Annotated in this window: 43 protein-coding genes and 1 pseudogene; 23 read left to right on the top strand and 21 right to left on the bottom strand. The window is 37.7% G+C overall.

Going from position 1 to position 41,323, the window contains the following annotated elements; translation table 11 throughout:
- The 3 genes and pseudogenes from ACR2MV_RS00970 to ACR2MV_RS00960 all read right to left on the bottom strand — a co-directional run.
- Window positions 1-92, bottom strand: a pseudogene (locus ACR2MV_RS00970) (uroporphyrinogen-III synthase); the annotation flags it as partial.
- A gap of 11 nt (window positions 93-103) precedes the next feature.
- Entirely contained in the window at window positions 104-766 is a 663-nt protein-coding gene (locus ACR2MV_RS00965; protein WP_434019999.1) for a DUF4271 domain-containing protein, read from the bottom strand.
- A 13-nt stretch (window positions 767-779) separates the two neighbouring features.
- Entirely contained in the window at window positions 780-2,459 is a 1,680-nt protein-coding gene (locus tag ACR2MV_RS00960) for an ArnT family glycosyltransferase (protein WP_434019998.1), read from the bottom strand.
- A gap of 66 nt (window positions 2,460-2,525) precedes the next feature.
- On the opposite strand from ACR2MV_RS00960, the gene ACR2MV_RS00955 reads away from it, so the two are divergent.
- Genes ACR2MV_RS00955 through ACR2MV_RS00945 form a run of 3 tightly spaced genes read left to right on the top strand, consistent with a single transcriptional unit; the run spans window position 2,526 to window position 5,034 of the window.
- The gene (locus ACR2MV_RS00955) at window positions 2,526-3,266 is read left to right on the top strand and encodes a polyprenol monophosphomannose synthase (protein ID WP_434019997.1); all 741 of its coding nucleotides are present in this window, start codon (window positions 2,526-2,528) and stop codon (window positions 3,264-3,266) included.
- A complete protein-coding gene (locus tag ACR2MV_RS00950; protein ID WP_434020000.1) occupies window positions 3,266-4,606 on the top strand; it encodes a dihydroorotase in 1,341 nt (446 codons plus the stop codon). Before ACR2MV_RS00955 ends, ACR2MV_RS00950 begins: the two co-directional genes overlap by 1 nt.
- Window positions 4,606-5,034 (top strand): DUF4296 domain-containing protein, encoded by a 429-nt coding sequence (locus ACR2MV_RS00945; protein ID WP_434019996.1) that lies wholly within the window; start codon window positions 4,606-4,608, stop codon window positions 5,032-5,034. Before ACR2MV_RS00950 ends, ACR2MV_RS00945 begins: the two co-directional genes overlap by 1 nt.
- Here the strand turns inward: ACR2MV_RS00945 and ACR2MV_RS00940 are convergent.
- The gene (locus tag ACR2MV_RS00940) at window positions 5,031-6,038 is read right to left on the bottom strand and encodes an NAD-dependent epimerase/dehydratase family protein (RefSeq protein ID WP_434019995.1); all 1,008 of its coding nucleotides are present in this window, start codon (window positions 6,036-6,038) and stop codon (window positions 5,031-5,033) included. The two genes, ACR2MV_RS00945 and ACR2MV_RS00940, sit on opposite strands and share 4 nt — an antisense overlap.
- A 121-nt stretch (window positions 6,039-6,159) precedes the next feature.
- On the opposite strand from ACR2MV_RS00940, the gene tyrS reads away from it, so the two are divergent.
- Both tyrS and ACR2MV_RS00930 read left to right on the top strand, forming a co-directional pair.
- Window positions 6,160-7,455, top strand: a complete 1,296-nt coding sequence (tyrS, locus tag ACR2MV_RS00935; protein WP_434019994.1) for a tyrosine--tRNA ligase — start codon at window positions 6,160-6,162, stop codon at window positions 7,453-7,455.
- A gap of 13 nt (window positions 7,456-7,468) precedes the next feature.
- Window positions 7,469-7,840, top strand: coding sequence for a YrdB family protein (locus tag ACR2MV_RS00930; RefSeq protein WP_434019993.1), 372 nt, complete (start codon window positions 7,469-7,471; stop codon window positions 7,838-7,840).
- 43 nt (window positions 7,841-7,883) lie between these two features.
- Here the strand turns inward: ACR2MV_RS00930 and ACR2MV_RS00925 are convergent, their stop codons facing one another.
- The 7 genes from ACR2MV_RS00925 to ACR2MV_RS00895 all read right to left on the bottom strand — a co-directional run bounded on the left by ACR2MV_RS00925 (window position 7,884) and on the right by ACR2MV_RS00895 (window position 13,057).
- On the bottom strand, window positions 7,884-8,057 hold the full coding sequence (locus ACR2MV_RS00925) for a hypothetical protein (RefSeq protein ID WP_434019992.1): 174 nt from the start codon (window positions 8,055-8,057) through the stop codon (window positions 7,884-7,886).
- 225 nt (window positions 8,058-8,282) lie between these two features.
- Complete coding sequence (locus tag ACR2MV_RS00920) at window positions 8,283-8,450, bottom strand: hypothetical protein (protein ID WP_434019991.1); 168 nt, start codon at window positions 8,448-8,450, stop codon at window positions 8,283-8,285.
- A gap of 4 nt (window positions 8,451-8,454) precedes the next feature.
- Window positions 8,455-8,631, bottom strand: coding sequence for a hypothetical protein (locus tag ACR2MV_RS00915; protein ID WP_434019990.1), 177 nt, complete (start codon window positions 8,629-8,631; stop codon window positions 8,455-8,457).
- A 59-nt stretch (window positions 8,632-8,690) separates the two neighbouring features.
- Entirely contained in the window at window positions 8,691-9,056 is a 366-nt protein-coding gene (locus ACR2MV_RS00910; RefSeq protein WP_434019989.1) for an HTH domain-containing protein, read from the bottom strand.
- Window positions 9,057-9,072: 16 nt separating this feature from the next.
- Complete coding sequence (locus tag ACR2MV_RS00905; protein ID WP_434019988.1) at window positions 9,073-11,241, bottom strand: peptidase domain-containing ABC transporter; 2,169 nt, start codon at window positions 11,239-11,241, stop codon at window positions 9,073-9,075.
- A gap of 11 nt (window positions 11,242-11,252) precedes the next feature.
- Window positions 11,253-12,386 carry an HlyD family secretion protein gene (locus ACR2MV_RS00900; protein WP_434019987.1) on the bottom strand — a complete coding sequence of 378 codons (1,134 nt, stop codon included), beginning with the start codon at window positions 12,384-12,386 and terminating at the stop codon, window positions 11,253-11,255.
- 146 nt (window positions 12,387-12,532) lie between these two features.
- A complete protein-coding gene (locus tag ACR2MV_RS00895) occupies window positions 12,533-13,057 on the bottom strand; it encodes a cytochrome P460 family protein (RefSeq protein WP_434019986.1) in 525 nt (174 codons plus the stop codon).
- Between the two features lie 180 nt (window positions 13,058-13,237).
- On the opposite strand from ACR2MV_RS00895, the gene ACR2MV_RS00890 reads away from it, so the two are divergent.
- The 13 genes from ACR2MV_RS00890 to ACR2MV_RS00830 all read left to right on the top strand — a co-directional run bounded on the left by ACR2MV_RS00890 (window position 13,238) and on the right by ACR2MV_RS00830 (window position 26,593).
- On the top strand, window positions 13,238-15,199 hold the full coding sequence (locus ACR2MV_RS00890; RefSeq protein WP_434019985.1) for a S9 family peptidase: 1,962 nt from the start codon (window positions 13,238-13,240) through the stop codon (window positions 15,197-15,199).
- A 10-nt stretch (window positions 15,200-15,209) separates the two neighbouring features.
- A complete protein-coding gene (gene rsgA / locus ACR2MV_RS00885; RefSeq protein WP_434019984.1) occupies window positions 15,210-16,274 on the top strand; it encodes a ribosome small subunit-dependent GTPase A in 1,065 nt (354 codons plus the stop codon).
- Window positions 16,275-16,313: 39 nt separating this feature from the next.
- Window positions 16,314-16,865: a VanZ family protein gene (locus ACR2MV_RS00880; protein WP_434019983.1), complete on the top strand. Its 552-nt coding sequence runs from the start codon at window positions 16,314-16,316 to the stop codon at window positions 16,863-16,865.
- Between the two features lie 78 nt (window positions 16,866-16,943).
- A complete protein-coding gene (locus tag ACR2MV_RS00875; protein ID WP_434019982.1) occupies window positions 16,944-17,381 on the top strand; it encodes a VOC family protein in 438 nt (145 codons plus the stop codon).
- A 26-nt stretch (window positions 17,382-17,407) separates the two neighbouring features.
- Window positions 17,408-17,923 carry a lactoylglutathione lyase family protein gene (locus ACR2MV_RS00870; protein ID WP_434019981.1) on the top strand — a complete coding sequence of 172 codons (516 nt, stop codon included), beginning with the start codon at window positions 17,408-17,410 and terminating at the stop codon, window positions 17,921-17,923.
- 96 nt (window positions 17,924-18,019) lie between these two features.
- On the top strand, window positions 18,020-18,493 hold the full coding sequence (locus tag ACR2MV_RS00865) for a DUF6265 family protein (RefSeq protein ID WP_434019980.1): 474 nt from the start codon (window positions 18,020-18,022) through the stop codon (window positions 18,491-18,493).
- A gap of 16 nt (window positions 18,494-18,509) precedes the next feature.
- Window positions 18,510-20,525, top strand: coding sequence for a serine hydrolase domain-containing protein (locus ACR2MV_RS00860; protein WP_434019979.1), 2,016 nt, complete (start codon window positions 18,510-18,512; stop codon window positions 20,523-20,525).
- Window positions 20,526-20,528: 3 nt separating this feature from the next.
- A complete protein-coding gene (locus ACR2MV_RS00855) occupies window positions 20,529-21,320 on the top strand; it encodes a 3-keto-disaccharide hydrolase (protein WP_434019978.1) in 792 nt (263 codons plus the stop codon).
- 4 nt (window positions 21,321-21,324) lie between these two features.
- On the top strand, window positions 21,325-22,185 hold the full coding sequence (locus ACR2MV_RS00850; RefSeq protein ID WP_434019977.1) for a 3-keto-disaccharide hydrolase: 861 nt from the start codon (window positions 21,325-21,327) through the stop codon (window positions 22,183-22,185).
- Between the two features lie 49 nt (window positions 22,186-22,234).
- Window positions 22,235-23,377, top strand: a complete 1,143-nt coding sequence (locus tag ACR2MV_RS00845) for an NAD-dependent epimerase/dehydratase family protein (RefSeq protein WP_434019976.1) — start codon at window positions 22,235-22,237, stop codon at window positions 23,375-23,377.
- Window positions 23,378-23,404: 27 nt separating this feature from the next.
- Entirely contained in the window at window positions 23,405-24,361 is a 957-nt protein-coding gene (locus ACR2MV_RS00840) for a TolB family protein (protein ID WP_434019975.1), read from the top strand.
- A 95-nt stretch (window positions 24,362-24,456) separates the two neighbouring features.
- Entirely contained in the window at window positions 24,457-24,915 is a 459-nt protein-coding gene (locus ACR2MV_RS00835; protein WP_434019974.1) for a hypothetical protein, read from the top strand.
- 31 nt (window positions 24,916-24,946) lie between these two features.
- The gene (locus ACR2MV_RS00830) at window positions 24,947-26,593 is read left to right on the top strand and encodes a beta-N-acetylhexosaminidase (RefSeq protein ID WP_434019973.1); all 1,647 of its coding nucleotides are present in this window, start codon (window positions 24,947-24,949) and stop codon (window positions 26,591-26,593) included.
- A 4-nt stretch (window positions 26,594-26,597) separates the two neighbouring features.
- Here ACR2MV_RS00830 and ACR2MV_RS00825 read toward each other — a convergent pair whose 3' ends face one another.
- The 7 genes from ACR2MV_RS00825 to ACR2MV_RS00795 form a co-directional block, all read right to left on the bottom strand.
- A complete protein-coding gene (locus tag ACR2MV_RS00825; RefSeq protein ID WP_434019972.1) occupies window positions 26,598-27,239 on the bottom strand; it encodes an O-methyltransferase in 642 nt (213 codons plus the stop codon).
- A gap of 10 nt (window positions 27,240-27,249) precedes the next feature.
- Window positions 27,250-28,686 (bottom strand): cardiolipin synthase, encoded by a 1,437-nt coding sequence (gene cls / locus ACR2MV_RS00820; RefSeq protein ID WP_434019971.1) that lies wholly within the window; start codon window positions 28,684-28,686, stop codon window positions 27,250-27,252.
- Between the two features lie 142 nt (window positions 28,687-28,828).
- Window positions 28,829-29,581, bottom strand: coding sequence for a succinate dehydrogenase/fumarate reductase iron-sulfur subunit (locus ACR2MV_RS00815; protein ID WP_434019970.1), 753 nt, complete (start codon window positions 29,579-29,581; stop codon window positions 28,829-28,831).
- Between the two features lie 40 nt (window positions 29,582-29,621).
- Entirely contained in the window at window positions 29,622-31,535 is a 1,914-nt protein-coding gene (locus ACR2MV_RS00810) for a fumarate reductase/succinate dehydrogenase flavoprotein subunit (RefSeq protein ID WP_434019969.1), read from the bottom strand.
- A gap of 4 nt (window positions 31,536-31,539) precedes the next feature.
- Window positions 31,540-32,232 carry a succinate dehydrogenase cytochrome b subunit gene (locus ACR2MV_RS00805; RefSeq protein WP_434019968.1) on the bottom strand — a complete coding sequence of 231 codons (693 nt, stop codon included), beginning with the start codon at window positions 32,230-32,232 and terminating at the stop codon, window positions 31,540-31,542.
- A gap of 85 nt (window positions 32,233-32,317) precedes the next feature.
- Entirely contained in the window at window positions 32,318-32,575 is a 258-nt protein-coding gene (locus ACR2MV_RS00800; RefSeq protein WP_434019967.1) for a hypothetical protein, read from the bottom strand.
- A gap of 10 nt (window positions 32,576-32,585) precedes the next feature.
- Window positions 32,586-33,155 carry a sigma-70 family RNA polymerase sigma factor gene (locus ACR2MV_RS00795; RefSeq protein ID WP_434019966.1) on the bottom strand — a complete coding sequence of 190 codons (570 nt, stop codon included), beginning with the start codon at window positions 33,153-33,155 and terminating at the stop codon, window positions 32,586-32,588.
- A gap of 125 nt (window positions 33,156-33,280) precedes the next feature.
- Between ACR2MV_RS00795 and ACR2MV_RS00790 the strand changes: the two genes are divergently transcribed.
- The 5 genes from ACR2MV_RS00790 to ACR2MV_RS00770 all read left to right on the top strand — a co-directional run bounded on the left by ACR2MV_RS00790 (window position 33,281) and on the right by ACR2MV_RS00770 (window position 38,866).
- A complete protein-coding gene (locus ACR2MV_RS00790) occupies window positions 33,281-33,940 on the top strand; it encodes a succinate dehydrogenase cytochrome b subunit (RefSeq protein ID WP_434019965.1) in 660 nt (219 codons plus the stop codon).
- A gap of 11 nt (window positions 33,941-33,951) precedes the next feature.
- The gene (locus ACR2MV_RS00785) at window positions 33,952-35,955 is read left to right on the top strand and encodes a fumarate reductase/succinate dehydrogenase flavoprotein subunit (RefSeq protein ID WP_434019964.1); all 2,004 of its coding nucleotides are present in this window, start codon (window positions 33,952-33,954) and stop codon (window positions 35,953-35,955) included.
- A 9-nt stretch (window positions 35,956-35,964) separates the two neighbouring features.
- Window positions 35,965-36,705, top strand: coding sequence for a succinate dehydrogenase/fumarate reductase iron-sulfur subunit (locus ACR2MV_RS00780; RefSeq protein ID WP_434019963.1), 741 nt, complete (start codon window positions 35,965-35,967; stop codon window positions 36,703-36,705).
- Between the two features lie 197 nt (window positions 36,706-36,902).
- Window positions 36,903-38,060 carry a methionine aminotransferase gene (locus ACR2MV_RS00775; RefSeq protein ID WP_434019962.1) on the top strand — a complete coding sequence of 386 codons (1,158 nt, stop codon included), beginning with the start codon at window positions 36,903-36,905 and terminating at the stop codon, window positions 38,058-38,060.
- A gap of 26 nt (window positions 38,061-38,086) precedes the next feature.
- Entirely contained in the window at window positions 38,087-38,866 is a 780-nt protein-coding gene (locus tag ACR2MV_RS00770) for an amidohydrolase (RefSeq protein WP_434019961.1), read from the top strand.
- Here ACR2MV_RS00770 and ACR2MV_RS00765 read toward each other — a convergent pair.
- From ACR2MV_RS00765 to ACR2MV_RS00755, 3 genes are all read right to left on the bottom strand, one after another.
- Entirely contained in the window at window positions 38,863-39,615 is a 753-nt protein-coding gene (locus ACR2MV_RS00765) for a lysophospholipid acyltransferase family protein (protein ID WP_434019960.1), read from the bottom strand. The two genes, ACR2MV_RS00770 and ACR2MV_RS00765, sit on opposite strands and share 4 nt — an antisense overlap.
- Before the next feature lie 47 nt (window positions 39,616-39,662).
- Complete coding sequence (locus ACR2MV_RS00760) at window positions 39,663-40,097, bottom strand: hypothetical protein (RefSeq protein WP_434019959.1); 435 nt, start codon at window positions 40,095-40,097, stop codon at window positions 39,663-39,665.
- A gap of 96 nt (window positions 40,098-40,193) precedes the next feature.
- Window positions 40,194-41,323: TonB-dependent receptor domain-containing protein (locus ACR2MV_RS00755; RefSeq protein ID WP_434019958.1), on the bottom strand; the 1,130-nt coding region annotated here is incomplete at its 5' end.

The raw sequence follows: 41,323 nt of genomic DNA, 5'->3' as shown, positions 1-41,323 counted from the left end.
ATTTTCACTTTCTGTTTATTCATTAAATCGAAATAAGGTGATTGTGCTGCCTTGGGTGCAGGTTGTGATACGAGTATAGTTTTTACTTTCATATAATTTTGTTTTAATCAACAAACAGTTTATAAATAACTATAAAGGGGGCTAATTCAAGGGCGCAAAGGTACAAAAATAAATAGAACAAATTGTTAAAACTTAACTTTTCATTTTTGATTAACACAAAGTAACGAAATAAAGCAATAGCAAAAGAAGCGGCTATCCCAAAAGTTATCAAGAACTTATGAATAACACCCACACTGTAATTGGCCAGCACCAGGAAAGGCAATACAAGAATAGATATAAGTGCTAAATTGCTTATTTTCAGAAAGGTAAAATATTTTTGTTCCTCTTCAACCTCAAATAAATGAGCCAGAAAAACCCCTAATAAATAGCGTATACCTACATAGGAAAAAGTCATCAGTAGTATTTGAGAAAAGAGGTAAAAATGTCCTTGTTCAGGAGTTGAAGAAAAGCTTTTAAAACTAAAAAATATCAGTAGTGAAATGTTAAAAACAATGATAAAAAAGAATACAACATGGAAAGTATTAAAAATTAACGGACGATTTTTAATATAATCTGTGTAGTATTTTTCTGAATATACCAACGAAAATAATTTAGAAAACCGTTCTGAATAATTGAATTGTAATACGGCTATTAAAATTAAGATAGCCAGAAAAATCAAGGTTACCCAATCACTGGTTGTTGTTATTTTTTCTATTCCCTCAAACATATTATTAGAATTGTTAGTTGTTGCTTTTTAAAACAACAGGCACTTTATTTCCTTGAAAACCTTCCAATAAATTATAAAATTCTATGGCCACTCTAAATGTTACTTTACCATCTTTTGGTAGATCCGGGAGCTCGAAAGAGGCCTTAATGACCACTTCCTCATAAGGTCCTATATCTTCATAAACATCCATTTCTAAAGGGGTTTTGGCCAGAACCCTATTTTTATCTGCCTGAAAAACACCATAGAATCGAACGTTTTCAAAAATAATATTTTTATCATACGTATTGATAAAAGAAAATTCAAAGTTATTGCGCCCTTCCGTAAGATGTATTTCATCCAATTGTATGATACATTGAACTTTTTCGAAAGTTTGATAATCATCAATGGCGGTACCCACAAAGTCCGTACTGTACTTCGTAGCCAGTCTTGGCTGATTATTGAATATTCTCGAGGCTGTAAATACATTTTCTCCTTGCATTTTAGCTTCAAAATCAACTAAATTATATTGACTTTTTCTACCTTCAAGGACACTATAAGAATGGGTTTTGATTCCTGTGTAGAAATTATATAGAGAGGCGTTTCGATAGGAATTGATAAAGATTACAGGCTTGCCTTCCGTATTCTTTTTCAACTCATCAATCCATTGATCTGAAACATGGGGCTCCAACTCTATTGGCGATATCGCAGGGATCGCGAAAAAAAGACGTATCACAATGATGATCAGAAGCTGAATACCGGCAATTAATTTGAGCCAACCCCTCGCTTTTTCGTTTCTAATAAAATATGGAAATGTTATTAAGGTGAGGGGAATAATTATGAGAATCAACCACTGGGCCTGAGGTTCGCTTTTTAACGTAGTTAATAAAAAGAAAAAGAAAAACCCGTAGACGACAAATTTAAGGCCTCGTTGGAATTCATTTTGGGTGTTTTGTTTATAGAAGGCCTTGTATATTAAGGGAAAGGTAATTCCCACGACAGCAATCATATTCACAAGGTGAATGGCGGTTTTGTATATGGCGTAGGGCTTTCTGTTTCTTTCTTTTAAATGATAGAGAAAAGATGGAAATCCGTTTTCATACTGCCAGTATAAATGAGGAAGAAACAGTAAAAAACCAGTAATCGATGCCATCCAAAACCGAGGATTCTTTAAAAGTTTTAAATTTGACAGAACTATAAATCCAATCAAAAGAATACCGTGGTACTTACTATAGAGCATGGCTGCCATACTAAAGGCCAGTAAGAAGATATGTAAGGGAGTCTCCTTCTTCAAAAACCTTTTATAGGATAGTAAAAAGAGTGCCGAGAAGAATAATAAAGGAGTATCAGGGGTCATAATAAAACCAAAAACCTGCCAAAAAACCATGGAAACAATTACTGTAAAAAAGAGCATAACATGCTTCCATTTTTCTTTCCCATCAATCATTAACCATACAAGCCATAAGGTTGCACTAAAACTAAGCGTGCTGAGCAGTCTCAATCCGAGCTCACCAGGTAATAAGCTATTTCCAATGGCAGCCCAGAGTGCCACCATAGGAGGGTGATCAAAATATCCGAAAGCCAGGTCTTTAGACCAAACATAGTAGTAGGCTTCGTCCTCAAATAGATTCGTAAAATGACTTTGTAATACATTCACTACAAAGAATAAGAGCAGTATCGAAATAAATTGATACTTAGGATCTTTTAAAATTTTCATTAAGCATATTCTTAACACAAAATTAGCAATTATTTATTTTACCTTTGCCCTTACAAATTAAGTATTATGCAAGATACGCTGGTCATTATTCCAACTTTTAATGAGAAAGAGAATATTGAAAGAATTATACGGGCTACTTTTTCTCAACGGAAATCATTTGACATCCTCATAGTTGATGACAGTTCTCCTGATGGAACGGCAGGTATTGTAAAAGAACTTCAGAAAGAATACCCAAAAAGTTTATTTCTCGAGGTAAGAAATAAAAAAGATGGCCTTGGTCGTGCTTATATCCATGGTTTTAAATGGGCTATTGAAAGGAAATATGATTATATCATAGAAATGGATGCGGATTTTTCACATAATCCAAAAGATTTGGTGCGGTTATATGAAAAATGTGTAAAAGAAGGCGCGGATGTTTCCATAGGTTCTCGCTATTCAAATGGTGTAAATGTGGTCAACTGGCCAATGAAAAGAGTACTACTTTCTTATTTTGCATCTAAGTATGTGAGGTTTGTAACGGGAATGCCTTTTAATGATACCACTGCGGGCTTTGTTTGTTATCACAGAAAAGTGTTGGAAACCATACAGTTAGATAAAATTAAATTTGTCGGTTATGCATTTCAAATAGAAATGAAATTTAAAGCTTGGAAACATGGTTTTAATATTCAGGAAGTGTCCGTAATATTTACTGATAGGACCTTAGGAGAATCAAAAATGAGTAAAACGATTATAACAGAAGCTATTTTTGGAATCATAAAAATGAGGTTCGCCGGGTTGCCGAAAGGCTCAAAAAAGTCTAAAAAATGATTAGAAACACCTTAATAAAGAATGCAAGGCTTGTTAATGAAGGATTGACCAGAGTTTGTGATGTTTTGATTGAAGGAGAGAAAATCAAGCAAATCAGCGAAAAAATAGAAGATTTTTCACAGAATACGGTCATTATTGATGCCAGAAATAAATTGCTGATTCCAGGAATAATCGATGATCAGGTGCATTTTCGTGAGCCAGGGCTTACACAGAAAGCAACTATAGCCACCGAGTCAAGAGCAGCGGTTGCTGGAGGAATTACTTCTTTTATAGAAATGCCCAATACTTCACCGCAGGCAACTACCCAGGAATTATTAGAAGATAAGTTTAAAATAGCGGCAAAAGATTCTTATGCCAACTATTCTTTTATGATGGGAGGTACAAATGATAATCTGGAAGAGCTATTAAAAACAGATCCCAAAAATGTAGCAGCAATTAAGTTGTTTTTAGGCTCTTCAACAGGTAATATGCTAGTTGATGATGAAGAAGTATTAGAAAAAATATTTTCTTCCACAAAACTTCTAATCGCCGTTCACTGCGAGGACGAGACGACCATAAAAAATAATTTAGACAAGCAAAAAAGTGTTTATGGTGACGATATACCAATAAAAATGCACCCAGTGATCAGAAGTGCTGAAGCTTGCTATAAATCATCATCAAAAGCCATTGCTCTGGCGCAAAAAACGGGGGCAAGGTTACATGTTTTTCATTTGTCAACCGCTATTGAAACCGATCAGTTCACGAATAAAATACCGCTGGAAGAAAAGAAGATTACGGCAGAAGTTTGTGTGCATCATTTGTGGTTTGACGATTCAGATTATGAAGAAAAGGGCACTTTCATCAAATGGAACCCGGCTGTAAAGTCGAAACAAGACAAAGAAGGACTTTGGAAAGCACTTTTAGATGACAGAATAGATGTAATTGCAACTGATCACGCACCTCATACCATCGACGAGAAAAAACAGGTATATACCAAGGCGCCAAGTGGAGGCCCATTGGTGCAACATGCTGTTTTAGCTTTATTGGAAGCAGTCAGGAATAATAAAATTACCATTGAAAAACTGGTGGAAAAAATGTGTCATAACCCGGCGAAGCTATTTAATATCGAAAAAAGAGGCTTTGTTAAAGAAGGCTATTATGCTGATTTGGTGCTGATTGATACAGATTTACCACAAACAGTAGCCAAGGAAAACATATTATATAAATGTGGATGGTCTCCATTTGAAGGCACTACTTTTCATTCAACGGTAACACAGACGTTTGTAAATGGAAGTTTGATCTACAATAAAGGTGTATTTGATGATCATAAAAAAGGAATGCGATTAATTTTTGATAGATAATGAAGATATTCTCTGCATTTTTGATGATTTTGCTCTTTTGGAGTTGTAACGATAAAGTTACCTATGAAAAACCTGAAGACCTGATAGGTAAAGAAAAGATGACCGATCTTCTCTATGAAATGCATATTGCCATTGGGACATCAAATTTAAGAAATATTCATCTGGAAAAGAACAGGAACTATTTGTCCTTGGTATATGAAAAATACGGCGTCGATAGTACGCAGTTTGCTACTTCTAACCTTTATTATACGTCAAATATCATTGAATATGAAGAAATTTACGAAGAGGTGGAAAGACGTTTGGATACGTTAAAAAACTATCATCAGGCGATTATGGACTCTATTAATGGGTATCAGACCAATCAAAGGAAAGAAGCCATTGAAAAAAATAAAGATAGTTTGAATCAAGTGTTTAAAAACAGAAATTAAAGATTGTCATTGAGACACCTTGCCGTTTTGTTGACACAAGACTTTATTGATTCAAATTCAAACCCAATTTCATTTTTAATTTTCTCAGAGGTATAAGGATGGTTTGCCAAAGCTGATCGGGCTGTTCTTTTCGTAAGAAGTGGAGGAGAAAGCGTTAATTTACTTCTGATATATTCCAATCTCCAAATACATTCACTCATAAATCTATTGATACGAATACCAGGTTTTGGCTTATTCAGCGCTGCTGCAATCATGGAGAAGATTTCCTGGTAGCTGAGGTTTTCAGAAACCAGTACAAAACGCTCATTAGTGATATCAGAATCCATCAAACGCTGCATAACTTTGACCACATCTTCTACACCCACAAAGCCCGTAATACCTTTCGTGTAGAACTTTAATCCTTTTTGGATCTTCCTAAACATACTGCCAGAACCCTTGTGCCAAAAGCCAGCGCCTATAATAACACCAGGATTTACAATAACAACAGGTACACCTTCCTGAGAGGCACGCCACACTTCCATTTCAGAACCATATTTTGTAATGGAATAACCACTTTTATCACTCGTACTGCTCCAATTATCGGATTCATCCATTATAACACCAGGTGCAGCATTTTCAATGGCGGCAACCGAGCTCACAAAACAGAGCTTTTGAATTTTATGACTAATACAAAGGTTAGCGATATTGGTGGTGCCGTCGATATTTATGCGTCGCATTTTTTTGTACTCACTTCGAATAAAAGATACCAAAGCGGCACAATGATATACCTGAGTTATATCCTCAAAAGCTGTATCCAGCGCAGGAATATCTTCCAGACTGGCTTCTACCCATCGTATTTTATTGAACATTTCCTCTGCTTCAGCAGTATAACAGGCAAAAACTTTTTTTACGGCATTCAGGTCACTGCTTCTCTGATGAATAGCACGAACACTATCATTTGAGAGTAAAAGATGATATAAAAGGTGGGAGCCCACCAAGCCAGTTCCTCCGGTTACCAAAATCATGTTACGAAAATAAACATTTGACTGAAAAGAAAGATTGCCGAAAGCCTTTATTTCTATGAATATTTGTGAGATTTGAATTCTAAGAAGACTATCTTTTTTATATTTGCTGAAATTTTTTACCATGAAGAAGAATTTCGTTGAAGAGCTTCGCTGGAGAGGCTTGCTACACAACATCATGCCTGGTACCGAAGAGCAATTGTTAAAAGAATCAACAGCAGCTTATATTGGTTTTGACCCTACAGCTGACTCCTTGCATATCGGAAGTCTGGTACAGATCATTTTATTAATGCATCTGCAACGTTCTGGCCACAGACCCATAGCTCTTGTTGGAGGTGCTACAGGAATGATTGGAGATCCATCTGGTAAGTCGAATGAAAGAAATTTGCTCGATGAAGAAACGCTTTCTAAGAATATAAAAGGTGTGAAGCATACCCTTGAAAGATTTATTGATTTTTCAGGAGAAGTTGAGAATGCCGCTGAAATGGTGAATAATTATGATTGGATGAAGGACCTCTCATTTTTAGAATTTGCCAGAGATATTGGAAAACACATTACCGTAAATTATATGATGGCCAAAGATTCTGTAAAGAACAGAATCAATGCAGAATCTAAGGAAGGCATGAGTTTTACAGAATTTACCTACCAACTGGTTCAGGGCTATGACTTTTTGCATTTATTTAGCAACCACAACTGTTTGCTGCAGATTGGAGGATCCGATCAATGGGGTAATATTACGACAGGTACGGAACTTATCAGAAGGAAGGCCCAGGGAAAGGCCTATGCCTTAACCAGCCCGCTTGTAACAAAAGCAGATGGTACGAAATTCGGAAAAACAGAAGGAGGAAATATCTGGCTTGATACCAAAAGAACTTCACCCTATAAATTTTACCAGTATTGGTTAAACGCATCGGATATTGATGCTGAAAACTATATCAAAATTTTCACTTTTCTGGATAAGGAAACGGTTGAAAAATTGATTGAAGAGCATAAAGAAGCACCACATCTCAGACTTTTACAAAAGAAAGTAGGAGAGGAGGTTACTACCATGTGCCACGGCGAAGAAGCCTATGAAAATGCAGTAAAAGCTTCACAGATTTTATTCGGTAGGTCTACCGCAGATGATTTAAAAACCCTTGATGAACAGACATTTTTAGATGTTTTTGAAGGTGTACCTCAGGCGGAGATTGAAAAATCGGTTTTAGACAGCGGCATTGATATTGTTGATGCTTTAAATGAAAAATCAGGTTTTTTAAAATCCAATGGTGAGGCCAGAAGGGCTTTAAAAGAAAATTCTATTTCTGTGAACAAAGAAAAAGTAAAGGATGATTTTGCGTTAGGAAGCAAAGATCTGATTGCTGACAAATTTGTATTACTGCAAAGAGGAAAGAGAAACTATTTTTTACTGAAAGTAGTTTAAAAAAGTAATAAATATGGGAAGCCATCCTGTAAACCTGATCATACGGTTTGTACTTGAGTTGCTTGCGCTGGTATCAGTGGGCGTCTGGGGTTGGATAAAATTTGATGGAACCCAGCAATATCTATTTGGTTTAGGACTACCTATATTAATGACCATAGTTTGGGGAACCTTTGCCGTGCCTGACGATCCGAGCCGCTCTGGAAAAGCTCCCATTCCTGTTTCCGGAACCCTTCGTTTGCTGATTGAATTTATATTTTTTGGGGCAGCTATTTGGGTATTATATGACTTACAGCAAGACAAGCTGAGTTATATATTTGGCGGAATTGTCATTATTCATTACATGGTTTCTTATGACCGCATTTCCTGGTTGTTATCTCAAAAGTAAAAGTATAAATAAAAGCCTCGTCAATAAACGAGGCTTTTCAAGGCTAGCGGTCACCAAGGTGTGTTAAACCATAAGACCAGATACTATACATTTCTCTGAACCAAGATCCTATCGCATAACCGGCGGCATAAGATCCTTTGGCGGGTTCCGTTCCTCCAACGGTAGTGAATAATAGGTCAGAGGTCAGTTCTTCATACTGAATTTGTAATTCTTTCATTTCTTATTTTTTTTTTGATTAAGTAAAATCATTCCAATTAGGAAAAGCAACAAAAAACTGATTGCATAATACATGAGGTTTATACTTTTACTCGTTTTTATTGAAAAAATATAATAGTCAACATCTGCTTGTGTTAACAATGTATCGGCTAGAAAAACAAGATTGAGAATTGCCACTATTAAGAATATATATGCAATATTTTTTTGAGTTTTCATATTGAATGAATTAAGTTATAGGTTCATTTCCAAGAAGGCCATCATATATACCACGATAGAAACTTCCTACCGTTAAATAGTACCATTTAACCGCCTCTTTAATAGGTCCTCCTCCATTAATTCCGGCAAGATCTATTTGATTTAGTTCCACATAATAGTAATCGGATAAATTTTTCATACTACTATCTTGGGTTGTTCCATCCATCTAAAAACCATTGACCTGCCTGATCCAGAGCTTTTCCTAATGCTATTCCGGTTGTTATAACTCCAAGAACAACCAATACAGGATGTCCCCCCTTAATTGTCATTAAGTCTTCTTTTTTTAAAACAGCATTGCCATTTTTAATAATTTTTTTCATAATTGTTTAGAATTTAATTTCAATAAAATGATTTGTATTGTTTCAAAACATGGTTACGTCTAACCTACTACGTCTAGCTTTGTCCTGATATAGTAAAGGTAATTTCGCCTACTGCAATTTCCTTGCAGAGAACAGATATAATTTGAAAAACCTTTTCCTACATAAATATCAAGGAGCTGATCTTGTAAGAGTACCTGAATAGAAATATGTATTGTAAGGTCATAATCCAGAGAATAATAGTAGGTTTTTGTCCGTCGATTAAAGAGAATTGGCGCATCCATTTCTTTTAACTGTTCAATAAGAAGAAATACTTGCCTTACGCTGACCCTGAGTGTTGCAGCCAATTCATTTGGTGTTCCTGTATTCTCAATCTTGATAAGTTTGTGAATTTTCTTAAGATGCTCCAGTTGTTTTAAATTATTCATGTCTCTTTGTATTATTCTATGTATCCTGTTGGGTTGTAGCCTCCTGTTTTATCCATAAATCTCTGAATATTCCTTTATTGGAATTCAGCAGATAGTCGGGGCTTCCCTCTTCAATCAATTCGCCTTTTTTTAAGACAAGAATTCGATCTGCATTGGATAACTTTTGGACGCGATGTGTGATTATAATAATCGTTTTTCCATCCTTTATTAGTTCCTGAATAATACACTCGAGAATCTGTTCTGAAAAACTATCTAAGGACGTTGAGGCCTCGTCAAATGCAATGATATCGGGATCTCGGTACAGAGCTCTTGCGATGGCAATTCGTTGTCTTTCACCCCCTGAAAGATAGGTTCCATTTTCTCCTATTTTGCTGTGAAACCCTTGAGGTAAATTTTCAATAAAAGAGGTGATTTTTAGCCTACGGCACACTTCCATGATTCGCTTCATATCCGGGTTTATTTCGCCAAGGGCTATATTACTTGCAACGGTTCCGTTAAATAGTTGAACTTTCTGGGGTACAATTCCTATTAAATTTCTAAGACTAGCTTTAGAATAGTACTTAATGTTATTTCCATTAATGAATATTTCCCCTCGTTTAATCGAATAAAGTCCTTGCAAAAGATGAAGAATAGTTGATTTTCCCGAACCACTTTCTCCAATAATGGCTGTTATTTTGCCCTGATGAATGCTCAGGTTTAAGTTGGAAAAAATAGTTGGTCGATTTCCATAGGAAAACGCCACATTCTTGAATAGAATGTTTCCGTTATCAATTTTTGACATCACAGTAACATTCCCACTTTCTTCTGTATCTAAATCCAGAATTTCAAAGAGCCGATCAGCGGCAATCAATGCATTTTGAATTATTTTGTTGGACAGGATTAAACCTGAAACCGGACTGGTAAAAAAGCCTAAAATAGCATAGAATGAAAAAAGCTCTCCGGGTGTTAGTTCTTTTCCTATCACAAAATAAGACCCAATCCACAGCAGGAGAATGGTAAATAGATTTGATAAAGATTGTGAAGAGGTTTGACTAAAAACATGATTCATCGACGAATAATAACTGACTTGAAGGAGTTTTATGAATTTACGTTCAGTTTTAATCTGCATCATGGAATGAAGGTTAAATTGTTTGATGGTACTGATGGCTGAAATTGATTCAATCAATTGATTCTCAAGCTCTGCAGAGGACTCCATTATTTTTCGTTCCGTTTTTTTATTCACCGAGTCGGTAACAACATAAATAATCATGTAAAGAGGTATGATGGTGAACATAATGAGCCCTAATTTCCAATAATAGGAGAACATTAAAAGGAATGAAAAGATGACGATGAAGAAATTAACTAATAGGGTTAAGGAAGTATTATTAATGAACAATCGAATTTTCATAGCATCATTAATGCGAGATATGATTTCACCGGTACGCATGGTATCAAAAAATTGTTGAGGCAATTTTAACAAGTGCTTGTAATAACCAAGAATCAACCTGGCATCAATTTCTTGCCCGGATTTGATTAGAAATAGATCCTTAAAAACAAAAAGTAGTAATTGAATGATCATAAGAACGACCATAATAATACTCATTGTATGAAGTAGTTTAAGGTTTCCACTGACCAAAACATGATCAGTAATTTTTTGTATATAAATAGAAATGGAAAACCCGAGAAGCGTATAAAAAATGGACCCGATTACTGACTGCACCAGCATGTATTTATGCGGTTTTACCAGGTGCCAAAACCTGAGTAGAACAGAGACTCTCTCATTTTTAGGAATAAAATGTTCATTTGGAAGTAAAATAACCAAGACCCCTGTCCATTGTTCTTTGAATTTCTTCATTGATATTGAATGAAAAGCTCCGGTTCCAGGGTCCATAATTTCAATGACTTTTTTTGTCACTTTTCGGATTACGACAAAATGTTGAAGCTCTTGGTTAACTATGACATGAGCTATAGCCGGAATGGGAATATTTTTCAAATCTTTTAGATCACATCTGATGCCTTTAGCGTCAAACCCAAGCTTTTTTGCACCTTCAATAATGCCGTAGAGGTTCGTTCCTTCCTGATCTGTGGCTGTGAATTGTCTGACTTTAGAAATAGGAATAAATAATTTGTAATGCGCGGCTATAGAAACCAGGCAAGCCACACCGCAATCTGAAATATCGTGTTGTTTGATTTTTTTAACTGACATTTATAAATAGTTTAATACCAGTCATTTAAATCGTCGAATAAGAGCTGAAGCGCCGTTCGGTTTTTTATAAAGAATTGAGCGTTCAATGTCATCCCTTTTTTGAGCTCACCAGGAATACTGTTTTCAAGAAAGAGCTTATTTTCATTCAAACTACAGAGGACCTTATACATAGGAGTATTATTGAGAAGGTAATTGTCTTCGCTGATCTGAATTATTTCACCGGAGGCGGTGCCCCAGTAATTATGGTCAAAAGCGTCAATTTGAAAGGTAACAGGGAGGTCTTTTTTAATCATTCCAATATCCGAAGGATTTACAAAGCATTCCACAAGTAGATCTGTTTGAGGAGAGATATGAGCAATGGAAGCCCCCGTATAAACGAAATTGTTTTTTTCAATTCCTATGAGATCTTGCACAGTACCATCTACAGGAGCAATAATGAAATGTTGATTTCTTTCTTTTTCAAGTTTTAGGACTTTCGTATTTAGAGTCCTGATTTCAGCAAGTTTTGATTGATATTGATGTTGCCACTTTCGTTTATTTTGACTTTTATAATGAGCAAGTTTATTTTTGTATGAGATGCTTCGGGCTTGACTAATTTCGAATTCTTTTCTTGCGATCACACCTAGATGAAATAATTTTTCCTGGCGTTTAAATGCGTTTGAATTAAAATGAATTTCATCTAAAATACTCTGGTTTTTAAACAAATGTTCCTGAAATTGAGTTTTGAGTAGCTGGGATTCCAGTGAGTCACTGATTGATAGTTCGTTTTTTAAAAGATACTCAAGATCTTTAATTTCAAGAGATATAGAGTCTACCTGTATTTTTAAACTCGAAATGAGTTGACCTATGTCATGGTTATCAAGCACCACCAGGGTGTCACCCTGTTCAACGTAGGTGTTTTCATGTACGTTTATTGCTTTAACTTTTCCGTTGATAGGACTGTTAATGATATTTCGTTGTTTTATGGGGCGAATCATGCCACGTGAAGAGCTGTAAAGATCAATTTCCACAAAGGGTAGAAGAATAGCTGTAATCAAGAGCCCCAGGATCAATATCATATATATCGTTTGACTTTTTTTCAGGTGATGGTACCGATGAAACTCGATGGTTCCTGTGATAAATTCTTTTGGGAAAATATTTTTCATTTCTGGCTCGGATTGGTATGAAATAGTTTCATACAAACTTCAACAATAATGAAGGTGTTTAAAGTAGAAACAACCTTGAAAAGAGTCAGGGTTTACCCTATTATTTGTAAAATATATTTAAAGAAAGGATTCTTCAAACTAAAGCTTTACTCCATTTCCTGATACTTCGTAAACTTATAATCTGTGTCTTTGGCAAGATTATGACAGGCAATGCATTTTGACGTACTTTCTGGTAAACTTTGGTACTTGCCCTCTCTTTTAATAAAACTGGCATAGCCCCAATTGCCTGGGTTTTGAGAAAAGTTTTTACTGTCTTTGATGGTATAGTCAATTTGCTGAATCTCATTGGCTTCAAGTGCTTCTGTAAATCTTGACATTTTTTCTACACTCCAGGCGATGTTCACAAGGATACTTCCTTCTGGAAAAGAATGGTTTTCAGAAATAGCTCTAAATGCTTTTTGATTGGCCAGGATATAACGTAACTCATTGTTATCAGTAACATAATGAGTGGCAACTATTTTATAGTTTTTATAATCTTCAATGGTCTTAAATTTTAGGCCGTTTTCGGGCATGACCAGGTCTGGAACTTCAGAAATAACATGATAGTCAACTTTTGAATTACAAGAAAGTAGGCTTGTAATAATGAAAAATCCTAGTAGTGCTCTTAACATCATTTTCGGTTTTGAAGTTTATCAAAGATAAGGTAATGAATCTGTAGTTAATTGTGAAATCATACAATAGGGAATTTCGGGTTTCAATTTGATAAGGTTAAACCGCTTGCAGCTTGATCTATTCGGTAGGATTGAGTATCTTAGGTTGCACATTTTTCAATTTATTTAAACCTCAAACCAATGATGTCAACCAGTCAATTCACCAAATTAATTAGTTTTTTAATACTTCTTGCAGTTTTCGCTTCTCCTCAGGCCCAGGAAAGAAGAGAAGAGGGTAATATGATTTTAGAAGATATTCCCGAGATTCCGGCAGAGATCACAAGTAGAATATTACAATATCAAAATACCAGATCTGCATCCTTTGTAGATTGGATACCCGGAGACCAAGGTATGCTGATCTCCACCAGGTTTGGAAGTACGAGTCAATTACACACAGTGACGATGCCAGGTGGCGCAAGAAGTCAAATCTCATTTTTTAAAGAACCGGTTTCAAATGGCTCCTTTTCCCCTTCACCGGAATACAACGGCTTTCTGTTTACAAAAGATATAGGAGGAAATGAATATTCCCAGATCTTTTGGTACGATATGAAAAGTAGAACATCTGAAATGCTCAGTGATGGAGCATCTCGTAATTTTGGATTAACCTGGTCCAACAAGGGAGATCAATTTGCTTTTACCTCATCGAGAAGGAATGGAAAAGATTTTGACATTTATATTTCTGATATGAAATCGCCCAAAAAGGCTGTGATTAAAGTAGATCGAGGAGGAGGGTATTGGATTCCTGTTGACTGGTCTCCCGATGACAAACAACTCATAGTTTTACAGTATCTGTCAAGTACAAAATCGAATTCCTATATACTTGATCTTGATTCAAAAGAACTGACCCAGATCAATGATGGTGCTCAAGAGGCTGTTTTTTTGGCACAGGGATGGGATAAGACCGGAACCAAGATTTATGCCTCGACTAATATTAGCAAAGAATTTAACACCTTGGCTATCTATGATGTACAAACAAAAAAAATGGAATTTATAACTGATGATATACCCTGGAACATTGAAGGAGGAGCGATTAATAAGTCACGTACGAAAGCAGCTTTTACAGCTAATGAAAATGGTTTTAGACAACTCTACCTGATGGATCTTGAGACGAACAATTATGAGAAAGTACCCAATTTACCGATGGGTCAGATTTATTCCTTTGCTTTTCATCCTGAAAGAGAAGAATTGGCTATGGTTATGAACACAACTGCCACCCCGGGTGATATTTATTCTCTGGATCTTGTCGGCGGAGAAACGAAAAGATGGACCAATAGTGAAGTAGGAGGCCTGGACACCAGTTTGTTTCCGAAACCTGAACTTATAAGGTATGAAACATTTGATCAGTTAGATGGAAAGCCAAGAATGATTCCAGCATTTGTTTACAAACCTCAAAATGTGAAAGGCCCTTTACCAGTGATGATTTCGATTCATGGAGGCCCAGAGGGTCAGCACAGCCCTTCGTTTTCATCTTTTTATGCATTTTTAGCCAATGAAATGGGTATAGCGGTAATTGCGCCAAATGTTCGGGGTTCAGCCGGTTATGGAAAAACCTACTTAAAACTGGACAATGGTTTTAATCGGGAAGATTCTGTAAAAGATATAGGGAAGTTAATAGAATGGATAGAGTCAAACAATACTTTTAATAAAGATAAAATTGCCGTTTTTGGGGGATCCTATGGTGGATATATGGTGTTGTCTTCGATGTACAATTTTAATGATAAGATAAAATGTGGAGTTGATATTGTAGGGATCAGTAATTTCGTCACATTTTTAGAAAATACAAAGGCGTATAGGAGAGACCTGAGACGTGCAGAATATGGGGATGAAAGAGAGCCGAAAATGAGGGCTTATCTGGAGTCAATCTCACCCACCAATCATGTAGAAGAATTTAAAAGCCCCTTATTTGTGATTCAAGGAGCCAATGACCCAAGAGTTCCGGCAAGCGAGTCTGAACAAATGGTAAAATCAATTCGAGAGAATAATGGGGTGGTGTGGTATATGCTTGCGAAAGACGAAGGGCATGGATTCAGGAAGAAGGAAAACCGGGATAGAATGACCGAAGCTGTTGCGGTGTTTTTGAAAGAAAACCTTTTGGACAACTAAAAAAAATTAAATGACCTTAAAGGACTTAGGATACAACGAGAGTTTACAATCTTTCAGAGAAGAAAATAATTTGGCTTCCTTCCAAGTGGGCAGGGTAATTCTTGAGCATAAGGAGCGTTATATAGTGAAATCAGATCGGCAGGAGTTTGATGCCGAGCTGATCGGGAATTTAAGATATACAGCAGATAGCAGATACGATTATCCGTCAGTGGGAGATTGGGTGGCATTTTCTGAATATGATGAATCCAAAGCATTGATCCATGCCGTTTATCCCAGGTTTTCAATTATAGAAAGAAAAGCGGTTGCGAAAGCGGGGCAGGTGCAGATTATTGCTACAAATATTGATGTCGGTTTGATAGTGCAGGCTGTTGACAGGGATTTTAATCTAAACCGCCTTGAAAGATACCTGACAATCTGTAATGCCTCTAAAGTTTCGCCTGTCATCGTACTAAGCAAAAAAGATCTGATCAGCGACGATAGACTTCAAGAGATTAAGAGGATGATTGAACAGCGAATTCAGGAAGTTCCAATCCTTTTTATAAGTAATAAGGAACACGGAGTAGATGCGATAAAAGCATTTATCCGGCACGGAAAAACCTATTGTCTTCTTGGCTCCTCAGGGGTGGGAAAATCGACCCTTATCAACTCTCTGGAAGGCAAAGAATTGATGGAGACCAATGAAATTAGTGACAGTGTAAACAAGGGTCGTCATACCACCAGCCATCGAGAGCTGGTAGTTTTAAAAGGAGGAGGTATCGTTATAGACAATCCGGGAATGAGAGAGATAGGAATTACTGATACTCAGGAAGGTCTGGAAATTACGTTTGAAGCCATTCTTGAGTTTTCAAAAGATTGTAAATACCGCGACTGCTCGCATGTGAATGAAGATGGCTGTGGTATTCTTGCGGCGCTTGAAAGGGGTGAGATAGATGAAGATTCGTATGCGAATTTCAGAAAAATGGAAAGAGAAAAGCAACATTTTGAGTCTGATACCTTAGAGCGAAAGCGTAAGGATAAGGAGTTGGGAAAATTGATTAAGTCGGTTGTAAAAAAGCGAAAAAGAGATAAATATTAAAAACACAGGTATCCTTTTAAATAGCTATTGATCTAACAGATGGGTTTATTTCATTCGAATAAAGAGAAACATTTATGGTTCCTGGCCTTGCTGGTAGTTGCTGTTATTTTTTCCAGCCTGTTTTTAGGACTTCCCTTCCTTGAATTATTAGCCAACCAGAATATCCAGGCAGCATTGTTTGTTGCTGGAATGTTGCTCACAGCGATTTTAATAATATACGATGGCACGCGCAATAAGGCGGGCAACAAGTTATTTGGTGTATATCTGGGCTTAGTAGCTGTTTATCTGATGCTTTTTTTGAGACTGGGCCTTGCCGAAAGAAGCCATTTAATTGAATATAGTGTGTTGGCAATTTTTGTATTTCGCGCGCTTACAGAACGGTATAAAAACAATTCTAAACCCTTGAAATCAGCATTGTTGGCCTTCTTAATTACTTGTATAATTGGCGGTATAGACGAGATGTTACAGCTATTTCTTCCCAATCGGGTTTTTGATACAGAAGATATAATATTTAATTGTTTTGCGGCTTTGGCAGCCATCAGTTCAAGTTTGTTTTTGAGATGGGCCCGAAAGAAATTTAAAAAAACATGAATTAAATGGAGTATCTTAGAGAATCATTTTTCAATGAAGAATTGGAAAAGGAGTTTCATCCGATTAATTCGCCAAACCATGACTACAATCAGCACCTACTTACGATTTAACGGGAACTGCGAATCAGCATTCCTTTTTTATAAAAAAGTATTCGGTGGTGATTTTCAACATTTAGGAAGGTTTTCTGAAATGCCGCCACAAGAAGGAATGCCTCCCATACCAGATGCAGATAAAGACAAAGTGATGCATGTAACCCTGCCTATTGGCGGAGATGCCGTTCTCATGGGAAGTGATACCATGGCACCCTATAACGCTGATTTTAATGCAGGAAATAATTTTTCTATTTCTATTCATTCAGATTCTAAAGAAGAAGCTGAAAGGCTTTTTACTGCTTTATCTGATCAAGGGAAAATAATCATGCCTATGAATCAGACCTTTTGGGGCTCATACTTCGGTATGTGTACTGATCAGTATGCAATCAGTTGGATGATCAATGTAGATGTAAACACACTTTAATAATAACTAAAACTAAGAAGAACATTATGAGCACAAGCAATTACCCCAGGTCCTTTTCACATGTTGGGATTACAGTTCCGGACATTCACAAGGCAGTACAATTTTATGAGGAGGTGATGGGATGGTATATAATAATGGCACCGTCGAAAGTTACTGAAGAAAATGAAACAGCTATTGGACAAATGTGTATTGACGTTTTTGGTACAGGATGGGGAACCTTTGATATTGCCCACATGTCAACATCAGATGGTATTGGAATAGAACTGTTTTCTTTTCCGAATATGAGCGACGAAAAACCAGAATTCTCACCCTTCAAAACAGGTCTTTTTCACTTCTGTGTTCAGGATCCTGATATTGAAATGCTCACCGACAAGATTGTGGCATATGGAGGAAAGCAACGGATGCCGATTCGTGAATACTATCCAAATGACAAACCCTATAAAATGGTGTATGTGGAAGACCCGTTTGGTGTTGTCTTTGAGATCTATACCCATAGTTATGACTTAACATATTCTGCAGGTGCTTATCAGGATAAACTTTAATCTGATGTAAACTTTTTCTATATTTTGTTATCTAACAACCAAAGGGTTGATTCTTGATTAATTCTTATCTTAGAGCAGCTTAATCAAACCAGCCCTATGTTAAAAACGAGTAGTACTTTAATCTTATTTTTATTCCTTTCATCGTTTATCGGCCTTGATCTGGAGCGGCCTGTTCCAACGGCAAATAAAGATTTTACCTGGTTATTGGGATCTTGGCAGCGCGCCAATGAAAAAGAAGGTCGACAAACCTATGAACATTGGACAAAACAAAGCAATACGCGATATATAGGAATAGGATGTACCCTGAAAGAAGGAGATACGATCTGGAAAGAGAACATCGTTTTGCGTGAAGTTGAAAAACAGTGGCAATTTGAGGTAATCGGGCAGGGTGAAGTAAAAGCCACCGTTTTTAAATTAACTCAAATTAAAGAGTCCAGTTTTACCTGTGAAAATCCAGCAAATGAATTTCCAAAAATAATAAGCTATCATAAGTCAGCTTCAGGACTGAAAGCAGAAATTTCAGGAGGAGGACCTCAGATTGTATTTGAATTTAAAAAAATAAATGATTAACATAAATGCCCTTAACATGAAAATACCCCCCTTAAAAATTTGTGGATTCATCCTGTGCTTATTCATATCAGCCCTTAGTTATGCCCAAGTTGACCATGGAAGTCTTGAAGTAGGCAAACCTCAAAATCATTCAACGAATTCACTCGAGAAACACATATTTCATCTCGATTTAGAGCAAGAGCAATTTGTTTTTTTAAGAGTGATACAACAAGGTGTTGACCTTCAAATTTCGACCTATGATGTAAATGGTGATAAAATGGCGGATTATGACAGCCCTAATGGTACAGAGGGCCCCGAAATTGTTCAGTTAAACTCTGATGAGAAGGGGGTGTACAAAATCGAAGTATACCCTTATAATGAAGAAGCATTTGAAGGGGATTATGAGATTCAACTCGATTTGGTTGAACCCATAGCACAAACTAAAGAAGGTAAAGTCGATCAGGCTTTTTATGCATATAGATCCAATGATGGGCCCGGAGCTTCTGTGGCGATTCAACAGAATGGAAAAATGCTCTATTCAAAAGGGTACGGCCTGGCAAATTTAGAATACGATATCCAGGTGGAGCCAAGTTCCGTGTTTCACATAGCATCAGTTTCAAAACAGTTTACAGCCTTTTCGATTTTACTATTGCAGGCCGATGGCAAACTGAATGTCAACGACGATATCAGAAAATACATTCCAGAAGTGCCTGATTTTGGAAAGACGATTACTTTACAACACTTGGCAACCCATACCAGCGGATTAAGAGATCAATGGAACCTTTTAGTGATGGCAGGATGGAGAATGGATGATGTGATCACCAAAGAGCATGTTTTAAAACTTGTAAGCCGTCAGGAAGAATTAAATTTTGAGCCTGGTGAAGAAATGTATTATTGTAATACCGGTTTTACGTTACTTGCTGAAGTTGTCGCCAGAGTATCGGGAATGTCCTTTGCGGAGTTCACCAAAGAGCGAATCTTTGATCCTTTAGAAATGAATGAAACGCTGTTTTATGATGATCATGAGAAAATAGTTAAGAACAGGGCTTATTCTTATCATTCTTCAAATAACGGTTACAAGAAAAGTGTATTGAACTATGCTAATGTGGGCGCCACAAGTTTGTTCACTACAGTGGAAGACCTGAGCAAATGGGCTGCTAATTTTGATAATACCAAGGTGGGTAGTAAAGAAATCATACATGATTTAAATACAAGGGCTGTGTTAAACAACGGAGATACAATTGCAGCTGCTATGGGTCAATTTGTCGGAAAATATAAAGGACTTGACGAAATCCAGCACGGAGGTGCGGATGCTGGATATAGATCGTATTTGACAAGAATTCCTGATGAGCAATTTTCAGTAGCGGTATTTGGAAATTCTGCCTCTTTTAATTCAGGAAATCTTGCACATGCTGTAGTGGATATTTATTTATCTGATCTTATGGAGGAGCAAGAAGAAGCAGTATCCCCAAAAGAGCCTGAAGAAGCAGGTAAAGAAAATAACCTTTCATTAAATCCAGAATTGATCAAAGCATATGTTGGCGATTACGAATTACAACCGGGCTTTAATATAAAGATATTTGAAGAGGAGGGTGGTTTGGCTGCCCAGCCAACAGGACAATCAAAAACCACATTAGAGGTGCTTTCTGAAACTGAATTTAACGTGCCTGGGGTTGGTGCAAAACTAATTTTTGAAACAACAAACGGGTCAGCCGCCAGCTACTTTGATTTGCACCAAGGAGGTCAGATTACAAAAGCAGAACGCTTGGAGGAATTTGACAAAGAGGAAGTAGACCTAAATGATTTTACGGGAGAATATTACAGTCCGGAATTAGCAACCAATTATAGTTTAAAAATGAAAGAGGGCAAATTGATTGCCGAACATCAAAGAACCGCTGACATTGAATTAGACCCCGTCAAACCAGATGTATTTAACGGGAGTCAATATTATTTCAGACAGGTTGAATTTAAAAGAGATGATCAGGGTAAGATTGTAGGATTTGCCGTTTCAAACGGAAGAGTTAGAAATTTAAAATTTAATAAAATCAACTAAAAAATGAACCTTAAAAATTATTATACCACCCTGTTTGTATTGTTTATATGCATAGGAAATGTATCAGCACAATTTGACGCTCCTAATACGCCACCAGAAGAATCTCCCATGCCAATGAAACCCGAAATGACTGAGATTTGGGAGCCTGAAGTTACCGTTGTAACACCAGCGGATATTTTGGGGGATGCTCCTTCGGATGCGATCATTTTGTTTGATGGAAAGAATCTCGATCAATGGGTGAGTCAAAAGGACGTGAGTCAAGCGGCTCCCTGGAAGATTGTAGATGGGAAATTTTTTGAGGTAGTGCCCAATACTGGTGGAATTCAGACCAAAATGAAATTTGGAGACTGTCAATTACATATTGAGTTCAGCGCTCCGGATGAGGTAAAATTTTCTGGACAGGGAAGGGGTAATAGTGGTGTTTTTTTCCAAAATCGCTATGAATTGCAGGTACTGGATTCATACCAGAACAGAACGTATAGAAACGGACAAGCCGGAAGTATTTATAAGGATCATGCCCCCTTGGTAAATGCTATGAAACCTCCTTTGGAGTGGAATACCTATGATGTAATTTACACGGCACCCAGGTTTAAACCGAATGGAGTTCTTGAAAGCCCTGCTCGAATTACTGTCTTGCACAATGGAGTGCTGGTTCAAAATAATGCGACCATCAACGGACTCACGAAATACATTGGGTTGCATGATTATCCTGAATCACATGGAGAAGATGTGATTTCTTTGCAAGATCACGGTACAACGGCTCAGTTCAGAAATATATGGATCCGAAAATTATAGCACGATGAATTACCTATATCTGATTTCGCTGCTACTACTGGTTTCATCAAACCAGAATAAAGAATGGACAATTCTATTAGATAAGGAACTATCTCAATGGGACAACTACCTTAGCTATGCCTACCCTGAAGGTTATAATGGGGAAATCCCGAAAGATGCACAAGGAAATGCCCTAAAACCTATCGGTGTAAATAATGACAGTTTTGGTGTTTTTACGATTTTAGAGAAAGAAGGAGAACCTGTCTTGAGAATTAGTGGAGAGTATTATGGCTGCGTGGTTACTAAAAAAGAATATCAGAATTACCATCTGAAGCTTAAAGTAAAATGGGGTGATTTGGTATGGCACCCAAGAAAGAAATTATTAAAAGATTCAGGGGTTTTATATCATTCGATTGGTCCCCACGGGGCTGAATATTGGCGGTCGTGGATGTTGTCTCAGGAGTTTCAGGTAATGCAGGGTCATATGGGTGACTTTTGGAATCAGGCGACCTCAGCTATTGATATCAGAGCCTATATTCCGGAGTCTATCATGAATCCTGTTGCCGATAAGTCCCAGGCTTTTTTACCCATTGGAGAAGGCGAAGAGGTAAGTTCTTATTGTATGCGGAGCGCTAATTTTGAAAAACCACATGGAGAATGGAACAGTTTGGAACTCATTTGTTTTGAAGGTAAAAGTCTTCATATTGTCAACGGAGAGGTTGTGATGATTTTGCAAAACTCAAGATATGTGGAAAATGGAAAAAAAATTCCGTTGGAAAAAGGAAAAATTCAGTTACAGAGTGAAGCTGCGGAGGTATTCTACAAGGATATTGCTATGAAAGAAATAAGTGCGCTTCCGAAGGATTACCAAATGTATTTTGAATAATTCTGACATAATCATAGGCTCTTAAGTCTTTTGTAAATCAATTCAAGACATGTTGAAATCAAGAAGAAAATTCCTAAAAAAGAGTTCAATAGGCTTGTTGTCTATTCCCTTGCTAAGCGCTGGTTTACTTTCGTTTGTGCCAAAAGCATCAAAACCTCTTAAAATATTAATTTTAGGAGGAACAAGTTTTTTAGGACCGCATCAAATTGCCTATGCCATTCAAAGAGGACATCAGATAACCACCTTTACCAGAGGGAAATCAAAACCAACGGTTCACCTTGATTTAATGGATAAGGTAGATCAGCTAATAGGTGATCGAGATTCAGATCTATCTGCTTTGGAAAAAGGAGAATGGGATGTTGTTATTGATAATTCAGGCAGAAAAACAGCATGGACCGAGGAATCCGCCAACCTGTTAAAAGAACGGGCAGGGATCTATATGTATACTTCTTCAACCGGAGTTTTCTATCCTTATTTACAGGATTCAGTTGATGAGGAATTTCCAGTAAGGTTAACAGCGCCTGATCAAATAGAAAATGAAGAGGAGAAAATGGAGTATTGGTACGGAGCCATGAAAGCAAGCTCTGAGGCCGCTACCATAAAGGCTTTTGGCAAGGATCGAGCTGTTATTGTTAGACCAACCTACATGTTTGGACCCGGAGACAAGACAAACAGGTTTATATATTGGGCCATACGATTTAAACGGGGAGGGAACGTCATGGTACCTGGAAAAACCGAAGACAGGGTACAATATATTGATGTCAGAGATGTAGCAGAATGGATGATTCGTCTGGCAGAGCAAAAAACAGCAGGAACATTTAATGCATCCGGACCTGCTAAGACCCAGACAATGATAAAATTTGCAAAAGAAGCAAAAAACAGCTTTGATGTGGATACGAAGCTGGTGCAAATTGATGATTATGAATTTCTAAAAAAACAGCATGTTCCACACTTAATCCCTTGGATAATGCCAGTGGGGAAAAATTATGGATCCGCCAGAATTGAAAATAAAAAGGCTATTGGAGCCGGAATGACCTTTAGAGATCTTAAAACCTCCATTCGAGAAACCCAGGAGTGGTGGATCTCTGAAACAGTTAGCCAAAGCAGGCGTGATAAATTTGAACTAAAGCCAGGCTCTGTATTACAAAGAGAAAAAGACATTCTCGCGTCCTGGGCTGCCTACAATAAATAGATGTTTAAAATTTGATGAGATTTGCCAATGATTAAGACAAAGATTAAGATTACAGGCTTGCTGATTATTTGCCTCGCTTATATGGGCCTTGCTCAAAATAATGATGTAGTTCAACCCGCATTTACAGCCTTGAAAGAATATCCGAAGGTCAGGGATTTTACACTTTCAAATTCAGGTAAGGAGGCCTACTTTTCTATTCAAAGTCTGGATGGTACCATATCGGTTATTTCTAAGATAATCATGGAGAACGACACATGGTCTTCACCGATCAAGGCGATTTTTTCTGGCCAACATCACGATATTGAACCCTTTCTTTCACCTGATAATTTACGCTTGTATTTTGCCTCTTCACGGCCCAAGAATAATCAGGACCATAAGGCAGAGGACTATGATATCTGGTATGTTCAGCGTAGTGGATTAAATCAACCCTGGAGCGAACCAGTAAATATGGGAACAGCAGTAAATTCAGATCAGAATGAATTTTATCCTTCGGTAGCTCACAATAAAAACCTGTATTTTACTTCTGACCGTTCTGGTTCGAAGGGGAAAGATGATATTTTTTATAGTCGATGGGATGGAAAGGTCTATGAGACACCTGTTTCTCTGGGTGCAACGATCAATTCGGAAGGGTATGAGTTTAACGCCTATATTTCTCCCTCTGAATCTTTTTTGATTTTTAGTGGATACAATAGAAAGGATGGCTTGGGTTCGGCCGATCTATATATCAGCCATAAAGGATCGGATAAAAATTGGCGAGAAGCGATCAATTTTGGATCCGTTATCAATTCAGATAAGATGGATTATTGTCCATTTGTTGATGTCAAAAACAAAACTCTTTACTTCACAAGTCAGCGAAGTGCTGTTAACGCTCAAAAAGCCCTTGAAAATGGAGATGAGTTTTTAATAGAACTGAACAAATACGAAAATGGAATGAGCAGGATTTATAAAATTGGCCTGGAAACCATCTTTCATATTAACGAATAATTTTTAGGTGAAATTATGAAGTTTTCAAAGGATTCAGTAGGTGGATACGGATGAAACTTAGTACTTTTAAAGACTGAATTTAAGAAAAAGTTTCTATGAAGAATACCATCAGAATGATTGCGCTTATCGGCTTGATTATAACCCAGGCTTGCGACACTAATGACTGCGAAGACGTGGCTTGTTTCACACCACCACGAGGCTTTGCTTTTGAACTTGTGGATGCTCAAACCAGAGAAAACTTATTTACCAACGGGACCTTTGATTCTGACCAGATACAGGTGCTGAATATGGATGATAATTCAAAAAGAGAATTCAGTTTTATCTCGGAAGATGACCTAAATATTATTCAAATTGGCTCAATAGGATGGGAAACGGAAATTGCGGAGGTCGTTTTAAAGGTAGGCGACAAAACGATTTTGAATTTATACGTGGACTGTGAAAGACTCTCCAGGAATTGCTGCAGTTTCACAGAGTATAATGAAATCAGAATTGAGAATGCTGAATATGAACTCGATCAACAGAGTGAAGTGTATACAGTATTGATCCAACAATAAGAATCATATCATTTTTAACGTATTACATTCCATGAAAAACCTCCTTATACTGTTTATATCAGCCCTGATTTTCAGTTGTTCTGAAAAATACCAAGACACTGTAAATGTGGCAGGGGATTATCAAATTATTCCAAAACCAGAATATCTGAAAGCAGCCAATGGACGTTTTTTGCTTGCTCCTGACACCAAAATCATTTCTGATTCTGTATTGCTGGGTGAAGCGGCTTATTTAAAAGAATCAATTGAGAATAGTTCGGGAAGAAAGATTCAAATCGGTTCGACTGAAGCTAAAAGGAATGTAATCATTCTGGAGGTTGATTCAAAGATTGAGCACAAGGAGGGATATCAGTTATCAGTAACCAATAAGAGAGTGCTGATTTCAGCAAGTACGAACCAGGGTGTTTTTTACGGTATACAATCATTGCTGCAGCTTTTGCCGATAGATGACAAAAGCGATACAATACCGACCAAGGATGTAACAATTCCAGCGGTTCAAATTGAAGATCAACCCAGGTATGGTTATCGGGGCATGCATTTAGATGTGGGGCGTCATTTTTTTGGTGTTGAGTACGTCAAAAAATACCTTGACCTTATAGCCATGCATAAAATGAATACCTTTCATTGGCACCTAACAGAAGATCAGGGCTGGCGTATAGAAATCAAAAAATATCCTAAACTCACTGAAATTGGAGCGTATAGAAAAGGAACCGCTATTGGTTTGGCTGGTAGTAGAAATGCGCCTTATACCTATGATACGATACCCTATGGTGGTTTTTATACCCAGGAACAGATCAAAGAAGTGATAGCCTATGCTGCTGAAAGGCATATTACAGTTATTCCGGAAATAGAACTGCCCGGTCATTCTTTAGCGGCTCTGGCGGCATATCCTGAATTGGGTAACGGAACGGGACCTTATGAGGTAGCCAAGAGATGGGGTATTTTTACACAGATCTATGCACCCAGTGAAGAAACTTTTCAATTTCTTGAAGATGTACTAACAGAAGTGATGGCCTTGTTTCCCAGTAAATATATCCATATTGGAGGCGATGAGGTAATTAAGAAAGAATGGGAAGAAAGTGCCTATGCTCAGTCATTGATAAAGAAAGAAGGTTTAAAAGATGAACATGAACTTCAAAGTTATTTTGTGCAAAGAATCGAGAAGTTCCTGAATGCAAACGGACGGGATATGATTGGATGGGATGAAATTTTAGAAGGAGGATTAGCACCCAATGCAACCGTAATGTCATGGCGAGGTGTTGAAGGAGGAATCGCTGCTGCGCAACAGCATCACCATGTGATTATGACCCCGGGGACTCACTGTTACTTTGATTATTATCAAGAAGCCGAAGAAAACAGAATTGAAGAACCGATTACAGGAAGCAAAAGACATACCACGGTAGAAAAGGTTTATTCATATGAGCCGACTCCGTCAGAGTTAAGTCAGGAAGAAGGAAGTTATATATTGGGAGTTCAAGGGAATGTATGGACTGAATATATGCCTACATGGGAACAGGTAGAATATAAAGTTTTACCGAGAATGACGGCCTTATCTGAGGTGGGATGGTCGAGTCCGGAAAATAAAAACTGGGATGATTTTAGGTGGCGATTACAGCAAATGGCCAAGCGATATGATACCTTTGGCTATAACTATGCCAAATATGTGATCGATGATAAATAAAGAGCTATTTGACCCTGCTGATGGTCAGGCCATCTCTTATAGGTAATAGCACGGTTTCAATTCTGGAATCTTCATTCATTAATCTGTTGTATGCTATCAGGGCTTTTGTATCTTCATCTTTTGGGTTTGGGGTTTCAGTTACTTTTCCACTCCAAAGCACATTGTCAGAAAGAATGACGCCTCCTGAGTTCATCTTATCAATGACTGCTCTAAAATAATTGGCATAGTTTGACTTATCGGCATCTATAAAGACCAGATCGAAAGGACCATCTATTGTGGCCAACACCTCGAGGCCCTGACCCAGGTATTGTTTTATCTGATCTTTAAAATTGGAACGATCAAAATACTTTCTTTGAAAATCATACAATTCTTCATTGTGATCGATGGTGTGCAACAGGCCGTTTTCCGACATGCCTTCAGCGAGGCATAGTGCCGAATATCCTGTATAAGTACCGATTTCCAGTATACTTTCTGGCTGTATAAGTTTAGAAATCATGGAGAGAATTCGTCCTTGAAAATGACCGCTGATCATTCTTGGAACCAAGGCTTTTTGCCAGGTTTCTTTGAATAGTTCCTGAAGTAATTCTGGCTCTTTCTGAGAATGGTCCGTGGCGTACTGATCGATGTTTTCCGGTAAAAAATTCATGCGTTTTCGTTTAAAGTATGGGTGCAATTAATCGGGCAATGGAGCAGAGCACCTTGATGTACAGTGGTCTATTCTTCAAATCTATCAATTGCAATTTATGACAATCTTTTAAATCTTCTTCAAAATGGACTTTGAGTTTTGCAGCAACATCTCGGTCTCTTATAAAGGCATTTACCTCTGCATTGAGGCTAAAACTTCTCTGGTCCATGTTGGTGCTGCCTACGGTGCTGATAAGTTCATCGACCACCATCACTTTTGAATGCATCATACCTTTGGTGTAATAATAGACCTCAACGCCACTGCGAATCAGATCTTTCAAATAGGTTTGAGAGGCATAAAAAGCCGTTTTAATATCCGGTTTTTCCGGAATAATGAGTTTTATATTTATACCGCTTTTCGAGGTTATTTTCAAGGCATTAAAAATTGACTCGTCGGGTATAAAATACGGGGTTGTGATCAGTATTTCTTTTTTGGCATTGGTAATCATTCCAAAAAAAGCCTCCATGATAGTCTGATTATTTTTACCATAGTCGCTGCCGAGAATACTCGTAGGGATGTTATTGGAAATGTTGAATGAGTTGTTGAACCTTACTTCATCGAGGTCTATTTTTTTACCACTTACAAAATACCAGTCACTTATAAAAAGGTATTGTAAATCAATTACCGCTTCCCCTTGTATCATCAGGTGGGTATCTCTCCAGTAGAGATCAATAGTATTGGGATTTATATATTTATCTTTGATATTAATACCCCCCAGAAAGCCGGTTTCGTTGTCTATAATCGCAATTTTTCTGTGATTTCGATAATTGGCTTTATGAGCCAGTCTGGAAAAAAGAACAGGCATGTAAGGGTAGGTTAAAACACCTGCATCATTCAGTTTTTTTAAGCCCGATTTACTGATAGAACTTCCAACATCGTCATATATGATTTTTACTTTTACACCTTCTATCGCTTTTTGACATAGCAGGTCGAACAAAGCAGTACCGATGATATCATCTTTAATAATATAATAATCCAGATGAATACTTTTTGTTGCTTTTTGAATTTCTCTGAAAAGTGCAGGAAATTTTTCTTCCCCATTGATCAGTATTTGAATACGGTTATTTTTAGTGAATTGTACCTGTTCAATATTATAAAATAAGGTGGGTAACTTTGCAGAACTAAATTCGTTACTAAAGTCAAGTCCATTGCTGCTGGCTTTATTAATCTCATTGATATATACCTTGTCAAAATAGCGCTTTTTAGTCAGGATTTTCTTTTTGTGATATTGAGCACCGAACAGGAGATAAATTATAACACCACCCACAGGAACCAGAAGAATCAGGAAAATAAATGCAAATGATTTTTCAGGCTTCTTATTATCCAGAATAATGGTCAGAATAATGAAACTGATAAAAATATAATAAGCAATTAAGGCAAAGGGCCTAATGGTTTCGATATAATCCATCGTATATAGAAAATACAGTCTGATTAAATTAAAAATTCTTCTACATATCATTGATGAGGTCCTGAATTTTCAAGGCCTCAAATAAATATAATTAATAAGAATGAATAATGTACCCTTTGAACTTTAAAAAAGAGTCAGCCGTCTATTTATTATCGATGAGCAATTTTGAACGATTGTATTCAAAGTTCATTCTGGCGATATCTACCAAGGGAATTTCCTGAGGACATACCACAGCACAAGCCCCTGTATTTGTGCAGCTTCCAAACCCTTCCTGATCATGTGTATCAACCATATTTACAACCCTTTCTGCCCGTTCCATTTTTCCCTGAGGTAATTTCACCAGATGCGAAACTTTGGCTGACAGGAACAAGGCTGCAGAGGAATTTTTACAAACAGCAACACAGGCACCGCATCCAATACAAGCTGCACTATCCATGGCAGACTTTGAATCATCGTGATGCACAGGTATACTATTGGCCTCAGGAGCCATACCTGTAAAGGATGAGATATATCCGCCTGCCTGTATGATTTTGTCTAAGGAACTTCTGTCTACTTTCAGATCTCTTATCACTTTGAAAGATGCAGCTCGAAAAGGTTCAACGATCAACACATCTCCATCTTTAAAAGATCTCAGATGCGTCTGACAAGTGGTATAGTGAACCCCCGGACCATGGGCCTTTCCGTTAATAACCAAAGAACATTGACCACAAATTCCTTCCCTGCAATCATGATCAAATTCGATGGCGGGTTCTCCTTTGACAGAAAGTTGTTCATTCAGCAGATCCAATAGTTCTAAGAAGGCCATGTCTTCGCTCAAATCTTTAAGTTCATAGGTATGCAAGGCACCTTTGCTATCCGCATCCTTTTGTCGCCATATTTTTAACGTTAGCTTCATTGAATTTCGTTTTAAATAATTTACATGAATGGGCTAAAACCTATTTATAAGACCTAACGGCGGTTTCAACTTCTGTAAACGTCAATTTTTCCTTGTTAAGTTTCCAATTGTTTCCATCGATCCATTCCCATGCGGATGAAAACATAAAATTTTTATCATCTCTTAGAGCCTCTCCATCTGAAGTCTGATATTCTTCTCTAAAATGAGCACCACAACTTTCCTTTCTTTCCAAAGCGTCAATAGCCATTAATTCGGCTATTTCTAAGTAATCAGCCAACCTGCCTGCTTTTTCCAATTCCGAATTAGGCCCTTCAGCATCTCCTGAAACAGCAACATTTGTCCAAAACTCATGACGTAATTTTTTTATTTCTTCGATCGCCCATAACAGGCCTTTTTCATTTCTTGACATGGCCACTTCCTTGAACATAATCTGTCCCAGTTTTCGATGAATCTGATCCACGGCAACCGTACCTTTTATGCGGAGGATTTTATCGATCTGAGCTCTTACATCTTTTTCAACCTTATCAAATTCAGGATCCTGTGTTGAAAACGAGGCGGAATTGATATCCTCACTCAAATAATTGGATATGGTATTTGGAAGAATAAAGTTTCCGTCAACAGAGGCTTGTAGTAATGAATTGGCTCCTAGCCTGTTGGCTCCATGGTCAGCAAAATTTGCTTCTCCAACAGCAAAAATTCCGGGAAGGGTTGTTTGTAGCTCATAATCAACCCAGAGTCCCCCCATAGAAAAATGGGCGGCAGGAGATATTTTCATGGGCTCCAGATAGGCGTTTATACCGGTGATTTTCTCATACATAGAAAATAGATTTCCATAACGTTCGGCAATGAGCTCTTTGCCCAGATTATGAATGGCTGTTTTAAAATCCAGGTAGACTGCATTTTTTAGATTTCCTACGCCATAACCAGCATCAATTCTCTCTTTTGCCGCTCTGGAAGCAACATCTCGAGGAACCAGGTTTCCAAAGGCAGGATACCTTCTTTCTAAATAATAATCTCTTTCCTCTTCGGGAATGTCGATTGGTTTTCTTTTCTCCTCTGGATTTTTTGGTACCCAGATTCTTCCATCGTTTCTGAGGGATTCAGACATCAAGGTTAACTTGGATTGATGTTCTCCCGATTGCGGTAGGGCCGTTGGATGAATCTGTGTCCACGAAGGGTTGGCAAAAAAGGCACCTTTTTTATGTGCTTTCCAGGTGGCTGACCCATTGGAATTCATGGCCAAGGTGGATAGATAAAATAATTTTCCATACCCTCCTGTACCGAGAACAACGGCATGTGCAGCGTGTCGCTCGATTTCACCGGTCACCAAATTTCGTGCGATGATTCCTCTTGTTTTTCCATCAATAACAACAAAGTCAAGGATCTCTCTTCGTTCGTATTGCTGCAGTTTTCCAACCTTCACCTGTTTCATCATGGCCTGATAGGTAGCCAAGAGCAATTGTTGCCCGGTTTGGCCTCGGGCATAGAAGGTTCTTGAGACCAATACGCCTCCAAAGGAGCGATTACTTAAATAACCACTGTATTCCCTGCCAAAGGGAACGCCTTGGGCGACCATGTGGTCGATTAACTGGGTGGAACATTCCGCCATTCTGTAAACGTTCGATTCCCTCGATCTAAAATCTCCTCCCTTGATGGTGTCATAGAACATGCGGTAGACATTATCCCCATCATTTTTATAATTCTTAGCGGCATTTACACCACCTTGAGCAGCTACGGAATGTGCTCTTCTGGCACTGTCCTGAAAGAAGAATACTTTTACATTATAGCCTAATTCAGCTAAAGAGGCAGCAGCTCCTCCTCCCGCAAGCCCCGCCCCGACAACGATAATGTCCAGCTTTTTTCGATTGGCGGGATTGATCAGTTTGTTGTGAGCCAAATAGTTTTGCCACTTATCTTTTAAAGGTCCCTCAGGGTTTTTTGCATTTAAAGCCATGTTCTCAAATATCTTTAAAGTAAATAATAATTGGAATGATTGCGTATAGGATTGTCATAATTACACTGAACCACAGCGCAAACACCTTGACAAATCGAACAACTTTTTTTTGATAAACCCCTAAGGAGGTATGTGCGCTTTCAATACCGTGTATCAAATGGAAACCCATAGCCAAAATGCTGATGACATAAAGGATGACAAACCATTCCACTTTAAAGGTTGCGACCACTAAATTATACAGGTCTTTTTCGGTTTCCAATACCTTATATTTGAGCCAAAATTGTGCCATATGAATGATGATAAAACCAGCCAATATGGTTCCCAGAATCCCCATATTGCGAGCATACCACTTGCTGGAAGTACGATCCTTAACAACATAGGCAGTACCTTTAGATTTGCGATTCTGAATGGTAATTAAAATGGCATCTACAATATGTATGATGATAAAGGCATACAGAATCCAGGCAATAACAGAAACCGGCCAGAAATGCACCAGAAAATGAGAATATGCATTGTACATATCGTGCACATTGGCAACATTGCCCCAAAATTCTATGGGAAAAAATCCATCCGGAATAATTAGGATAAGATTACCAATAAGGTGGATGATCAGAAAAAAGCTTATAAAGAGGCCTGAGATGGCCATCATGTTTTTACGGCTTACTGAACTTTTGAACAGTCCTTTTTTTGCTTGCATGGGAAAACATTAAGATCTACTCCAAAGATAAAAAAAACGGTATTGAATATTCAATACCGTTCACACTAATTTTCTATCTAACCTCTTATTTATTCAGTTCGTTGCGAAGATTTTTTTCAAGTTCTTTTTTTTCTTCTTCGCTCATCTTTTCCAGACCTTCACAAGGCTTTAAGTTTTTACCAAAAATTTGACTCATGATATTGTTTTGCTTTGTATAGCTCATGCAAAATTTACACATAAACAAATGCCAGTTCAATCGAATTTTATCATAAAGGCTTGCTTCTCCGTATTGGTTCTTATCGCAAATTGTTGTAGCCTCGTCGCAGCTAATTATAAATCCCATACCTCACACATTAATTGTTAAACCATTTTTGTTCCATGCAATTTCTAAGTTGAATTCTTGCTCTATGAATGATTACCCATAGGTTTGACGCTGTAATATCCAGTTCATTACAAATTTCTTCTGTCTCGTAATTTTGAACTGTTTTCAGCATAAAAACGATTCTGTATTTTTCCGGCAAATTTTCAATACAGCCTTCTAAAGCCCTTTTTAGTTCTTCGTTTTCAATATCTTTCTCAGCATCGTTCCCCCAGTTCTGAGGTACGCGCTCTTCGATCCAACGACCTTTATTTTCACCGTCTTCATAAAAGTTCATACGAACCTCTTTTTGCCCCTTGGCAGAATTTATTTTCCTGTAGTGGTCAATTATTTTTCGTTTCAATATGGAAACTAGCCAGGTTCGTTCGGCAGCTTGTCCGCGAAAGTTATCTTTGCCTTTTATAGCAGAGAAAAATGTTTCCTGAACAAGATCTTTAGCCAGCTCCTGACCTTCGATTCTGGTGATGGCATAATTGTATAAATAGTCAGCATATAGATCAATCCATTTATCAGGATTTAACGTGTGCTTCGGGCTTGCGGACATTCTTGTTTAACTTTAGTTTGGCATAAATATAAGAATGTTAATCAAATAAAAATAATCGACCTAAATAAGGGGATAAAAATTAATGTATTTGGTATATTTGTGCTCTATTTTATAAATCTAGTAAAATGAGCGGATTTTTATCTTCATCAATCGCAAGAAAGGTCGCTATGGCTTTGTCGGCACTTTTCTTAATATTCTTTCTAATAATTCATTTAGCGGTCAATATCACCTCTTTGTTTAGCGAGAATTTATTCAATCAAATGTCCCATTTTATGGGAACCAACCCACTTATTCAATTTGCATTGCAGCCAGTCCTTATTTTTGGAGTGGTTTTTCATTTTGTAATGGGCTTTGTTTTGGAATTGAAAAACAAAGGAGCAAGAAATGTAAAATATGCGAAGTACAACGGAGCAGCGAATTCTAGTTGGATGTCAAGAAATATGATTTATTCCGGATTGGTAATTTTGGCCTTTTTGGTACTTCATTTTATTGATTTTTGGTTTCCTGAAATGAATCACAAATATATTGAGGTACTTCCTGAAGATCCGAATCGCTATTTTGAAGAATTGCAGCACAAGTTTGTGAGTCCTTTGCGTGTTGGAGCGTATGTAATTTCGTTTGTTTTACTGGCATTACACCTTTTACATGGTTTTCAATCGGCTTTTCAATCAATTGGATTTAACAACAAATACACCAGTGCGGTGAAGTCATTTGGCAAATTTTATTCATTTGCTATACCATTTGGCTTTATAATTATTGCTTTATATCATCACTTTAACCATTAATCTATTCATTTATGACTAAGTTAAACTCTAAAATACCAAAGGGTCCAATAAAAGATAAATGGACAACATATAAGGATAATATCGACCTGGTTAATCCTGCGAATAAAAGAAATATTGACATTATCGTTGTGGGTACCGGACTTGCAGGAGGATCCGCGGCGGCTACCTTGGCAGAACTGGGGTACAATGTAAAGGCGTTTGCTTACCAGGATTCTCCAAGAAGAGCGCACTCTATTGCAGCTCAGGGAGGAATCAATGCTGCTAAAAACTATATGGGAGATGGTGATTCGAATTACCGTCTTTTTTATGATACAGTGAAGGGTGGTGATTATAGATCAAGAGAAGCCAATGTGCACAGACTGGCAGAAGTGTCAGGAAATATTATTGACCAATGTGTGGCACAAGGTGTTCCTTTTGCCAGAGATTACGGAGGCTTGTTAGACAACAGGTCATTTGGTGGGGTATTGGTTTCAAGAACTTTCTATGCCAAAGGTCAAACGGGTCAACAACTGTTATTAGGTGCTTATTCAGCTATGAACAGACAAATTGCTCGTGGAAAGATTGAAATGTTCAACAGGCATGAAATGCTCGATGTTGTTATTGTTGATGGAAAAGCAAGAGGAATTATAACGAGAAACCTCATAACAGGAGAGATAGAAAGACATAGTGCACATGCCGTTGTTATCGGAACCGGAGGATATGGAAATGTATATTTTCTTTCTACCAATGCGATGGGTTCAAATGCGACTGCAGCATGGAAAATACATAAGAAAGGGGCTTATTTTGCAAATCCTTGTTTTACACAAATACACCCTACCTGTATTCCAAGATCCGGTGATTACCAGTCAAAACTGACTTTGATGTCGGAGTCTCTCAGAAATGATGGAAGAATATGGGTACCGGCAAAATTGGAAGATGCAAAAGCTATTCAGCAAGGTAAAAAGAAACCTACGGAACTCTCAGAGGAAGAAAGAGATTATTTCTTGGAAAGAAGATACCCTGCTTTTGGTAACCTGGTACCGAGGGACGTTGCTTCCAGAGCGGCTAAAGAAAGATGTGATGCCGGTTTTGGAGTGAATGCTACAGGAGAAGCGGTGTATCTTGACTTTGCAGCGGCCATTGAAAGATATGGAACTGAGCAGGCTAAACTAAAACATATTACGAATCCTTCTAAGGAGAAGATCACGGAATTAGGTGCAGCCATTGTGGAGGCAAAATATGGAAACTTATTCCAGATGTATGAAAAGATCATCGATGAGAATCCATATAAAACACCTATGATGATCTACCCGGCAACTCATTATACGATGGGTGGGGTTTGGGTCGATTATAACTTGATGACTACTGTACCTGGCTTGTACTGTATCGGTGAGGCTAATTTCTCAGATCATGGTGCGAACAGATTAGGAGCTTCTGCTTTGATGCAAGGATTGGCCGATGGATATTTTGTATTGCCTTATACGATTGGAGATTATTTATCGGATGAGATTCAAACAGGAAAAATTCCGACGGATACTCCTGAATTTGATGAAGTAGAAAAAGAGGTAAAAGAAAGGCTGGCATTCTTTGTGAATAATGAAGGAAACCACACAGTTGATTATTACCATAAGAAATTGGGTAAAATCATGTGGGATAAAGTAGGGATGGCCAGAAATAAAAAAGGGCTGAAAGAAGCGATTGAAGAAATTCATGCACTTCGTGAAGATTTTTGGAAAAACGTAAAAGTAACCGGTGAATTGAATGAATTGAACCCTGAACTTGAAAAAGCAGGTCGGGTAGCTGACTTCCTGGAATTAGGAGAGTTATTTGCCAAAGATGCTCTAGAGAGAGAAGAGTCTTGTGGAGGTCACTTTAGAGAAGAACATGTTACTGACGACGGAGAAGCTAAAAGAGATGATAAGAACTACGCTTATGTAGCTGCCTGGGAATATACAGGAAAGCCAAGCGAAGCTATTTTGCATAAAGAACAATTAGAGTTTAATGATATTGAATTGAAAACACGCTCTTATAAATAAAAAGACATTATGAATTTAACGTTAAAAATTTGGAGACAAAACGGTGCGCAGGATAAAGGGCGTATGGTGGATTACAAAGTGACTGATATTTCTGAGCATATGTCATTTTTAGAAATGATGGATGTGTTGAATGAAGGGTTGGTTGCTAAAAATGAAGACCCTGTTGCTTTTGATCACGATTGTAGAGAAGGTATTTGCGGAACTTGTTCCCTGCATATCAATGGGGAGCCTCACGGTCCGGACAGAGGAATTACTACCTGTCAATTGCACATGAGAATGTTTAACGACGGAGACACCATTTATATTGAACCATGGAGAGCCAAAGCGTTCCCTGTAATCAAGGATTTGGTGGTAGACAGAACTGCTTTTGAAAGAATTCAACAGGCAGGGGCCTATATCTCGGTAAATACTTCCGGAAATACACAGGATGCGAATGCCTTGCCAATACCAAAGGTGGATGCGGATCTTTCAATGGATGCTGCGGCATGTATTGGATGTGGAGCCTGTGTGGCCTCTTGTAAGAATTCATCAGCGATGCTGTTTGTAGGAGCCAAGGTTTCACAATACGCACTGTTGCCGCAAGGTCGGGTAGAAGCCAAAGAACGTGTGATGAACATGGTGAAGCAAATGGACGAAGAAGGTTTCGGAAACTGTACCAATACAGGAGCATGTGAGGTGGAATGTCCTAAAGACATTTCTCTTGAAAATATTGCCAGAATGAACAGAGAATACTTAAAAGCCAGTATTTAGAATAGTTCATTTAGTCAAAGGATAATTTAAATGAGCCCCTGACACAAGTCAGGGGCTCATTTATGTTCTGAAATATCGAAAGTCAGCATTTTTAGAGTTTGATTTTGGTCCAGAATCTAAAGACCAATATTTAACAGATCTACCTGCAATTAATTTAAAAAACCTTAATTTTATGGGAACATCAAATACGCCATCTCATGCCAGAATTAAAGTTTCCAGTTGCTTCTAAATTCCCCAATACTGAAACCAGTATTTTCGCTGTCATGAGCAAGTTGTCGCATGAGGAAAAGGCGATTAATTTGTCCCAAGGATACCCAGACTTCGCAACATCATCAGAATTGATAGGGCTGGTAAATCAGGCCATGGAACAGGGCTTTAATCAGTATGCACCGATGCCAGGAATTTATTCTCTCAGAGAAATGATTTCTGAAAAGCTTCACTTTATGTACGGTACGGAGTACCAACCGGAAACGGAGATCACCGTGACGGCAGGAGCTACACAGGCTATTTATACAATAATAACGGCCTTTGTTGGACAGGAGGATGAGGTGATTATTTTTTCTCCAGCCTATGACTGTTACGCACCTTCCATTCGAATAAACGGAGGGAAAACAATTGAAATTGAATTAAAATCACCGGACTACGGGGTAGATTGGAAAGAGGTAAAAGCGGCTATTTCCCGGAAAACCAAAATGATCATTATCAATACACCTCACAACCCAACAGGAACTGTGTTGTCGAGCGATGATATGCTGATGCTTGAAAATCTGGTGAAAGACTCAAATATCATTATTCTGAGTGATGAAGTATATGAACATTTGATCTATGATGGAAGGGAACATCAGAGTATCGCAAGGTTTCCTGACTTGTCCAAGAGAAGTTTTTTAGTGGCTTCCTTTGGTAAAACATTCCATAATACCGGATGGAAAATGGGCTATTGTGCAGGCCCTGCTGAATTGATGAAAGAATTTAGAAAAGTGCATCAATACAATGTATTTAGCGTGAATCATCCGGTTCAAAAGGCATTATCGATCTATTTAAAAAACAAGAATAATTATCTCAGTTTACCCAGCTTTTTTCAACGTAAAAGAGATTTGTTTTTGGATGCCATTAAAGATTCTAAATTTTCATTTACACCTTCATCTGGTACGTATTTTCAGTTGCTGAATTATGCTGAAATCAGCGATGAATACGACCTCGAATTGGCCAAAAAATGGACTAGAGAACTGAAGCTTGCCTCGATTCCGATTTCTGTTTTTTATGAAAACAAAATTGACAGGAAGGCGCTTCGTTTCTGTTTTGCCAAAAGCGATGAGACCTTGTTAAAAGGCGCTGAAATATTGAATAGTATTTGACAGAGAATTACAAAGTATAAAGATCCATGGACCAACAGTTAAAAATTAGTTTGATTCAGACCGACAATAGTTGGGAAGATATCGAGGCAAATCTTTTGAGTTTGACACAGAAACTAAAAGAAACGGCAAAAGATGTCGATCTGATCGTGCTCCCGGAACTATTTTCAACAGGTTTTACTATGGAAGCTGACGATGTAGCCGAATCCATGGATGGAAAAGGCATAAGCTGGATGAAAGCGATGGCTGAGGAAAAACAAAGCCTGCTTATTGGCAGTCTGCTGATCTCAGAGGCAGGCGTTTTCTATAACAGACTTATTGTGGCATTTCCAGATCGAAGCATACGCTGCTATGACAAGCGGCATTTATTTTCCTTTGCAGGAGAGGACAAGGTATTTAAGGCTGGAACAGAGCGCTTAGTGTTTGAATATAAAGGGTTTAAAATTTGTCCTTTGGTATGTTACGATTTGAGGTTTCCGGTGTGGTCCAGGAATACCGAGGAAATCGATGTCCTGATATATGTTGCAAATTGGCCGGATGCCAGAATGCAGGCCTGGGATACTTTGCTAAAGGCAAGAGCCATTGAAAATTTGTGTTATGTGTTGGGTGTTAACAGGGTAGGAGTCGACTCAAATAACTTGGTGTATACGGGTCATTCATCCGTATTTGATGCCATGGGAGACTCTTTAATCAATTCAGAACCATCAAAAGAAGGCATCTATGATACTTTTTTGAAAACTTCACACCTTGCAGCCGTGAGAGATAAATTCAGCTTTTTAAACGATCGGGATGACTTTCAGATTACTTAAGAATTCACATCGGGATTTAATTGTTGCAGGGCATTTTTAATAGTTCCTTCAGTTCTTTCCAAGAGGGCATCAAAAGGCATAGAATCACTTTTGATAGGCTCATGCGCTTCCATGGTGACTTTGATACCTACACCCAAGGGAAAGGCTCCTTTTCGTACCAATCTCCAGGAATTGTTAATCGATAATGGAATGATATATGACGATGGTGCTTTTTTGACCATCATTTTAAGCCCACTTTCGCGAAATGGTTTGGGAATGGCAATCTTACTCCTTGTTCCTTCTGGAAAAATAACCGCCGTGAGATTATTTTCTTCAATATTCTGACCAAATTTCATCAAGGTATTGATGGCTTGGCGTCTGTCTTTTCTATCAATAAGTACATTGTCACCGTGTCGTAAATTATAAGAGACACTCGGAATCCCTTTTCCCAGTTCTTTTTTGGAAACGAAGTTTGGAAAATTTTTGAGAAAGTACCTGTACATCGGAGGGATGTCATAGGTACTTTGATGGTTTGATACTATGATGATTGGAGCATCCTTAGGGATGTTATGTTTGTTGATAAACTGTACCCTTGAAAATAAAAAGAACAAACTCCAGGTAAGCCCAATATTAAGTGCAACAACACTTGCTCGATGTGCTTTTTTGCCAAATACATTAAAACAAACCCATTGAATAGGGTGGAAAATCAATAAAAGCAAACCAAAAACCAGGTAGTGAATTACTGATAATGGATAGGATATTAGTTTCAAAAAGAATGCCATTTAAATCCTCTTAAATAATTACCGTTTATTATTCTCTAGAAAGACAACCACTGACTCCATGGAATTCTACTCAAAACAAAAAGTAAACCCAGCCCATAATAAAGGGTGATGGTTTTGAATTTACCAGCATCTGTAGTTTGTTTTTTATGCTTAGAAAAGCCCATCGTAATTAACACGATGGCCAGAATCATCATTAATGGATGTTCGACTACAAATAAGCGAATTGCAGGTTCTTTCATAGCAGCTCCCATACCATTTTCGAGTACATATGAGAATTGAGCCGACATAAAAAAAGCTAAAAAACCTATTAATAACTGTATGTGAGAAACGATGAGGGTGAACAAAGAGATTCTTAGATCTTTATCTTTGAATTCTTTTTTTGAAGTCATACCCAAGGCAGCATTAATTACCGCAAAGATCAGGATGAGTAAGGTTATATAAGCCCATCCAGAGTGTAACATTTTAATCATGGTAGTAGATTTTTAATTAGTAGGTCAAAAGTAATCATTAAAAAACAAAACCCCACTTATTCAATAAGTGGGGTTTAAAAAATAATTTATTTTGTATTAGAAGTTATAACGAACGCTTAGGTTCCAAGTAATTCCTAAACCAACAAACCCGCGGTTAGCTGAATCAACACCGTAGTAGTTACTACCATTTGCGTTGTCATCTCCCGATTGAATGTTTGTACTAAGTTCAGAAATATAATTAGTATCAAAAAGGTTGTTAATATTTCCTCTAAAGTATAAGTTATTCGTTTTTTTACCTACAGGAAGTCTGTAAGAAGCACCGAAATCCATAATTCCGAAAGCTGGTAATTTCAAGTTCTCTTTTACAGCTCCTACATTAGAATAAAGGTCAGCGTAATATCTGTAGTCAGCATCGATTGAAAAACGCTCTGTAATTCTCCAGTCAGCTCCTAATCCAAAGGTAGTTTGTGCAGCATCACCTACTTCACCACCATCAACATCGATAATTTCTTCTTCAATGATATTTTGATCTTCATCAGCAACTCTGGTTACTGAATTTCCTTTGTATCTCCAGTTTCCTAATGAAAGGAATCCTCTGGCTCTTAAAGAGTTTGTAATTCTATATACACCATCTATTTCAAGACCCATATGAAGTTGTTCAACACCAAAGTTTGTTGTATAAAGAACAACGTCCTGTCCTGTATCAGGATCTGTTTCAACATCCGAAGAACTTACCACTCTGTCTTTCCACGAAGTGCTATATAAGTTCACACTACCAGAAAATTTGTTGCCAGTATACTTATATCCTAATTCCATACCGAAAATCTTTTCATTTTCAGTCAATGGATTTACCTGGTTAGTAAAGTTCAAGTAGATATTATCATGATAAGGTTGACGAGAATAGTATCCGATGTTTCCATAAACACTATTTTGAGCGTTGATAAAATATGCACCCCCACCTTTAATATTAAAACCGAAATTGCTTACTTTTTCAGAATCTGTTCCAGGCTCAATATTGTCTGGTAACGGCACTGGCTCCCCTGTATCAGGGTCAATAACATTTTGAGTAGAAGTACCATCGATCAAATCTTGGTCAGCATACTGGTAATAGTCAAATCTCTGGTGATTTTGATTAGAGATAGACCCTTGAACGAATGCAGAGAAATTTTCATTAGCATACTCTAATTGAGAAAATAGACCTCCATAAGTAATTCTTTCATCATTAC

Origin of the sequence: Lutimonas sp. (assembly GCF_051011215.1) — a bacterium.
In the GTDB taxonomy this organism is placed as follows: Bacteria; Bacteroidota; Bacteroidia; order Flavobacteriales; family Flavobacteriaceae; genus Lutimonas.
This window is presented reverse-complemented; position numbering and strand designations above follow the sequence as displayed.

Excerpts from the sequence above, each read along its gene's own strand:
- ACR2MV_RS00965 (WP_434019999.1), bottom strand. The coding sequence starts at position 766 with ATGTTTGAGGGAATAGAAAAAATAACAACAACCAGTGATTGGGTAACC.
- ACR2MV_RS00960 (WP_434019998.1), bottom strand. The coding sequence starts at position 2,459 with ATGAAAATTTTAAAAGATCCTAAGTATCAATTTATTTCGATACTGCTC.
- ACR2MV_RS00955 (WP_434019997.1), top strand. The coding sequence starts at position 2,526 with ATGCAAGATACGCTGGTCATTATTCCAACTTTTAATGAGAAAGAGAAT.
- ACR2MV_RS00945 (WP_434019996.1), top strand. The coding sequence starts at position 4,606 with ATGAAGATATTCTCTGCATTTTTGATGATTTTGCTCTTTTGGAGTTGT.
- ACR2MV_RS00940 (WP_434019995.1), bottom strand. The coding sequence starts at position 6,038 with ATGATTTTGGTAACCGGAGGAACTGGCTTGGTGGGCTCCCACCTTTTA.
- tyrS (WP_434019994.1), top strand. The coding sequence starts at position 6,160 with ATGAAGAAGAATTTCGTTGAAGAGCTTCGCTGGAGAGGCTTGCTACAC.
- ACR2MV_RS00930 (WP_434019993.1), top strand. The coding sequence starts at position 7,469 with ATGGGAAGCCATCCTGTAAACCTGATCATACGGTTTGTACTTGAGTTG.
- ACR2MV_RS00925 (WP_434019992.1), bottom strand. The coding sequence starts at position 8,057 with ATGAAAGAATTACAAATTCAGTATGAAGAACTGACCTCTGACCTATTA.
- ACR2MV_RS00920 (WP_434019991.1), bottom strand. The coding sequence starts at position 8,450 with ATGAAAAATTTATCCGATTACTATTATGTGGAACTAAATCAAATAGAT.
- ACR2MV_RS00915 (WP_434019990.1), bottom strand. The coding sequence starts at position 8,631 with ATGAAAAAAATTATTAAAAATGGCAATGCTGTTTTAAAAAAAGAAGAC.
- ACR2MV_RS00910 (WP_434019989.1), bottom strand. The coding sequence starts at position 9,056 with ATGAATAATTTAAAACAACTGGAGCATCTTAAGAAAATTCACAAACTT.
- ACR2MV_RS00905 (WP_434019988.1), bottom strand. The coding sequence starts at position 11,241 with ATGTCAGTTAAAAAAATCAAACAACACGATATTTCAGATTGCGGTGTG.
- ACR2MV_RS00900 (WP_434019987.1), bottom strand. The coding sequence starts at position 12,386 with ATGAAAAATATTTTCCCAAAAGAATTTATCACAGGAACCATCGAGTTT.
- ACR2MV_RS00895 (WP_434019986.1), bottom strand. The coding sequence starts at position 13,057 with ATGTTAAGAGCACTACTAGGATTTTTCATTATTACAAGCCTACTTTCT.
- ACR2MV_RS00890 (WP_434019985.1), top strand. The coding sequence starts at position 13,238 with ATGATGTCAACCAGTCAATTCACCAAATTAATTAGTTTTTTAATACTT.
- rsgA (WP_434019984.1), top strand. The coding sequence starts at position 15,210 with ATGACCTTAAAGGACTTAGGATACAACGAGAGTTTACAATCTTTCAGA.
- ACR2MV_RS00880 (WP_434019983.1), top strand. The coding sequence starts at position 16,314 with ATGGGTTTATTTCATTCGAATAAAGAGAAACATTTATGGTTCCTGGCC.
- ACR2MV_RS00875 (WP_434019982.1), top strand. The coding sequence starts at position 16,944 with ATGACTACAATCAGCACCTACTTACGATTTAACGGGAACTGCGAATCA.
- ACR2MV_RS00870 (WP_434019981.1), top strand. The coding sequence starts at position 17,408 with ATGAGCACAAGCAATTACCCCAGGTCCTTTTCACATGTTGGGATTACA.
- ACR2MV_RS00865 (WP_434019980.1), top strand. The coding sequence starts at position 18,020 with ATGTTAAAAACGAGTAGTACTTTAATCTTATTTTTATTCCTTTCATCG.
- ACR2MV_RS00860 (WP_434019979.1), top strand. The coding sequence starts at position 18,510 with ATGAAAATACCCCCCTTAAAAATTTGTGGATTCATCCTGTGCTTATTC.
- ACR2MV_RS00855 (WP_434019978.1), top strand. The coding sequence starts at position 20,529 with ATGAACCTTAAAAATTATTATACCACCCTGTTTGTATTGTTTATATGC.
- ACR2MV_RS00850 (WP_434019977.1), top strand. The coding sequence starts at position 21,325 with ATGAATTACCTATATCTGATTTCGCTGCTACTACTGGTTTCATCAAAC.
- ACR2MV_RS00845 (WP_434019976.1), top strand. The coding sequence starts at position 22,235 with ATGTTGAAATCAAGAAGAAAATTCCTAAAAAAGAGTTCAATAGGCTTG.
- ACR2MV_RS00840 (WP_434019975.1), top strand. The coding sequence starts at position 23,405 with ATGATTAAGACAAAGATTAAGATTACAGGCTTGCTGATTATTTGCCTC.
- ACR2MV_RS00835 (WP_434019974.1), top strand. The coding sequence starts at position 24,457 with ATGAAGAATACCATCAGAATGATTGCGCTTATCGGCTTGATTATAACC.
- ACR2MV_RS00830 (WP_434019973.1), top strand. The coding sequence starts at position 24,947 with ATGAAAAACCTCCTTATACTGTTTATATCAGCCCTGATTTTCAGTTGT.
- ACR2MV_RS00825 (WP_434019972.1), bottom strand. The coding sequence starts at position 27,239 with ATGAATTTTTTACCGGAAAACATCGATCAGTACGCCACGGACCATTCT.
- cls (WP_434019971.1), bottom strand. The coding sequence starts at position 28,686 with ATGGATTATATCGAAACCATTAGGCCCTTTGCCTTAATTGCTTATTAT.
- ACR2MV_RS00815 (WP_434019970.1), bottom strand. The coding sequence starts at position 29,581 with ATGAAGCTAACGTTAAAAATATGGCGACAAAAGGATGCGGATAGCAAA.
- ACR2MV_RS00810 (WP_434019969.1), bottom strand. The coding sequence starts at position 31,535 with ATGGCTTTAAATGCAAAAAACCCTGAGGGACCTTTAAAAGATAAGTGG.
- ACR2MV_RS00805 (WP_434019968.1), bottom strand. The coding sequence starts at position 32,232 with ATGCAAGCAAAAAAAGGACTGTTCAAAAGTTCAGTAAGCCGTAAAAAC.
- ACR2MV_RS00800 (WP_434019967.1), bottom strand. The coding sequence starts at position 32,575 with ATGGGATTTATAATTAGCTGCGACGAGGCTACAACAATTTGCGATAAG.
- ACR2MV_RS00795 (WP_434019966.1), bottom strand. The coding sequence starts at position 33,155 with ATGTCCGCAAGCCCGAAGCACACGTTAAATCCTGATAAATGGATTGAT.
- ACR2MV_RS00790 (WP_434019965.1), top strand. The coding sequence starts at position 33,281 with ATGAGCGGATTTTTATCTTCATCAATCGCAAGAAAGGTCGCTATGGCT.
- ACR2MV_RS00785 (WP_434019964.1), top strand. The coding sequence starts at position 33,952 with ATGACTAAGTTAAACTCTAAAATACCAAAGGGTCCAATAAAAGATAAA.
- ACR2MV_RS00780 (WP_434019963.1), top strand. The coding sequence starts at position 35,965 with ATGAATTTAACGTTAAAAATTTGGAGACAAAACGGTGCGCAGGATAAA.
- ACR2MV_RS00775 (WP_434019962.1), top strand. The coding sequence starts at position 36,903 with ATGCCAGAATTAAAGTTTCCAGTTGCTTCTAAATTCCCCAATACTGAA.
- ACR2MV_RS00770 (WP_434019961.1), top strand. The coding sequence starts at position 38,087 with ATGGACCAACAGTTAAAAATTAGTTTGATTCAGACCGACAATAGTTGG.
- ACR2MV_RS00760 (WP_434019959.1), bottom strand. The coding sequence starts at position 40,097 with ATGATTAAAATGTTACACTCTGGATGGGCTTATATAACCTTACTCATC.